We start from the raw sequence: 57671 nt of genomic DNA, 5'->3' as shown, positions 1-57671 counted from the left end.
CGGTTAATTCCCACTGACTGGGTATAGGAAGCATTGTGACACACAAGCGATGATTATTATTTTAAAGCATTTAAAACATCTATAATTAGTCGCGTTAATGAGGATAATATTTATTGCCATGCCGTCAAATACACCAACCACCATACACCGTCGCGACTATCGTGAATACCCTTTCAACATTGTAAATGTTGCATTGCATTTCGATCTTCACGAAACCGCCACCCGCATCACCAGCACCCTTTCGATCAGCAGCAAAGAAAACCAGCCTGCCGATCTGGTCCTGAACGGAGAAGACATCAAGCTGGTTTCCGTTGCCATTAATGGTGAAACACTTGGCGAACACCAGTACTCACTAAACGAACAAGCCCTGGTTGTACCCGCTTTGCAAGGACAGTTCGAACTAAGCATCGTGTCCGAGTGCAACCCCGCGGAAAACAGTACCCTGATGGGTTTGTATGTATCAGGCAACAGCTTTTTCACCCAGTGTGAAGCCGAAGGCTTCCGACGCATCACCTTTTTCCCTGACCGCCCCGATGTCATGAGCATTTACACCGTGACCATTTGTGCCAACAAAGCCCGTTACCCCTACCTGCTTTCCAATGGTAATTTATGCGCCAGCACAGACCTGCCGAACGGACGCCACCAGGTCACCTGGGAAGACCCGTTTCGCAAACCCAGCTATCTGTTTGCCCTGGTTGCCGGTGACTTCGACATTCGTGAAAAACACGCCACCACCCAAAGCGGCCGTGAAGTCCTGCTACAGGTTTATAGCGACAAAGGCTCGGGGCACCAAACCGAATGGGCCCTTGAGTCTCTTGAAAACGCCATGAAATGGGACGAAACGCGCTTTGGCCTTGAACTGGACCTGAACCGCTTCATGATTGTGGCCGTGCGCGACTTCAATATGGGCGCCATGGAAAACAAGGGCCTGAACATTTTCAATGCCGCCTATGTCCTGGCCGACCCCAATACGGCCACCGATGCCAATTATGAAGGCATTGAATCGGTCATTGGCCACGAATACTTTCATAACTGGACTGGCAACCGCATCACTTGCCGCGACTGGTTTCAGCTTAGCCTGAAAGAAGGGCTCACGGTTTTCCGCGACCAGGAGTTTTCTGCCGACATGATGGCCAGGAATCTGGATAACTCTGCGGCCGCCAGTGCACGGGCCATTAAGCGTATTGACGACGTGACCCGTTTAAGAACCGCCCAGTTCCCCGAAGACGCTGGCCCCATGGCCCACCCCATTCGCCCGGAAAGCTATCAGGAAATTGCCAATTTCTACACCGCCACCATTTACGAAAAGGGTGCTGAGGTCATTCGCATGCAGCACACCTTGCTGGGCGAAGAAGGCTTCCGTGCCGGCATGGACGAATACTTTCGCCGCCACGACGGACAAGCCGTCACCTGCGATGACTTCATCAATGTCATGGAATCGGTTTACACGCAACGAAACCCGGGCAAAGACCTGACCCTGTTCAGGAACTGGTATTCACAGGCCGGCACACCTCGCGTAACGGTTCAACTCAACTATGACCAGGCGCAACAGCGCTGCTCGGTTACCCTGACACAAAGCTGCGCACCGGTTGGCGTTGAAAAGCTGCAGGACGGCTTTATCAAACAACCCTTCCACATTCCCTTTGCCATGGGCTTCATCAGCCAATCGGGCCAACCGCTGATGCTGCAATTTGAAGGCCGCCAGCAATCCACCGTTTTGCTTGAACTAAAAGAAGAAAGCCAGACCTGGCACTTTGAACAGATTGCCGAACGCCCCATTCCCTCTTTACTGCGCGATTTTTCAGCACCGGTTATTGTGGCGTATTCCTGGACCAATCAGGAACTGGCTATTTTGTGTGCCCATGACAGCAATCCTTTTGCACGTTGGGAAGCCGTACAGGCATTAAGCGCACGCGAACTGCTGCGCATTGCCACCACCCTGGCCCAAGGTGCGCCGGCAGAGCTGGACCCAACCCTGCTGCAAGTATGGCAAACCAACCTGACTGACCCCAATCTGGATGCCGGCTATCGCGCCTGGCTCTTGACCCTGCCCCCTGAAAAAATCCTTGCTGAAGGCATGAATCCGATTGAGCCCGTGGCTATTGCCAAGGCACGCGACTTTGTTCGCCAGGAGCTGGCCCGGGGTTTACTTGATTTGTGGCTGCAAACCCTCTGCCAAAATGAAACACCGGGCAGCTATAGCCCCGATCCGCTCAGCGCAGGCCGCCGCAGCCTGAAAAACCTGGCGCTTGCCTACTTATTGTCTATCCAGAACCCGCCAGCGATTCAGGCGGCCTTTGCGCAATACCAGAATGCCGACAACATGACCGACCGCATGGGTGCACTTTCTGCCCTGGTCAGTCATTATGAAGGCGATGAGCGCGATGAGGCACTCGCCCAGTTCTACGAGCAATGGCAACATGACCCGCTGGTGGTGGATAAATGGTTTGCCCTGCAGGCCAATGCCCGCCACACCACGGCACAAACCATTCAGGGCCTGATGGCTCACCCGGCTTTTAACCTGCGCAATCCAAACCGCGCCCGCTCGCTAATCTTCCAGTTCTGCCTTAACAACACCGAAGGCCTGCACAAGGAAGACGGTTCTGGCTACGCGCTCTGGGTAGAGCAGGTGATTGCCCTGGACAGCATCAACCCTGAAATTGCCGCTCGCCTGGCCCGTGTCATGGACAACTGGTCCCGTTATTCGCCTGCTCTTAAAACCGGCATGCAACAAGCTCTTAAGCGCGTTGAAGCGCATCCGGGCCTGTCCAAAAACGTATTTGAAATCGTATCCAAAGCATTGAATATCTGAAACCCAAGGAATCTGAAAGAATGAAATTTAAGACCCTGACGCAATATCTGGTAGAACAACAACGCCAGAATCATGCATTGCAGGCAGAAGTACGCCTGCTTATTGAAGTGGTGGGCCGCGCCTGCAAAAGCATTGGCCATGCCGTTGGCAAAGGAAGCCTGGGTGGCGTGCTGGGCAGCCTGGAGTCTGAAAACGTCCAGGGCGAAGTCCAGAAAAAACTGGATGTCATGTCCAATGAAATCCTGCTTGAGGCCAATGAGTGGGGTGGCCAGCTGGCTGCCATGGCTTCGGAAGAAATGGAAACCATCCATAAAATTCCCAATCGCTATCCCAAGGGCGAATACCTGTTGCTATTTGATCCCCTTGACGGCTCTTCCAACATTGACGTGAACGTTTCGATTGGCACCATTTTCTCTATCCTGAAAGCGCCTGCCGAATCCTCTGGCCGTGAAATCACCGAGCAGGATTTCCTTCAGCCAGGCACCCAGCAGGTCGCCGCCGGCTACGCAGTCTATGGGCCACAAACCATGCTGGTGATTACCTTGGGTAATGGTGTAGTTGGCTTTACCCTTGACCGTGAAACCGGCACCTGGATGCTCACCAATGAAAACATCCAGATTCCGGCAGACACCAAGGAATTTGCCATTAACATGTCAAACATGCGGCACTGGGCTGCGCCCGTACGCCAATATATCGAAGATTGTCTGGCTGGCACAACCGGCCCGCTGGGCAAAGACTACAATATGCGCTGGGTGGCTTCCATGGTGGCCGATGTGCACCGCATCTTAAGCCGTGGTGGCATTTTCATGTACCCCTGGGATTCACGCGAGCCCGGCAAACCAGGCAAACTGCGTTTGATGTATGAAGCTAACCCCATGAGTTTTATTGTTGAACAGGCTGGCGGTATGGCCACCGATTCCGTCAATCGTATTATGGACATTCAGCCAACCGAACTGCATCAGCGGGTTGGCGTGGTACTGGGATCCAAAAACGAAGTGGAACGCGTACGTGCTTACTGCGCGGGATCGTAATATTTCTGGCGCAGCACATCAAGCTGCGCCAGTACATCAGCGTCAAGACGAGTTTGCATGGCGCTGATATCTTCATCAAGTTGTTCCAGTGTCCGCACCCCAATAATGGTGCTATCCACCTGCCATTTGCTATTGCAAAATCCCAGGGCCAGCTGCACCGGGCTTAATCCCAGCTCGCACGCATAAGCGTTATAGGCCCTGGCTGCCTCAAGACTGGCCGCTCTTCCCCATCGCTGTTTTTGCACCGATTCATACCGGGTAATACGAGCCTCGGCCGGCGCACCTGGTCCGGTCGTGCCGGTCTGGTCATATTTACCGCTAAGCAGGCCATAACCCAAGGGCGAATACGCCAGCAAAGACACCTTGTGCCGGTAACACATTTCATCAAGCCCGTCTTCATAGGCACGATTCAACAAGCAATACGGGTTCTGGATGGTGGCTACGCGGGGCAAGCCCATCTGCTCAGCCAGACGGATAAATTCAGACACGCCATACGGCGTTTCATTAGACAGGCCGATATAACGCACTTTGCCGGCCTTCACCAGCGTATCCAGGGCCTGCAATTGTTCTTCTATGCTTGTGACTGGCTCATGCTTTTTGTCGGGATCAAAATAACGCCGGCCAAAAGCCGGCACATGACGCTCGGGCCAGTGTATCTGGTAAAGATCAATGTAATCGGTTTGCAGGCGTTTAAGGCTCCCCTCGCAAGAGGCGATAATATCCTGGCTGGTCAAGCCAGCACCTTCCCTAATCCAGGGTGTGCCCCTGGAAGGGCCAGCCACCTTGCTGGCCAGCACCAGTTCTGAACGGGGAACCGGACTTCGCCCAAACCAGTTGCCAATAATGGTTTCGGTGGCACCATAGGTCTCTTTGCGGGTGGGCACCGAATACATTTCGGCGGTATCGAGGAAATTAATGCCCTGCTCCACCGCCCGATCAAGAATGGAAAATGCAGTTTTCTCATCCACCTGTTCACCAAATGTCATGGTTCCAAGACACACATCCGTTACCATTAAATCGCTTATTCCCAGCTGAACCTTCTGCATTTCCCTTGCCTCTTCCTTTAAATATCAAATATTAAAAATTAAACAATATAAAAAATCAATCCAGTGTTAACACTGTAGCACCGGTGGTTTTGCGTGAAGCCAGCGCAATATGGGCATCAGCCACTTCCGCCAGTGGATAGCGCTGATCAATTTGCACCTTGATTTTCTTGCTGGTGATCATTTCAAACAGCTCATCGGCTGCTGCCTGCATTTTTTCTAAAGTGCTCACATAAGCCCCCAGACTTGGACGAGTCACATACAAAGAACCTTTAGTTGCCAACACACCTATGTTAACCCCGGTAACCGCACCCGATGCATTGCCATAACTCACCATTAGGCCACGGGGTTGCAGACAGTCAAGGGACGTTTCCCAGGTATCTTTACCTACCCCATCGTAAACCACCGGCACTTTCTTGCCATTGGTTAATTCCAGCACACGCTCCGCCACATTCTCATGCGTGTAATTAATGGTCGCCCAGGCACCATGCGCCCTGGCGATATCGGCTTTTTCGGGGCTGGACACCGTACCGATCAACTTGACCCCCAAGGCCTTGGCCCACTGGCAGGCTATCAATCCAACACCACCGGCTGCCGCATGCAGCAAAATGGTTTCTCCCTCTTGCAAGCGATAAGTTTGCCTGAACAGGTACTGAACCGTCAGCCCCTTGAGCATAACGGCTGCCGCTTCTTCAAAAGATATACCATCAGGTATTTTCACTACCTGGTGGCCTGGCACATTTCGTATCTCGGCATAAGACCCCAATGGACTTTGGCCGTACGCCACGCGGTCGCCCACTTTAAGATGGGCCACATTTTTCCCAACAATCTCTACCACACCTGAAGCCTCAAACCCCAAGCCATGCGGCAACGGACTGGCATAAAGCCCCGTACGAAAATAAATATCAATAAAATTCAGACCAATTGCTTTTTGCCGAATTTGCACTTCGTTATCGGCCGGCTCCGGGACATCAAGGGTCACCAGTTTCATGACTTCCGGACCGCCATGTGTCTCAATTTGAATTGTTCTTGATGTAATACCCACGTTTAACTCCAATAATGATAAATAAAGAATTAACTAACATGATAATTAATAAAAACTTTTATTCAATATATATCAATAATAATTATTAAAAAAACAGTATACTTTGACAATATCTGCCTAAGCAACCATTTAAAATGATGAATAACGAAAAAACGCCGCCATCCAAACCGGAAGAAGCCTTCACCATCAGGCCCGAAGACGTTCCTCGCGGACAGGAAAATATTGGCTACCTGATTCGTCTGGCACATTTTTCCATTCATAACATGATTGAAAAAAACATGGCGCCGCTAGGCCTGACGGCCACGCAATGGCATCCCATTGCCATTATCGGACTTAGCAAAGCAGATACACCGGCCTGTGTGGCACGCATTGCCGAAGTGGACACCGGTGCCATGACGCGCACCCTTGACAGACTGGAAGCCAAAGGTTTTCTTACCCGCCAGCGTAGCGAGAAAGACCGTCGGGTCATCAAGCTGACGCTGACCGAAAAAGGCAAACAGGTTAATGATAAGCTGCTTCCTTCGGTTGCCCAGGCTTTAAATCATCACCTGCATGGGTTTACAGAACAAGAAGTAGAGCTGCTTAAAAGCCTGCTGACCCGTCTATTATTGAATGCCAATCCTGATATTTTAAAATCCATTCAGGAAACGGGCATGAATGCCTGAACCGTCTTGCTCCCCGGCATGAAATGGCAGCACCAATAACGCTGGGCATAAAGCTGGCTTTACGGCCAATCCATTAAAACTAGCGCTTGCCACTTTTGCCAATTAATGACCCCAACACCCCACGCAGCATTTTCCTGGCCGTATCCCGAACCATCCCCTTGGCCACTTGCTGAATCACGCCATCCTTGCGCCCCCCCCGCGGCCCGGTTGAGCCAATCATCATTTCCTTGACTGCCCCCCAAATACCTTCATCTTCGGGTTGTGCCTGGGCGGTGGCTTGTGCATTTTTCTGTTCGGCCCGACGGGTAAGCACTTCAAACGCCGACTCCCTGTCAATCAGCGTGTCGTATTTGCCAGAAAAACCCGACAGATTACGAATAAACTGGCGCTCTGCATCGGTTGCCGGCCCCATGCGGCTGGCCGGTGGCAACACCCAGGCACGCTGCGTAACACCGGGGCTGCCCTTGGCATCCAGGCAGGAAATCAGTGCTTCGCCCACGCCCAATTCGGTAATCTCGCGGGCAATATCCAGTTCAGGGTTGGGCCTCATGGTGTCTGCTGCCGTTTTTACCGCTTTCTGGTCGCGTGGCGTAAAGGCACGCAGGGCATGCTGGATCCGGTTGCCCAGTTGACCCAAAACAGAGTCTGGGATATCGGCCGGATTTTGCGTGACAAAATAAACCCCCACCCCTTTTGAGCGTACCAGACGTACAATCTGCTCAATTTTCTCAAGCAAAACCTTGGGTGCATCATCAAACAGCAGGTGTGCCTCGTCAAAGAAAAACACAAACCGGGGTTGATCCGGGTCGCCCACTTCGGGTAAAGACTCATAAATCTCAGCCAGTAACCACAGCAAAAACACGGCGTACAGCTTGGGCGAATGCATCAGCTTGTCTGCGGCCAGGATATTCACCATACCCTGACCTTGCGCATTACAGCGGATCAGGTCGTGAATATCCAGCATGGGCTCGCCAAAAAAGCGGTCTGCACCCTGGGTTTCCAGCTGCAGCAAAGCACGCTGGATAGCCCCCACCGAAGCGGCGGAGACGTTGCCATACACCGGCCTTAATTCGGCTGCCCTGTCATTCACGTTTTGCAGCATAGCCCGAAGGTCTTTCAGGTCCAGCAAGAGATGATTTTCATCATCGGCCACTTTGAACACCAGATTCAGGATACCGGTTTGCGTGTCATTCAGGTTTAACATACGCGACAGCAACAACGGCCCCATATCGGATACCGTTGCCCGAACCGGATGACCCTGCTCACCAAACACATCCCATAAAACGGTTGGGCAGCCACCCCATTGAGGTATCGGCAGACCCAGTTTTTCAAGACGTTCAAGCAGTTTGGGACTTTCAATACCAGTTTGCGAAATACCCGTCAGATCTCCTTTCACATCAGCCAGGAATACGGGCGTGCCGATGCGGGAAAAAGACTGCGCCAAGACCTGAAGCGTAATGGTTTTACCGGTTCCGGTTGCACCCGTTATGCAACCGTGACGGTTGGCCAGTTTGGGCAAAAGAAAAACATCTGTCTTTGCATTTTTAGCGATCAGGATGGGATCTGCCATATATAAACCTTTGTCAAGTACAAAACATTAGGAAATCTAGCCATATTCTATAAAAGTTTGTCGCACTCAGGGTAAAATGTAAGTTTTGATTAACTTACTTTAACTGTTATTGATATGGCCGGACATAGTAAATGGGCAAATATCCAGCACCGGAAAGGTCGCCAGGATGCCAAACGCGGAAAGATATGGACAAAAATCATTCGTGAAATTACCGTTGCAGCACGCGCTGGCGGTGCCGACCCGAATGCCAACCCTGCTCTTCGCCTGGCATGGGATAAAGCAACCGCTGCCAATATGCCAAAAGACAATATCCAGCGTGCCATTACCCGAGGCGCAGGTGGGGCCGATGGCGCCAACTACGAATCTATCCGTTATGAAGGCTATGGTCTTGGTGGTGCCGCTGTCCTTATCGATTGCATGACCGACAATCGTGTGCGTACCGTATCCGATGTACGCCACGCGCTAACCAAACACGGCGGCAACCTGGGCCAGGACGGTTCTGTGGCCTTCATGTTCCAGCATTGCGGGCAATTCATTTTTGCCCCCGGCACCAGTGAAGACAAAATCATGGAAGTGGCTCTTGAAGCCGGTGCTGATGACATCCTGACCGATGAAGATGGCATGATTGAAGTGGTTTGTGCCCCGGAACAGTATGCCCCGGTACGTGATGCTTTTATTGAAGCAGAACTGAAGCCAGAAATGGAAGCCATCGTCATGAAACCCCTGAATGAAACGCTACTGACCGGTGACGAGGCCAGTAAAATGCAGAAAATCCTTGACCAGCTTGAAAGTCTTGATGACGTGCAAGAGGTTTATACAACTGCTGTTTTTGATGAAACAGAAGAATAAAGCGAAAATCCAACAATGAAAGTACTCGTTATTGGCAACGGCGGCCGTGAGCACGCCATTGCATGGCGCATTGCCCAATCCGCACAAGTCACCAATGTGTTTGTGGCCCCCGGCAACGGTGGCACCGCACTTGATCCATTACTCAAGAATGTACCCATTACCAACCTTGATGAGTTGGCTAGCTTTGCCAAAACAGAAGGCATTGACCTAACCGTTGTGGGCCCCGAAGCACCATTGGCTGCCGGTGTGGTTGACCTGTTCCGTGAACAGGGGCTGGCCATTTTTGGCCCCTCCCAGGCCGCTGCACAACTGGAAAGCTCCAAGGATTTCGCCAAGGCTTTCATGGTTCGCCATCACATTCCCACCTCGGCTTATGCCACTTTTACCTCCCCCGAAGAAGCACACGCTTACATCAACGAACAGGGCGCACCTATTGTTGTGAAAGCAGACGGTCTGGCTGCCGGCAAAGGCGTAGTGGTTGCCCAAACCCAACAAGAAGCACACGATGCCGTTGATGCCATGCTGGGTGATGGCAGCCTGGGTGAAGCCGGTGCCCGTGTTGTTATTGAAGGTTTTCTGGCCGGCGAAGAAGCCAGTTTCATTGTCATGTGCGATGGCAAAAGCATTTTGCCCATGGCAACCAGCCAGGACCACAAGCGTCAGCTTGACAACGACCAGGGCCCCAACACCGGCGGCATGGGCGCTTATTCTCCTGCCCCCATCGTTTCCGACCGCCTGCATGAACGCATTATGCAGGAAGTTATTTACCCCACTATCCAGGGCATGGAAAAAGACGGCATTACCTTCACCGGTTTTTTATATGCCGGCCTCATGATTGATGACGGCAACGATGAAGACCGCAGCATCAAGGTACTCGAGTTCAACTGCCGCATGGGCGACCCTGAAACCCAACCCATCATCATGCGCCTGCAGGGCGATTATGCCGACACCCTGCTTAAAGCGGCACAAGGCAAGCTTGACCAGGCCAGCATCAGCTGGGACCCACGTACCGCATTGGGCGTTGTCATGGCTTCATATAACTATCCCGGCACGCCCCGCACCGGCGATACCATTACCGGCATTCCTGCCGCGCAAAAAGATTGCGTAACCTTCCATGCCGGCACCACATTGCAAAACAACCAGCTGCTAACTTCTGGTGGCCGGGTACTGTGCGTAACCGCCCTGGGCGACACCGTGCAACAGGCCCGCGAAACCGCCTACGCCGCCGTCAAACAAATCAAGTTTGACGGCCAGCAATATCGCAGCGATATCGCCTGGAGGGCTTTAAAGTAATATGTCGCACATTCCCCTAGACCAGGTCAGCCAGTATTTTCGCTCACTGCAGGCTTCCATTGTTGCTGCGCTTGAAAAAGAAGACGGCCTTGCCTTCTCCCAGGATGCCTGGGAGCGCCCAGAGGGCGGGGGTGGCCTGTCCCGCTATATAGAAGGTGGCAATGTATTTGAGCGCGGTGCCGTGCTGTTCAGCCACGTCATGGGAGCAAAACTCCCACCTTCGGCCAGCGCACACCGCCCCGAACTGGCTGGCCGCTCTTGGGAAGCCATGGGGGTTTCACTGGTTTTACACCCGCATAACCCCTATATTCCCACCACCCACATGAATGTACGGATGTTCGTGGCCAAAGCCAACCAGCCCGGTGAAAGTGATGTGTTCTGGTTTGGCGGCGGCATAGACCTGACTCCCTACTATGCCTTTGAAAACGACGCCCGTCATTTCCACCAGACCTGTCATGATGCGCTTGAGCCGTTCGGCAAAACACGCTACCAGGAATACAAGGAATGGTGTGACCGCTACTTTTTCCTGAAGCACCGCAATGAAACCCGCGGTGTGGGCGGTATTTTTTTTGACGACCTGAACGACCTGGGCTTTGAACAGTCTTTTGCCCTTGTCCAGGCCACTGGCAATGCGTTTACACAGGCTTACCTGCCCATTGTGCAAAAGCGCAAGAGCCTGGCTTTCGGTCAAAAAGAGCGAGACTTCCAGGCCTACCGCCGTGGACGCTATGTCGAGTTCAACCTGGTTTGGGACAGGGGTACCCTGTTTGGCCTGCAATCGGGCGGACGCACCGAATCCATCCTGCTTTCCATGCCGCCTACCGCAAGCTGGCGCTACGACTGGAAACCCGAACCCGGTTCGGCCGAAGCCCAGCTTTATTATTTCCTGACGCCCCGAGACTGGCTCTGATGAAAAAAATCGGGCTTCTTGGCGGAAGCTTCAATCCTGTTCACAATGCCCACCTGGCATTGGCCCACACCGCCCTGGATGCACTGTCCCTTGACGAGGTACAGTTCATTCCGGTGGGCAATCCCTGGCAAAAGCAGGCATTGACAGCGAACGGCCAACAACGTCTTGACATGCTGGGTCTGGCCATTACCGGCCAACCCGGCATGACTGTTAATGATATTGAAATTACCCGTCAAGGCGCCACCTATACCATAGACACCCTGAAGGCATTACCGGAAAACGCCTGCTATTACTGGCTGCTGGGCACCGACCAGCTAGCCAACTTTTGCACCTGGCACCAATGGGAAGACATTATTAATCATGTCACCCTGGTGGTGGCCCAAAGAAACACCCACCCTTTTGAAGTACCCCGGCCACTGGCTGAAAAACTGCAACAAAAAGGCAAAAAACTGATTACACTGTCGTTTGAAGCCGTGGATATTTCATCTAGCGATATCCGCCAGCGCCTTGCAAACCACCACGATGTCAACGGGTTGCTGCCGCAACCGGTCCTTGAATACATCCGGCAACATAAACTTTACACTTAAATCATTAAGATTATTACTACAGAATCATTATGGAAATACAAAAACTTCAACGCCTTGTTATTGATGCCCTGGAAGATGTTAAAGCCCAGGACATCAAGATATTCAACACTACCCACCTGACCAGCCTGTTTGACCGCGTCATTATTGCCAGCGGCAGCTCAAACCGCCAAACCCGCTCTTTGGCACAAAGTGTCTCTGAGGTGGTACGCAAGCACGGCATCCAGATTATTGCCCTTGAAGGCATGGATACCGGTGAATGGGTCTTGCTGGATATTGGCGATATCGTGATTCATTGCATGCAACCGGCCATCCGCCAATACTACGATCTTGAAGCCGTTTGGGGTGATAAACCGGTACACGTCAAATTGTTACCCCAATCCACCCAGGCACCACCTGTCATTTCTCCCGACCAGGCCTACGACCCCAATATCTAAAGCCCAAGTCATGAAGTTGATTGTGATTGCCGTTGGTACAAGAATGCCGGCCTGGGTAGAAACCGCCTGGGATGATTATGCCAAGCGCATGCCGGCCGATTGCGCCATCGAATTAAAAGAAATCAAACCCGAGCCACGCACCACAGGGAAAACACCGCCGCAAATGATGTTGGCCGAAGCCAAACGCATTGAAGCCGCCATTCCGGCTTCAGCCTTGCGCATTGCCCTTGACGAGCATGGCAAAGACCTGACCACCATGAATCTGTCCTCTCGCCTTGAGCAATGGCGCAGTGGCGGGCAAGATGTGGTGTTCCTGATTGGTGGCCCCGATGGCCTGGATAGCGAACTGAAAAAAAGCTGTTCCGGCATGATCCGGCTTTCCTCCTTAACCCTTCCTCACCCGATGGTACGCATTGTCCTGGCCGAGCAGCTTTACCGGGCCTGGGCCATTCTGGTTAACCACCCCTATCACAGGGCCTGAAATTCTTATCCGATATGCTTCCTGGAATTCCCCCTTCCATTTACCTGGCTTCGGTCAGCCCCCGCCGTCATGAACTGCTGAACCAGATTGACGTACCCCATGAAGTTTTGCTTGTGCCAACGCCCCCCGGCGAAGACGAACCGCAACACCCAGGCGAGGCGGCCCATGTTTATGTACAGCGTACATCCATGGACAAGGCCGTGCGTGCCAATCACTTTATTGAACAACAGAGACTTGCCCAAAAACCCGTGCTAACCGCCGACACCTGCGTCATTCTTGAGGGCGAGGTATTGGGCAAACCCGTTGATGATGCGGACACGGCCAGGATCCTGGGCCTGCTGTCTGGCAAAACCCATGAAGTACATACCGCCATTGTGGTGGCCTGGCAGGGGCAATACTTTACTGATGTCTCTATTACCCGGGTAAGCATGAAAACGCTTGAACCACAGGAAATAAAGGCCTACTGCGCCAGCCAGGAAGGTAACGGAAAAGCCGGCGCCTATGGGATACAGGGCCTGGCTTCCGTATTTATTGAACACATCGCGGGAAGTTACAGTGGCGTGATGGGATTGCCACTGTTTGAAACCTGCCGCCTGCTACGGCATGCCTATTCGGCGTCAGCCTGATTGGCCGGCGCTGCCCTAATAAAAGCCTCTTCCTTATGACATGCGGCATCAATGCGCACAATACTGGGGTAAGGGGTTAAATCAAGATTGAACCGGCGGGCATTGGCCACTTGCGGCACCAGGCAGATATCGGCCAGGGTGGGCGTGTCACCATGGCAGAATTTACCGGTCTGGCTGGATGAAGCCAGGATTTTTTCAAGCGAATCAAAACCCTCACGCACCCAATGCAAATACCATTCATTTTTGGCTTCATCACTGACACCCAGCGTGCGGGTTAAATATTTCAGCACACGCAAATTGTTTAAGGGATGAATGTCGCAGGCAATGAATTGCGCCAGTGAACGCACCCGGGCCCGGGCCGCGTAAGTATCGGGCAATAGCGCAAAGGTAGCCGGATAAGCCTCTTCCAGATACTCGATAATCGCCAGTGACTGGCCAATACTGACATTATCGTCAGTGAAAGTGGGCACCAGGGCGGTGGGATTCAACTCTCGATAAGTATGGCTTAATTGCTGGCCGCCGTCTTTTAACAAGTGAACCGGCACGGTATCATATTCCAGCCCTTTCAGATTAAGCGCAATCCTGACACGATAAGCAGCCGAACTGCGATAATAGCCATATAACTTCATCCTGAATATCTCCTGATTATTTTTTACGTGATAACTCTTTAGGCAAAGGAAACGACACGTTTTCTTCTGCCCCTTGTATTTTCCGGACCGACACCGCGCCCAGCTCCCGCAAACGGGTAATGACTTCCTGCACCAGCACTTCGGGTGCAGAGGCACCAGCCGTAATGCCGATATGCCGCGCATTGTCCAGCCACTCGGGCTGGATAGCCTCGGCACCGTCTATCAGATAAGCCGGGCAAGACAAACGCTCGGCCACCTCTCGCAAACGGTTTGAGTTGGAACTGTTTTCACTGCCCACTACAAAAAACACATCGCATTCAGGCGCCATGATTTTAACTGCATCCTGACGGTTTTGTGTCGCGTAGCAAATATCCGCTTTCTTAGGCGCCACAATAGTGGGAAAACGCTTGCGCAAGGCATTGGAAACGGCCTCGGCATCATCAACAGACAGCGTTGTCTGGGTCACAAAAGCCAGGTTTTCAGGATTTTCCACCGCCAGGTTTTCAACATCCTGGATGGTTTCCACCAAATACATATGTCCTTTGGCCTGTCCCAACGTACCCTCAACCTCTGGGTGACCTTTGTGCCCGATCATGATAATTTCACGGCCCTCGGCGTGCATTTTGCTGACTTCAACATGAACCTTGGTCACCAATGGGCAGGTTGCATCAAATACTTTCAGGCCACGTTCCTGCGCTTCCTGACGCACTGTCTGGGAGACACCGTGCGCAGAGAAGACGACAATTGAACCAGCGGGGGCTTCATCAAGTTCATCAATAAATATGGCGCCCTGCTTGCGCAGGCTTTCCACCACAAAGCGGTTATGCACGATTTCGTGCCTGACATAAATGGGCGCACCATGCAATTCAAGGGCACGCACCACGATATCAATGGCGCGATCGACACCGGCACAAAACCCCCTGGGATCAGCCAGAAGAATTTCCATTCCCGCTGTCATTACATGACCCCCAGCAACGACACATCTACTTTCAGGTCAAGGCCTGCCAAAGGATGGTTAAAGTCGAACAACGCCCAGGTATCTCCCCATTCTTTGAAAATGCCTGAATAACGCCCGCCATTAGGGGCTGGAAATTCAACCATATCACCGCTTTCAAACGTGGCGTTCTCGCCGGCATGTTCAGCCAGCATGGTTTTGGTAACCCGTTGCAAAAGCTCGGGATTTTTTTCTCCGTAAGCCTGTGCCGCCGTAAGGGTAAAGCTAAATTCATCACCCTCTTTCTTGCCCAGCAGGGGTTCTTCCATGGCGGGTAACCATTGATTGGCACCCATTAAAAGCGTGCCCGGGTTCCCGGTAAAGGTATCCATAAACACTGAACCCGCCCCTGGACCGGAAGCCAGGGTAATACGGTAGTGCAAGGTTAAATACGAATTGGCGTGGACAATATGATTCACTTTTTCTGACTTCCCGATCAAAATCTGTCACCTTAATGGTGTCTTAAAATAACCATTTTAACTGTTATGTCAACTTATCGCTTTATTTCCGACCAGGAACGCCCAAGAGAGCGTCTGATCAGTCATGGCCCCGAAGTGTTAACCACCCCCGAACTGCTTGCCATTGTACTGCGAACCGGCACCAGCGGCTGCGATGCCGTTAATTTTGGAGCCCGTCTGTTAAACGATTTTGGTGGGTTGCGTAACCTGCTGGCCGCAGACATTGCCCTGCTGCAAAAAGTAAAAGGCCTGGGCGATGCCAAAACCTGCCAGTTACTGGCTATTCATGAACTGGCCAAACGCTCCCTTGAAGAAGAGCTGCAATCGCGCAGCGCCCTGGACCACCCGCATAAAGTCAAGGCCTATTGCAGCAGCAAACTGGCCCACCTGAAGGTGGAGCACTGCATGGCGATTTATCTGGACACCCGCTATCGCCTTATTTGCAGCGAAGAAATATCACAAGGCACACTTTCCCAGGCTTCAGTTTATCCCAGAGAACTGGTCAAGTCATCGCTTAAACATCACGCGGCGGCTGTCATTATTGCCCACAATCACCCCTCGGGCATTCCCGAACCCAGCATGGCGGACATCTCCCTGACCAGGCATATTCAAAAAGCGCTGCAGCTGGTGGATATCAAACTACTGGACCACCTGATTGTGGCGGCAGACAAAGCCGTTTCCCTGGCAGAAAAGGGCCATGTATAACCCATTTTTAACTTTACCACCCTGAAAAACAGTGGCTCCCTGTGTATCGCAATGGTTTTCATCTTAATTGTCATTCACATGACGGTTAAACTCATATATAGTGACTATGGTTAACTTAATTATTTATTTATTTTTACCTGACATTAAACGTGAGAGATCAATATGCGCTGTGATGTTACCTTTATTTTTAGCCCAAAAGAATCTCTGGAAATCAATACCAGTATTGAGCACGGCCCCGAGAACATGGAAAAGTCCCGTGAATGGATTAGCAACAAATGGGAAGAACTGGGTTGTGAACCCTTAAGGCCCAGTGGCAAAGTGCTTTTGCTGGACCGCATCCTGGCCATTACAGACACCCTTGGCCATGACTGGTTAAGCGACAACGAAGAAGCAGCCGAAGATCTGGCCCGTCATTGCGCCCTGTCGCTTGACTCGATGCGAGTGGTGGTAGACCTGCCCGGCATGTCCATTCACTCTTCCTGACCCTTAACTGTTGCAAATTCACGACTTTATTGCAGGCCATTGCCCGGCAACATCTTGCCTGCATTTGGCAAAAAAGCAGGCATTCAACAAAACTGTGGTAAAATTTGCTCCTGATTTTTTGGATACGTTGCTTTCAGGATAGACTGAGAGCTGGCGACCCGTTTAACCAAGGAAACCCCCATGAAAGAAGGTATTCACCCCGATTACCGCGAAGTCGTTTTTGTCGACTTGCAAACCGGTACAAAATTCATCACACGTTCAACTGTTAACACTCGTGAAAACATTGAACTGGACGGCAAAACATACCCATTGTTCAAATGTGACGTAACATCAGAATCTCACCCATTCTACACAGGCGCACAAACACGTATTGTTGAAACCGGCCGCGTTGAAAAATTCCGTGCCCGTTTTGCCCGTACAGCAGGTACATTGAAAAAATCTTCTTGATTCTCGCGGCAAATTTATTTGCCCAAGCAGATTTTCTTCAAAAAAGCAGCCCTTGATAAAGGCTGCTTTTTTTATGGTTTAATAGGCCTCAATCCGATTGCTAAATCCAACACTACTAATATCTGCATTCCGTGTCTTTACTCCAACAAACCACTCCTGCCCGTCTGACCGAACCGGCCACACGTAAACTTCCCCGACTAGCCTTGCTTATTGTCGGGGTATTATATATTTTTGCCGGGCTTTTTTTTCGTGACCCCTGGAAAACCGATGATCTGACTGGCTTGGCCACCATGCTGGACGCCTATCGCGAATCGGCCTGGTTATTACCCCAGATTGGCAATTTTGCCTTTGCCCAGGAAGGCCCTCTGAGCACCTGGATAGGCGCCATTTCGATTGCCATCTTCAGCCCTTTGTTCAGTTTCTTCACCGACCCGTTAAGTGCGCAAATCACCGCCGCACGCCTGCCCAATATCCTTTATTTTTTCCTGCTTTTGTGGGGGATATGGCATGGTACTTACTTACTGGCCCGTCGCCCTGAATGCCAGCCACTGCCTCTGCCGTTTGGTGGCGAACCTCACCCTCGCGATTATGGGCGCATGCTTGCCGATGTTGCCTTCCTGTTCATTATTGCAACGATTGGCATCATTATCCCCATTCACGAAACCTCACCGTTTCCGCTGCTATTGGCCCTGTTTTCCATCGCCTTTTATGGCTTTGCCAGAATGCTGGACCATCCTATCCAGGGCAGCGTTATTCTTGGCTTGAGCTTGGGTGGCACCCTGCTTACCCACGGTTTTATCGGTGCTGCTCCCATTTTATTCATGATTGCCTGCGCCCTGGTTTCCACGGTTTACACAACCCGCAACAAACTGGCCTTCCTGATTGCCATTTTTCTGGGTGCTGGCTGCTTTCTGGCCTGGTTCATCCCCGCCAAGGCAAGCAATTCTTATTGGGCCTCAAGCTGGTTATACTGGAATTACTCTTCGTTTGGTTTCAGCAGCCTCCAACTCTTCTTCAAATCACTCAGGGATCTGCTCTGGTTTACCTGGCCCACCTGGCCCTTTGCCTTAATCGCCCTGTGGAATTGGCGCAAGTGGCTCAGAGCTCCTCATATTTTCATACCGGGCACCATGGCCTTAGGCAGTTTTCTAACCATTGCCTTGGTAAAAAGCGCCTTTGAACCCGAATATGCCATGCTTACCGTTCCGTTTGCGGTATTGGCGGCCATGTCAATTCCGACCTTGCGCCGTGACATTATCAATACCCAGGACTGGTTCTCTATCATGATCTTGTCCCTGTCGATGATTGCCGTCTGGCTTGGATGGATTGCCCTGCATTTTGGCTGGCCAGAACAAATCAACCACAACATTACCCGTCTGTTAACCGGCTATGAACCACAAATTTCACCGCTGGTTGTTATTGCCGCCCTTGCCGTGAGCATACTCTGGTATTCAATGGTGTCATGGCGCTTGCGAATCAATCCGCAGGCTTTGTGGCGAGGCCTGATCCTGTCAGCAGCCGGCCTGACCTGCACCTGGCTCCTTCTAGCCCTGTTATGGCTCCCTTCCATTAACTACAACCGCAGCTACAAGCTGGTTTCCAATGAACTTGCACAAGCTCTTGAATCCTATGTAAAACCGGGTGAATGTGTCCGCGAACAAGGTTTTGGCATGGGGCAACGGGCCGCCTTACGGGTTTTTGACAACATTACCTTTACCTATGACTCGGCTTGCAAACTGGTTTTGCTGCAAACCACCCGAAAACACCTCGAAGCGCAAACCCTGCCCTATACCGACAATACCCGTATCCTATGGCAAGGCTCACGCAAATCCGAACGCGATGAAATTTTCCTGCTTTTGCGCCTGGATAAATAGTTTTCATGTCCCTTGACAGCAAATCCGGACTTTCTTTTTCAGGCAGCCTTGGCTATATCCTGAAACAGGCCTGGCCTATCCTGATCAGCCAGTGGGCAGGTATTGCCTTTGCGGTCATGGATAGTATGATGCTGGGGCACTTCAGTCCCGATTCCCTGCAGGCCATGGCGCTGGCTACCTCTATTTTCCTGACGGTTAACATAGGGCTGATGGGGGTGGTGCATGCCCTGATCCCCATTTGCGCCCAATTGCTGGGTTCAAATAAAAAAGAAGAAATAGGCCGTATCTGGGGGCAGGGCCTGTGGCTGTCCTTCACACTTTCATTAGTGGGCGGACTGGTTTTATTGTTTCCTGATGTCTGGTTATCCATGTCCGGAGATGTGCCGGCTCATGTGCGCGATGAAGTCGCCATTTACCTGCGCATTATTTTTATTGCCTTGCCAGCGTCCCTCATGTTCCGGGCGGTTTATGCCTTATGCACCGCAGTCCAGAAACCCAAACTGGTCATGCAAATCAATCTGTTCAGTATTGCATTAAAAGCCCTGCTGAACTGGCTGCTTATTTTTGGCCACTTTGGCCTACCCGCACTGGGTAGCGCAGGTGCCAGCACGGCCACCGCCATCGTTTCGTGGCTAATGTTTTTCGCCGGCCTGTGGATTTTGTTCAATAATCCCTTTTACCGTCAATTCAATTTGACGCTGGGCCGCCCACAACGCAAATACCTGACCGAAATCCTGAAGCTGGGCATTCCCATGGGTGGCTCTTATCTGGTAGAAGTGAGCGCATTTACCTTTATGGCCCTGCTCGCGGCACGGGAAGGCACATTTGTCTCCGGTGGCCACCAGGTATTATCAAACCTGACTGCCATTTTGTACATGATGCCCCTGTCACTGGGCATTGCCACCTCTTCCCTGACAGCCCGTGCAGTAGGTGCCAGAAACTTCCGGTTTGCCCATCAAATAGCCATGAGCGGGTTGCTGCTAAGTCTAATTGGCGTAGGCCTCAGTATTACAATTGTCTTACTGGGCAAACCGCTTATTATCAGGGCCTACACATCAGACCCCCAGGTCGCGCTGGTCGCCGGTGCCCTATTAACGATTATTCCCCTGCTACATTTTTCCGATGCCATGCAATGCATGATTTCCTATATTCTTCGCGCCTATAAAATCGCCGCGATCCCTTTCATTCTGCAAACCGTATTATTGCTGGGACTGGGCCTGGCGGGCGGCTGGTACTTCGGTTTTGGCAACGGTGTTGGCTTTTTGCGCCCCCTAAACCATCTACTCACACCTGGAGCCCCCGTTGGGGTCTCCAGTTTATGGATCATGTGCAGCCTTAGTCTGCTGATCTGCGCGTTTTTTTTACATATCTGGTATTGGAAAGTTATATATTATGCAAAAAGAAAGTCTTGGTAATAAGATCCCGTTCTGGCTGATCCTGATGGCCCTGATTACCGCCCTGGGACCCATCACCATTGATATGTATCTACCCACCTTCCCGGATATTGCCCAGGATCTGCAAGTATCATCACACGAAATTGAACTCACTGTTTCTTCCTATCTGCTGGGCTTATCTGTGGCCCAGCTCTTCATTGGCCCCATTACCGATCGTTATGGCAGAAAAAAGCCATTGCTTTTCGGGCTGGGCCTGTACCTGCTGGCCACCATAAGCTGTGCCCTTGCCCCCTCTTTTGACATGCTCCTGGTATCTCGCACGCTTCAAGCTTTTGGTGCAGCGGCCTGCATTGTCATACCCAGAGCGGTTATCAGGGATCACTACAGCACCCAAGAGGCGGCTCACGCCCTTTCATTGCTCATGCTAATCATGGGACTGGCGCCGGTCCTGGCCCCCATGGCAGGCAGCTTTCTGGGTCCAATTATTGGGTGGCGTGGTTTATTTGCGGTCATGCTGGTCGTTGCCGTACTGTTAATCATACTTTGTATTATTAAGCTTGAAGAGTCGCTTAAACCTGAAAACGCAGTCAAACTAAGCGCAAAAACCATCAGTAGCAACTATTTCGGCTTGCTGCGTCATCGCAACTTCATGGCCTTCGCCCTTTCGGGTGGCCTGGGCATGGCCGGTTTGTTTTCCTTTATTGCCTCTTCCCCCACTATTTTCATTACCCAGTTTGGCATTGCCCCCGAAAATTTCGGTTTCTTTTTTGGCCTGAATGCCGGGGGTTTAATCCTGGGATCTCAAATTAGCGTTCGCATGCTGCGCAAACACCCCTCATTTAGCGTTCTTAAAATAGCACTGCTGCTGGGCCTTGGATGCTGCGCTATCGGCCTGCTGCTTACCTTGACAGGCCTGATGAACCTGTCCCTGTTTGTTATTTGTATGTTCTTCTTTAGTGCCTGCCTGGGCGTGATCAACCCCAACGCAACGGCACTGGCTTTAAAAGAGCAAGGTGGTCGTCTGGGGGTTGCCTCGGCCTTGATGGGCTGCATGCTATTCCTGTTTGGCACACTTACCAGCAGCCTGGTTAGCAGCTGGCAAACCGGCACCACACTGCCATTATTTACCAGCCTGTTTGTGTGTATAGGCATTTCATTTATTTGTGGAAGATTCGTTGGACGGGCCTAAAAGCCTTAACCCATTTTGCACAGACCGCTCCGGCCATGCATGGGGAAGATTGGGCGCGGGAATACGCAAAAACCGGATTAAAAACCACATATTTTCCTTTATTTATCATGGAAATACACAATAACTTGCTAACAACATGATTTTCATATTAGAATTAATGGCTTAGCTTATTGGACAGCATATATAAATGCCTAAGATGGGTTAGTACGGCAAAACCGCAACCCATTTAGTCAAAAACATAAATTGGTTAGCTACATTTTGCCGAAAACATTTTTTTCAGAAGGCTGGCCCGAGCCAAAAATCTGGCCTATAACTTAACGAGGTGTTAATCATGGCTAAAGTATGCCAAGTAACCGGCAAGCGCCCCATGACCGGTAATAATGTTTCTCACGCTAACAACAAAACCAAGCGTCGTTTCCTGCCTAACCTGCAGTCTCGCCGTTTCTGGGTTGAAAGCGAAAACCGTTGGGTTCGCCTGCGCGTATCCACCAATGCACTGCGCACCATCGACAAAAAAGGCATCGACGTCATTTTGGCCGAAATGCGTGCTAACGGTCAATCTGTTTAAGCCTTGGGCGCTTAAATATTTTCTGAATTTATTCCCAGGAGCTTAAAATGGCAAAAGGTATTCGCGAGAAAATCAAACTTGAATCTACAGCTGGCACAGGTCACTTCTACACAACGACCAAAAACAAACGCAATATGCCAGAAAAAATGTTGATCAAAAAATTTGATCCCGTTGTTCGCAAACACGTTGAATACAAAGAAACAAAACTGAAATAAGCTTTGTTATCTTGCAAAAACAGCCCTTTTAAAGGGCTGTTTTTGTATCTGCTGCATTAACGTCACAACCATTCCTATTACACCCCATATTCGCCCTGACTCCCCAATGAGTCAGGCATTTAAATACATACAATTAATATAATCCAATATTTAATTAATTTTATCTATTATAAAAATAAGAAATCTCCATTTTACTTTTCAAATAATAATGATTATCATTTAGATCATGGATTGAGCATGGAGAATAAAATGATCATCATCGAAAAAATAAGCCAGACACTGCTTCACATGAGCGTCGCTTTCACCGTTACCTTTGTTTTTACCGGTTCTGTATCAATAGGGGGGATAGCCGCTTTGGTAGAACCCGTGTGCAATGTACTTTTATTACCCTTACATGACCGGGTCTGGAAAAGAATACGCCGACGCCTGGGGAAAAACACCCCAAACGCGGTCCTGGCTGGCTAAATACCGGCCATGGACAAAAAATTATCCATTAAACGCCCACGATAGCGCTGTTTATGATAAATAATAGACAGTTTTCTGTTCAGATTCAGAAAAGGCGTTTCAAGCCGCTTTAACCGACCTGATTCTATCGCGTAAGTAACCGCCACCTTGGGCAAAAAGGCAATCCCCAGGCCGGCAATCACCGCCTGCTTAATGGCTTCCACCTGCCCCAACTCCATCACAATATGCCCCTGCGGCAAACGAGCCAGCTCCCTCTCACACAACAGCCGGGTTGCAGAACCCTGTTCCCGCAAAATCCAGCGCTGGTTTTCAAAATCGCTTTCCTGCAATGCTGTTTTCAATGCCAGCGGATGATCAGGCCTGGCGCAAATCTGCAGTTGATCATCACGCCATGCAAGAGCCTCTATATCTTGATTAATCACTTCACCTTCTATGCAAGCCACATCCAGCGAGTGTTCCATAATTCCCTTAACAATTTCATCGCTATTGGCCACTTGCAGATGCACCGTAACCGCTTCGTGTTGATTGACAAAATTGCCCAGCAAGTCACCCACCAAATAATTACCCACGGTATTGCTGGCCCCCACCCTGAAATTCCCCCGCAAAGTATCCTGGGCGTCACCGGCCCGCTGCTCCAGCTCACGCATACGCTCCAGGATTTCCTGGGCCAGTGGCAGCAAATCTTTACCTTTCTGATTCAGAAAAAGCCGCCCCTTGTCACGATCAAACAGGGAGGAACCCAGTTGTTTTTCAAGTTCTGCCAAGGCCATGCTGGCTGCCGGCTGGGTTAAGTGCAATACCTTGGCGGCGGCCTTGACACTGCCCTGCAGGGTAATGGCCACAAAAACTTCCAGTTGTTTGGGACTGAATGAAATCATATAAATAATCCTTATTCTATTTATAAATTATATTATCTTTATTTATATTAAACAAAGGTTTAATATACCTATAATTCATAAACATATAAATATTTATTATGTTAGCCTATAACACCGTTAATTCTCCCCTTGCCTCATCAAGCAGCAAGCCGGGTCTGTTCCGAAAAAAAAACAGCCTGATCCCGGGACTCTTGCTTACCCTGGGCATTGCCATAATTGCCTGGTTTGCCGGCAAACAGTTCCCCGTTATTGGCGGTCCGGTTTTTGGCATTGTGCTAGGCATTATTTACAGCAATGCCCTAGGGGTAAGAACCGTCATGCAGCCTGGCATTACATTTACCAGTAAAAAAATCCTGCAATGGTCTGTGATTTTACTGGGATTTGGTCTTAGCTTTGAACAAATTGTCAGCACCGGTGGCGAGTCTCTAGCCGTTACCTTCGTGACGGTTTCGGTGGCGTTCATCAGTGCCTTGTTATTGGGAAAAATACTGGGTATCCATGGCAAATTACGTACGTTAATCGGGGTCGGTACGGCCATTTGCGGCGGCTCGGCGATTGCGGCCATTACCCCCATCATCAAACCCGAAGATCATGAAACCGCCTATGCCATTTCAACCATTTTTCTTTTCAATGTGATTGCTGTTTTGCTGTTTCCTGCCCTGGGGCATATGCTGCAATTAAGCGATTACGGTTTTGGCTTGTGGGCAGGTGCCGCCATTAATGACACCTCCTCAGTGGTTGCCGCGGGCTATGCCTACAGCCAGCAGGCCGGCGATTACGCCACCATCGTCAAGCTAACCAGAGCCACGCTAATTATTCCCATCTGCCTGTTCCTGGTTTTTCTTGAAGTCTGGCGCCAGAAAAAAAATGACATGCCCCAAGTCACGTTGGTCAAAATATTCCCTTGGTTTATCCTTTGGTTTTTGGTGGCCTCAGGAATACGCAGTACTGGTCTGCTGCCAGAAGCCCTGCTGCCCTGGCTGTCTGGCGCCGCCAAATTCATGATTATCATGGCACTGAGTGCGATTGGTCTGTCCACCAACCTGCGCAAAATCGCCAGCACCGGCATACGCCCCATTCTGCTGGGACTGGGCGTATGGATCGCGGTAGCGCTTAGCGCATTACTGGTTCAATATGGCATGGGCCAGCTTTAAACTGGTTGGGTTCTTTCCAGCAACCATTGCAAGGCTGCCCCTTCCACCAAAGCTTGCAGCCTGTTTCTTACCTGCTCATGATACTGGTTCAGCCAGTTTATCTCGGCCTCATCCAGCAAGTGGCGCGCAATGCAACGGGTATCAATCGGACACAGGGTTAAGGTTTCAAATTGAAGAAAGAGGCCAAATTCGCTTTCCTGCGCAAGCACATTGCACACCAGATTTTCAATCCGGATACCCCATTGTCCGGGACGGTACAGCCCCGGTTCATTGGACGTAATCATGCCTTCCTGCATACCGGTATGCAGATTACGGTAGCCACGATGGGAAATCCCCTGAGGCCCTTCGTGTACATTCAGGAAATAACCCACGCCATGTCCGGTACCGTGACCAAAATCAAGCCCCTGCTGCCACAAGGGCATGCGGGCAATCGGATCTAACAGCGGCGCCGGAAACCCAACCGGAAAAACCGCCCGCGACAAGGCAATCATTCCCTTGAGCACCAAGGTGAAATCCGCCTTTTGGGTATCGGATACCTGTCCAACCGGTACCACCCGGGTAATATCGGTAGTTCCATTCAGGTATTGCCCGCCAGAATCAATCAATAACAGGCCATTGCCTTCAATCACCGCATGCGATTCGGGAGTAGCCCGATAATGGGGCATGGCACCATTGGCGTTGAAACCGGCAATCGTGGCAAAACTGGGGCAGACAAAATGCGCTTGCCGCGCCCGGGCGGCATTAACTTGCTCATCAATGGTCACCTCGGTCACGACTTCACCATTGGCCATGGCCTGTTCAAACCAGGCAAAAAACTCACACAGTGCAGCACCATCGGCCTCCATGGCCTGACGCACATTCTGGATATCAGCCGCAGTTTTACGTGATTTGAACAACTGGGACGGGTTCAGCGCCTCTACCAGCTCCAGGCTGGCTGCCGCCTGGCAGATGCCAATGGTGGTGCGCGCCGGATCAATCAAGAGTTTCACCTTGTCTTCAAGCCCGGCCAGCCCCTGGGTGATTTCATTGTAAGGCCTGATCAGAATCTGTTCAGCCACCAGCTTTTCAGTCAGGGCCGGATTGAGCTTGGCCTCATCCACAAACAGCTCGCACTGCTCGGGGCCGATTAGCAAATACGACAGAAACACCGGATTATATGAAACGTCAGCGCCACGTAAATTCAAGATCCAGGCAATATCATCCAGCGATGAAAGCAGATGCCACTGCGTCCCCAGGCTGGCCATCTGCTTGCGCACCAGCGCCAGTTTGTCTGCCCTGCTTTGCGATACAAAAGGCACTTCATGTTCATACACTGCCTCTACCGGCAAGGCGGGTCTGTCAGGCCAAATATTGTCCAGCAATTTTTCATTCCAGGAAAATCGCAGCGATACCCCCTCAAGGGCCGCCTGCAAATCATGGGCGGCACGCATGCTTAGGGTAAAGCCATCGGCCCCAACCGTCATGCCGGCCTGCAATTCGCTGCACAGCCAGTCATTCAAATCCGGTACGCCATCCTGCCCCTGTCGCATCAGGACAATCTCACTGCCTTCAAGCTGGGCCAGGGCCTGCTCCCAGTAGCGACTGTCGGTCCATAAACCGGCAAATTGAGCGCTTACCAGCAGGGTTCCCGCCGAGCCGTCAAAACCACTCAGCCAGGTGCGGGCCTGCCAGTGTTCAGGCAGATATTCGGATAAATGCGGATCGGCGGATGGAATAATATAAGCATCAATACCGCGTTTTGTCATCTGTTCGCGCAATAGCGCAATTCTTTGTTTGAATAGATTCATTTTTTCAACCAACAAATCAGCAAGCCGCCCACCCGTTAAGGGTGAGCCGGCACAATAAATAAAATACGTTTTTCGTCCATCCTGCTCATGATAAACAAACAGGGCTGCTTACAGGCCAGATACACCCACAAAGCAGCACAAAAACGCCATGAACCCGCCTGTTTAGGTACATAAACGGACCATTCTATCCAATCTGGCGTACCACATTTCCCAGCGCATCCGCAAAGGTCGCTGGCGTAAAGCCCAAGGCTTCGAGACTACTTTCCAGATCGGTCAATGAAACCTGACTATCAATATCCAACTGACGGCGACACATTTCCACCGAGACACGCAACCTTTCAGGAATTTTGCTGGCCTGTGCACCGCCTCTTCTAGCCACATCCCTTGGGTTGATGCCGTTATCAAACTGTTTGGTCAGCTGGCGATAGCCCTCCATTTTCTGGCCCACAGCATCTGCCAACATCCGCTGCCGGTTGGATGGGTCAGCAATATTCACGGCTTTTTCCAGCAGTGCATGGCCCCGCTCAAACCACTCCTTACCTTTATTGGCAACCGTTGTCGCGACTTTATCAGGATTGTCCAGCGCCATGCCATGATAGGTTTTATCCAGCATTTTCTTCAGGTCAGTGCCATAGCTTTCGGCATGACCCAGCACGTCTTCAATAACGGTTTGATCGGTTTTTTGGCCATAACGACCCGAAAAACCCGCATCCTTATTCTTGAACCCTTTTGAAGCCTCAAAGAAACTGTCGTTATAGATCTGTTCGGTCATGCCCTGATCAAAAAAGACATGTTCGCCTTTGGAGTTAACATAATAGGCGGTCCAATCACGATCGATTGTGGTTTTCCTGCCGCGCTGCATAAGCGACTGTGAAGAGGAACTGGCATTCAGAATTTGAATTTTAGCTGTCGGAATCCCCGTTATGGAAGCGAGCTTTTCTTTGGCAAGGGTGTCGGCACGGTTGTAAAACACACCCAATGTTTCATTAAATGATTTACGCACGGAATCCAGACTTTCATCTTTATAATTCTGCAACGCATACATGGCCAACTTGTTTTGCTGAACGCTGATGGTCATGTCATTAAGCAGTTTTCGATTGGCTTCGCTGGGGTTCAGCTCGAATTGCCAGGCCGCAGCCTGTAAATTCTCCACTTGCTGTTTGGCAAACAGCTTGCCTTCACGTAGCGCCTCATCCAGCTCGATTTGGCCGGCTGTCTTGCTTAATCTTCTGCGTCCGGTTTCCAACAGCAGGCTTGCCTGGCTGGCCGCCTGCTTGCCGGCCTTGACAGAGTCCTCAATCGCGGTACGGGTATTCTTGCCACTGATTGCGGTTGTGAAGCGTGCCATACTATCAGCGACATTTTCTTTCGCTTCACGCATGGCTCGCTTCGCTTCAGGACTGCCGGCCACTTTTTTAAGTTTGTCCAAACCGGCATTCATTGCCTTGTCGGAAAGATACTCAAGAGTGACAACTTTAACGCCCACATAAAAGGCTCCCCAGGCGCTATCACCACCGCTATCCACATACGCTTTCATATCGCGCGCCACTTCCAGGGAAGTAAAGACCACATCAGAGCAACCCAATGTAGTCACACCCAGTGCCATGCGCCCCATAAAGCCCAATGATTCTTCAAGGGATTCTGCCGTTTGCAAATAGCTTTCTATATAAAGCTTCACTTCATCGGCAAAGGTCACGGTCTGGGCCTGTGCATTGGCCCCAGCAACAGTTCCTTGCAAAAAACCACCCCAGGTCTGCTTGACGATTTCCACTTGCCGGGCGTCATAGCCATAAGCTTCGTCATAACCGTCCAGCATGACATCGATGAACTTAACCAATGGAAACAGCTTATTCAGGTAGTTCATCTCCCAAATCAGGGTACGAATATGTAGCAGACGTTCGGTGATGTACGCATCCGCTTTCAGCATCGCCATACCGTCTGCCATATCCCTGGACTGGCGCAAAGGCTGGGAACACAGCAGCACTTCTTTTTCAACAATGTACTTTTCATCACCATATGTAGTGGCAAGACGCACCTTGACCCTGAACCGGCTGGGTGCATCCAACGCACCTTTGCAACAGCGAAAAATCAAGGCACGACCTCCTCCTGTCACCTCGTCCATCATTTGACATTGAATGGCGAGCTTTTCCAGCATCGGCTGATCAGCCTCGTGCACGGCCTGAAGCTGGAAGTCCAGACTGTCAGGTGCAATCTGCAAAAGGCTATGGGCTTGCGGATCCCAATCAAACAGCGTGATCATCGCCTTGGACTCGGCAGGCACATACTGCTTGTCTGCCACCGTAAACAGGAATTTATTGCTGCGATGTTTATGCGAATCATAGGGTTCAACGTAGCAAGCCATCGAACTGATATCCAGCCTTAAGCCCATGTTAAAGCGGTAAATCGGTAGCGTTCCGGTAATGTTTTGCTCGCCATTAACTGCCTTGACTTCCAAGGTATACGAGTCATAGTCACCGGCCTGGCCAACCGTCTTTTTCTTCTCGGTAATGACGGCATAATAAAGACCGGGCTGGTCTGCGGCCTCGACGATAACGCTGTACCCGTCATCGCGGATAATACTGGCCGTTACCAGCGCCTCTTTGCCCATACCCAACACGGCAAAAGGCAGACGTTCTGTCTTTTCGTGACACGCAGGCAATGTCAGATTATCTTGCGCAAAAACAATTTTCTCTTCTTCAATCTGGAAAACCACATGGTTGGTAAAGCTGCCGCCGTCAGTCTTGAAGCAAAATGACACCCGGGCCTCGGCGGGGATTTCACCACTGGCAAGGGCTTCTACATGCGCCGCTTTATAGTCGCCCGCCATGCTTTCGCCACTGATGTGCAGGCCATCGGGCGAGCTGATGCTGATTTTTGCAGTCAAATCATGACGGGAGCTTTCGTGGCCATCAGGGTTGATTTCAACTATGCGGGCGTATATCGGGACTTTTTTGCCAATGACCAGCGTGTTGCCGAAATCCTTGCGAATTCGCATTTCATAGCGATTGGGGTTGTCCTCGGGCGCTTCCTTTTCTTCATTTTGTGGTTTCTTTTTGCGCCTGTTTCTACGCCAGGCAGCGGCTGCACCGCCCCCGATAAGGATACCCGCAATAGCGGCAGGAATCAGGATACCGGTTTCGCCAGCACTTTCATCGGCGTCGGTGGTGACCTCGGCATGGACAGCATCAGTCACTTCAAGCCAGAAATTGAACGTGAGCATGCTGCTGCCTCCCCAATAGGTGTTCTCCAACACCTTCCGCATTTCGCTATAGGCCGACTTGTCGTTATAAGTTTTGACCCAGCCATCATTTACTTTTTGCGATATGTCCAGATCCAGCTCATAAAAAATTGCTGGCTTACCATGATAATCACGGCCAAGTTCCAGTTTGAGCCACCCGCTGACTGCATGCCAAGGCTTAATGTCCGTCACAAAGCGATCAAACGTAATTTTGACCGGCTCACCCACCTTCAGGGTCACATCATTTAATTTTTTATGGGTGCCGTCCTCATCAGGATGCTTACCAGTTTTGGAGGTAATATTCACAAAACGAAGTTTCACCGATTCAAGACCACGACCGTCTGCCAGTAATTCCTGTGCCTGAACAGGATAAGAAAATACGAGTGCAAACAGCACCCCCAGCAACACCCATAAAAAAGAACGCTTTTTAGTGCCTGTCATTTCACTATCCTTTTAGCCAGCTCACGAATCACATGGGTGAGTAGCGACTTTTGCGCCTCTGAAATGGAAATACGCATTTCACCTGCTTTGTCGGACGCGCTAACCGTCTGGTCAAGCAGCGCTGACAAAGCCTTTTTCGCCAAATGGGCGGCTTCTTTTTTCACTGCCGGGGCTTTTTCTGTGGCTTTTTCTTCGCCATTTTCTGTTGGGTGCTCTTTTTGAGCTGCTTCAACGTTAGGTGGCAGATCACTCACCTCCACAGAAACAACCGGCTCACTGACAGGAATGTCAACCGTTAATGCCTGCCCGACCCTGGCACCGCATTTCGGGCAAAATTTCATCCCTGTCTTCAACGACTCACCACAGCGCTCACACCGTATTTGTGCGGGTGCAGTTTGCGCAATTCCCGGCAGGGCATGGCCACATTTCATGCAAAATTTGGCACCTTCGTGCAACGCGGTTCCACATTTCATACAGAATTTTGCCATTACCCCACTCCATTCCCGTTAAAAAAACACCTTGTCAGACCCTGCTCAGGGACGCGTCATGGCCACCAAGCCGTCAGTACCATCAGGCAACGTCAGGGTACCCACCGCATATTGCGCCCCTTTGTAAGAATAGAACTGCTTGATACTAAGATTCATCGGGCCATACCCGTATAAAGTCCCATTTTTCCAGTTCATGTTCAGCACCGTGTCTTCCATACTGGTTTCATCAATGTCCTGATCGCCTGCAAACATATGAGACCAATCAAGGATCACGGCACCATTACCCTCTGCCCCAGACAAGGTGAGTGTTAGGAAATCGTACAGCCGGCCCGTGTCTTTACCCTCGGGGTCATAAATAAACAGGCATTTCCAGTTTGCGGCAAGGTTGTTGAAATCGGTTTCTTTAATAGCCCCTTTGGGTACACCGTTCTTTTCAACATCATTTAAATACCACCGAAAATCCTCAATTGAGGGCCGTTCAGTGGTGGAAAGACTGATTCCGTTAACCGGACGGTTTTGCGTTGCCTGTGCCTGTGCAGGCTGGGCAAACAAAATGACACCCGTCACCATCATGACTGTACCGGCCATGATTGCTTTTGCAACTGTACCGGCTTTTTTCTGACCGACATTATTGGGCCGGTTTTCTTCACTTTTTTGACTATACATGAGTTTTCCTTTTTGCTTGATTGCTTGATTTAGCAGGCCTGATCAGTTCAGCTTTGCACCACATTCATCACAAAAGTTGGCGCCAGGCGCAAGACGATGACCGCATTGGGAACAAAAGCAATTGTCTGTTGAGGCTGAATAAACATCGGGCAGAACAGTGTCTTTTTCAGCATTCGCAATAAACAACCAGTCTATATCTTCTGCATCTTCGCAAAGACCGATTGAGCCGCCTGAGGACACCAGATAAAAGTTATCCTCATCGATCGGGTCTTCTTCATCGCTGGTTTGGGCAAGTGGCAGCAGACTTTCTTTCTCATAGGTCTCACTCGTATTGGCAAAATGCCAGCCATCAGACAGGGTAACGGCATATTCGGCGGCTTCCCGCAGGGAATTGAAGGGTTTCATGGAAATGTTCCTTATTTATTTGAATAGTAAATTGTCACACCGTTTGCAACGATCATTCTTGATGGGATTCATCATTGAGCAAACATTGCAATAAATAATGCGATCTTTCGATTTGTCATATTTCTCATAGGTACCAAAGGCCGGATGGTAACGCACACGATCACCCACGGCCAGATAGTCATACATATAATTTCTGCTGCCCTTTTCAACAATTTCTTTTTTCTTTCCGTCCTGGGTCCTGATGACAGTCATATACTCGATATAGGTACTGTCACTGCTGTCCTCACTGCTTCGGCGTTCACTGCGTTCTTTACGGGTTTTATCCTCTACAACCCCTTCCCACATTGGCCTGCTGGCGCGGCGAAGCGCGAACAAATTCACGATAAACATGACCAGCGCAATACCCACACCAATGACGACCGCCTCTGTAAAAGGCAGATCCTCAACCAGAAGGCCTGCAACCGGAAAGCCGATGAGCGGCACCAGTGTGAGTACCCACAGACAGCCAATGCCGGTTTTACGGTTTTTTCGGGCAGCCTCCAAGATGTCAGGGTGATCACAATAATTGGAAAAACCCGCCCTGACGGGAAAATTGGGGAAACCCGACTCTGGCGCGGGCATGGCCTGCCCGTCGCGATCAGCACCGGCATTCAAAATCCGGGTGCCACAATTTGTACAGAAGACAGCGTCTTTCACCAGGGCTTTACCACAGTTTGTACAAAACATTTGTGCGTTATTCCTTAGTTTTACAGGATGGTGGTCTGGTTGCTTTACCGGCCGCCGGTTTGTTTTTTTCTGCCGTTTTACTGTCCCGCTCACCAGCAGTAGCAAAAGCAGGTAAGCCAGTGGAGCAAAAGTATGGTAAATGATAGCCAGCGCCCCCATCTCATCAAAATCGCTTAGCGCACTGGGTTTATTGATATAAGGAAAGAAAGGCAAATAAAGAATTCGCTCAGCCCGCGTGCCCCCCTTTGGAAGGCGTGGCCAGACCTCATCGCTGGCATAAATGACATACCCCCGGTACTGCTTTCCATTCGCGGTAAAATAGTAACCTTTGGAAATCGTGCGGGAACGGTTTTGCCCTGCGCTCCGGTCATCAAGGCGACTATCATAACTGTCTACCGTACCCATCGTGGCCTGTCCCCAAAGCCCCAGAGCAAGCGTACTCCAACTGACATACATGGCAAATAACAAACAGGCGTATATCAACAACAGTATTGGTAAAGGGATGTTATTGTTTTTTATCTTTGTCACAAAGCAGGCCTCGCCAAAGCAGTAAGCATGGAAAAAAACAGGCTCCCATCCATGGCTAAAGAAACTTAACATTTAATATATTTACAACAAGATACACCAAGCCGTGATGGGCGTCAGCCAAAAAAACCAAACCATGGAATTTTTTAACCGATCAGCTTATAGTGTTTCCTGCTTTTTATTGTCATTTTAAGGAAGTAGCCATGAATGCCCGTTTTTATCTTGTTTTCGCCGCGCTCAGTTGCCTGGTTTCCGTTACCTTTGGCGCTTTTGGTGCCCATGCCCTGAAAACGATGGTAAGCCCCGAAAGACTAACGGTATGGCATACGGGTGTGCTGTATCAAATGACGCATAGCCTGGGTCTGTTTATGCTGGTGGCCGCAAGCGCCCATCTTGCGCCGGTCTTGCAAAAATGGGCGGCCCGCTTTCTGACGGCTGGCATTGTGATTTTTAGCGGCAGCCTTTATTTATTGGTATTAACCAACACGCCTGTACTGGGTGCCATCACCCCGATTGGCGGAGTAAGCTTTTTACTTGGCTGGTTATTGCTGGCCCTGGCCGCCTGCAAAAAACAGGCATAAAAAACCCCGCACACTGCCAGCAGCAAGACGGGGTTTTTGTTGTTGTGATCGCATAAGCGACTAATTGCTTAGCTTTGCTTTGAGCAAGTACAGGCCAAGGCAAAGCAATCGCTCACCTTAAGCGAAAGCGGAAACATCCACTTTCACACCGGTTTTGGACTGCAGTTCCTCAACAGTGACGCCCGGCGCCAGTTCAAGCAGTTTCAAACCATTTTCAGTGACTTCCAAAACGCCAAGATCAGTGATGATCATGTTAACCACCCCCAAACCGGTTAGGGGCAAGGTGCATTCAGGCAAGATTTTAAGGTCTTCGGTACCGTCTTTCTTGCGCGCAACGTGCTCCATTAAAACCAGTACCCGGCCAACACCCGCTACCAGATCCATCGCGCCCCCCATGCCCTTGACCATTTTGCCTGGAATCATCCAGTTGGCCAGATCGCCCTTTTCAGAAACCTGCATGGCACCCAGGATGGCCAGGTTGATTTTGCCACCACGAATCATGGCAAATGAATCGGCCGATGAGAAAAAGGAAGAACCGGGCAAGGTAGTAACGGTTTGTTTGCCCGCATTAATCAGATCAGCATCAACCTCATCTTCGGTTGGAAAAGGGCCAATGCCCAACAGGCCGTTTTCAGACTGCAACCATACTTCAACGTCTTCGGGAACATAATTGGCCACCAAAGTAGGTAGTCCGATTCCCAGGTTGACATAAAAACCATCTTGCAATTCTTTGGCAGCACGCGCTGCCATCTCTTCACGACTCCAAGCCATTCTTGTTCTCCTTATGCCTGACGGACAGTGCGTTGTTCAATGTGCTTTTCCGGATTCTCATTCAGCACAATACGATGCACGTAAATACCGGGCAAATGTACCTGATCGGGATCCAGTTCGCCGGTCTCTACAATTTTTTCTGCTTCAACTATCGTGATTTTGCCGGCCATGGCAACGTTGGGATTGAAGTTGCGGGCTGTTTTACGGAATATCAAATTGCCGCTGCGGTCGGCAATATGGGCTTTGACCAGCGAAATATCGGGGGTCAGTGAACGCTCCATGACATAATTATGGCCATCAAACTCACGAATTTCCTTGCCTTCGGCAACCAGGGTACCTACCCCGGTACGGGTAAAGAAAGCAGGAATACCTGCCCCGCCAGCACGCAGTTTTTCAGCCAGGGTTCCTTGCGGTGTAAACTCAAGTTCCAGTTCGCCAGACAAATATTGCCGTTCAAACTCTTTGTTTTCACCTACATAAGAGGCAATCATCTTTCTGATTTGCCGCGTAACCAGCAACTGCCCCAGCGCAAAACCGTCGGTACCGGCATTATTACTAACACAAGTAAGGTCTTTAACGCCGGAGTCCCTGAGCGCAGTAATTAGCGCCTCGGGAATGCCACATAAACCAAACCCCCCCACTCCTATCATTTGTCCATCAGCGACAATGTCCTTTAAGGCCAGGCTGGCGCTTTGATACACCTTATCCATCTATTTTCCTTCGTATTAAATATAAAGCGGTCAACCACTACAAATACCATAGTTTCCCCCTTTCCATAAATTGGGGAATACACTGAAAACCGTTATTCCTGATTGAATAATTTCTGGACTACCTCACGCATTTGCTCTGTCCAGGGGCTGGAGCGGCCGGTAGCCAGATTGGAAAGCACCAGAACCGAACGCGCTGTTGCATAAACAACACCTGGCTCACCTTCTTTTTCGATGGTAATTTTATGTTCCATACTTGAACGACCCATGCGGGTTAATTCATGCATGACCAAAGCATTGCCCGGATAATTCATGGGACGCAGAAAATCACAGGAAAGATGCCCCACCACCACGCCGGTACCCGCTTCAAAATAAGGCCGTATGGCATTGATGAAATCAATACGTGCTTCCTCCATGGCCCGGAAGTAAACGGTATTATTCAGGTGCCCCAGCATATCCATGTCACCCCAGCGCATGGCGAATGAAAAAGAGTGAATCCCATTATTAAAACTTCCTGCCAAATCTGCAGGCAAGCAGAAATTATCCATTTATGTCCTTTTGTTTTTTGATATGCAATAAGTTATTAACTCTATCAGATTTAGATTGACATTTTTTTTATCGAATGAATTTTGTTGTTTTTCACTGCATAAACCAACTCATTACAATACAATCATGACATCTGGCAATTTACAATCTATATAAAAGGAGTTGGCGCTCATGTCTGAACGCGAGTCAATGGAATATGATGTAGTCGTTGTTGGCGGAGGACCGGCAGGTCTTTCAACAGCAATCAAACTCAAGCAATTAAGCAACGAAAACAATAAAGATATTTCCGTCTGTGTACTGGAAAAAGGCGGTGAAATTGGCGCCCATATTCTTTCAGGTGCGGTCATGGACCCTCTGGCTCTTGACGAGCTGATTCCTGACTGGAAAGAAAAAGGTGCACCGCTGGACACGGTCGTCAAAGAAGATGAGTTTCTTTTCCTTAGCGAAACCGGTGCCCGCAAAACACCTCACTGGATGCTCCCCCCCTGCTTCAAGAATGAAGGCAACTATATTGTCCGTCTGGGTGATGTCTCCCGCTGGCTGGGCGAACAGGCAGAAAGCCTGGGTGTGGATATTTTCCCTGGTTTTGCCGCTACCGAAATCCTGTACGATGACAACGGTGCCGTACGTGGCGTAGTTACGGGTGACATGGGCATCAACCGGGACGGCAGCCATTCCGACCATTACCAGCCCGGCATGGAATTGCTGGCCAAATACACGATTTTTGCCGAAGGTTCACGTGGCCAACTGGGACGCCAGCTCATTGAGAAATTCAAGCTGGACCAAGGTCGTGACCCGCAAAGCTATGGTATTGGCATTAAAGAAATGTGGGAAATCGACCCGGCCAAATCCAAACCGGGCCTGGTGATCCATACGGCCGGCTGGCCACTGGATTCCAGTACCTATGGCGGCACCTTCCTGTATCACCTTGATAACAATATTGTCGTGGTGGGCATGGTGGTGGGGCTTGACTACGCCAACCCATGGCTGTCCCCTTTTGAAGAATTCCAGCGCTACAAAACCCACCCCAGCATTCAGCCTTATTTTGAAAATGGCAAGCGTATAGCATATGGTGCCCGTGCCCTTACCGCTGGCGGCCTGCTTTCCCTGCCCAAACTGGTATTCCCGGGTGGCGCCATGGTGGGTTGCGAAGCCGGCTTCCTGAATGCGTCACGCATCAAGGGCAGCCATGCCGCCATCAAAACCGGCGCACTGGCCGCTCAGGCCCTGTATGATGCATTGGTTGCCGAACGCAGCCACGACATCTTAAGCGATTACCCCATTGCCTTCGAACAGTCCTGGCTGTACAAAGAGCTGAACAAGGCGCGCAACTTCAAGCAATGGTTCAAAAAAGGCCGTACCGTGGGCACCATCATGACCGGTGTCGAACAACTGCTTTTCCAGGGCAAAATGCCATGGACCATTCACCGCACCAAGGCAGACCATGAATGCCTGAAGCCAGCCGCGGAATGTGCAAAAATTGAATACCCCAAACCGGATGGGAAAATCACTTTTGACCGTTTAAGCTCTGTGTTCATTTCCAACACCAACCATGATGAAAATGAACCGATTCACCTTACCCTGAAAAACCCCGATATTCCGGTTGACACCAACCTGAAGGTTTATGCAGGCCCCGAGCAGCGTTATTGCCCGGCTGGTGTTTATGAGTTTATCAAAGACGATGACGGTACAGATAAATTACAAATTAACGCACAAAACTGCGTGCACTGTAAAACCTGTGATATTAAAGACCCAACCCAGAATATTGTCTGGGTAGCGCCACAAGGGGGTGAAGGCCCCGTTTACAGCGGCATGTAATCGCTGGCAAACTGGTACAACGGCCTCGCCCAATTCGGGCGGGCCGGACTTTGCAAACGGGCTTACATAACCCGGATAAAAACGTCATTGAATGCAATGGCGTTTTTTCATGTTTTTTACCACAGATTAAATAAATAGCTGTTTATTTAATTTCCATCAAATTAAATGCAAAAACATGAAAAATAAAAGAAATTAACCACAAATACCCTTATTTCCCTATAAAAAACAATCAATCACATACAATCAAACACGTTTTCTTGTCTTTAGCTGTTTTAGCAATGAAAAACACAGCCAAAAGTCCTTTGCAGGAAAAAAAACGGAAGACAAATTACTTGCGATGTTATTGATTTTTATATAGAATTCACTAAGCTTTTGGATAAAGCAAGTACGAATACCCTACACTTTTAATTATATGTTACGACTATGCATCCACAATTACCCACGCAACAACGGGGGATAATGGCCTATTGCAGCCATTTTCTACTTGCAATTTCTTGCATAACCCTAGGCAATCTTGCTTCAGCACAAAATCTTTCCGAAGATCCCATCAAGCAACTCGTTACCACTCAAAAATCCATCGCACTGGATCAAGCGGTTGAAGTCAGTGACCAATACCCCCTGCCAGATACCAATATCAGCTGGTCTCCCAAATTTACCGACTCCATCGGCGATCTGATCGTCCAGGCTAAGCTGGATCGTTCAAACCGAGATGCGTCCATCAGTATCAACAAAGCAGGCTCAAGCGAACTGGCCCAGGCAGCCCTGAACTATCTGGGTGTACGTTACCGCTTTGGTGGCACCGCCCCCAGTACCGGCTTTGACTGCAGCGGTCTTATTTACTATACCGCCAGCAAATACATGGGTGTCAACCTGCCTCGCAATTCAAAATCAATGGCGGGTATTGGCTTAAAAGTAGCCAAAGATTCTCTTAAACCCGGAGATCTGGTTTTCTTTAACACCCGTGGTTTTACCTACTCCCACGTGGGTATTTATGTTGGCGCCAACAAATTTGTTCATTCCCCACGCACCGGAACCGTTGTCCGTGTCGAAGACATGAGCAATGCTTACTGGACAAAACGCTATAATGGTGCCCGACGCCTTGAAGGCCGTGCCCTGGCCGCGTACTAAGTCCTTGCAAGAATAAAAAACCAAAAACCTCATCAGCGTAATGCCGATGAGGTTTTTTTATTAAGCGATATTCATCAAATCAGGCTGCCAGCCCTGCCTGCCGTTGCGGACAACGCTCGCAACAGCCGTACCCACATTGATTCAAGGCCTGTTGCATACTGCCTAAAGAACGTCGGCATGCAACCACAGGCACACCCGCACGCTGGGCCGCCGAGCGAAAAGACTTCATCACATTATGGCCCAGAAAATCAGTCAACAAAATAACAACCTGTGTACCACTGGGTAACTGATAGGTTTTTTTCTGATGAGCAGGTTCCCGGCCACTAATATGCTGCCTGATTTCAATATTATGATCTTTAAGCAAACCGGGAATATTTCCCAAACGATCTGCACCCACCACCACTGCATTCATACTCATGTTCATTACAGACTCCCCTTTAGATGAATGAGATTATAGATGAGAATGATTATCAATTGCAATATATTTTTAAAGCGTCGGGGTTTTTACTCAATGGTCATGAGTGGTACCATACTCATAACAACTTCATTCTCTTACAAACCGTTGAGCCAAAGCTATCAATCAGGACCCGGTCATCGTGCCATGTTTGCTGGCGCGATTAATAAATTCTTCTGCCAGGAGGTCTACGTGCCCCTCTTCTGCCGATTACGTAACTGGCGTAAAAAAACCATCAGTGCTCCGATATTAAAGGCATTCAAAAAAATATTGCCGCCCATGTCCTCCACTGAAAAAGAAGCCATCGAAGCAGGAACGGTCTGGTGGGAGGCCGACTTGTTCAGCGGACGCCCGGACTGGCAAAAACTAATGAACTACCCGGTGCCTGTCCTGAGCAAACGGGAACAGGCTTTTCTGGACAATGAAGTTGAACAGGCCTGCGCACTGGTGGATGACTGGACGGTGACCACCCAGGACATGGACCTGCCTGATGCCGCCTGGCAATATATAAAAGAAAAAAAATTCCTGGGCATGATTATTCCGCAGGAATATGGGGGGCTGGGTTTCTCGGCCTTTGCTCATTCGGAAGTTATTACCAAACTGTCTACCCGAAACTCGGCCCTGGCGGTTTCCGTCATGGTGCCTAACTCTCTGGGCCCCGGTGAACTCCTGGTGCATTACGGCACCCCCGAACAAAAAAGTTACTACCTGCCCCGGCTTGCCAGTGGCCAGGAGATCCCTGCCTTTGCACTCACCAGCCCCTGGGCCGGCTCTGATGCCGCCGCCATTCCTGATAGCGGGGTGGTATGCAAAGGAGTTTGGGAAGGTAAAGAAATACTGGGCATGCGCGTAAGCTGGGACAAACGCTATATTACACTGGCGCCTGTCTGCACCCTGCTGGGCCTGGCTTTCAGGCTGTACGACCCCGATGGCTTGCTGGGCGACCAGAAAGAAATTGGCATTACCTGCGCACTGGTACCCCGCAACCACCCTGGCGTAGAAATTGGCCGGCGACACTTCCCACTTAACGCCATGTTCATGAACGGGCCCACCCGGGGCAAAGAGGTGTTCATGCCCCTAAGCTTCATTATTGGTGGCCCCGACATGGCTGGACAAGGATGGCGCATGCTGATGGAATGCCTGGCGGCCGGCCGCTCTATTTCCCTGCCATCATCGACGGTCGGTATGTCGCAACTGGCGGTTCGCACGGTGGGCGCCTATGCCCGCATCCGCAAGCAATTCAAGCTGCCGATTGGCCGCTTCGAAGGGATTGAAGAGGTGCTTGCCCGCATGGGCGCCAATACTTATGCCTGCAATGCCGTACGCATCATGACAGCGGGTGCGGTTGATCTGGGTGAAAAGCCCTCGGTGGTGTCATCTATTGCCAAATACCATGTGACTGAACGTGCCCGCAGTGTGGTTAATGATGCCATGGATATTATTGGCGGCAAGGGTATCTGTCTTGGGCCTTCCAACTTTCTGGGTCGCGCCTACCAGCAGATCCCGATTGGTATTACGGTGGAAGGTGCCAACATCCTGACTCGTAGCCTGATCATTTTCGGGCAGGGTGCCATCCGCTGCCACCCCTATATCCTGAAGGAAATGCAGGCGGTCCAGGAAGCAGATCCAGTTAGCGCATTGGACAATTTCGACCGGCTTTTCTGGCAGCATATTGGGTTCAGTACCCGCAATGGCCTGCGTACCCTGGCCAGTGGCCTGTTTGGGGCCCGGATATTTACCCTGCGTCACCAGGCCGCCCCCGAAACCCTGCGGTATTACCGGGACCTCACCCGACTGTCGGGCGCACTGGCTTTCATGGCCGACGTCACCATGCTTTCCATGGGTGGCAGCCTGAAACGTCGTGAAAAAATATCAGCCCGGCTGGGCGATGTCCTGGCCCAGCTTTATATGGCCTCCTGCGTACTTAAGCAATACGAAAGTAACGGCCGCCAGCAAGATGAGCTGCCCTTCGTGCACAAAGCTGTCCAGCAGTGCCTGTTTGATGCGCAGACGGCCCTGCTGAAAACCTGCCGCAACTTTCCAAACCGGGCCATCGGCCTGCTGTTGCGCCTGCTCAGTTTTCCCTGGGGCACATCATTTTCCCCGCCGCCTGATGCGCTTGACCGTCCCATTTGCGAGCAACTGATGCAACCGGGCAGCACCCGTGACCGCCTGACCGCCAACTGTTATCTACCCACAGATCCTGAAGATCCGGTTAGCACCATCGAACAGGCGCTGGTGTATGCCATCAAGGCGGAACCGGTTGAAGCCAAAATCCGGCAGGATGAAAAAAACGGCATTTTCAACCATCACCCCGATGCCAACACCCGGGATATTGCCCGGCTTGCCGTTGAGATGAACCGCATCAGTGCCGAAGAATACGAACTGCTGGCCACCCGTAACCGGCTCAGAGACACCGTGATCCATGTTGATGATTTCCCCAACGACTTGCGAAACCCGGCCGCCTTCATGAATATCCGGAACACCCGTCAAGGAGACCGACCATGACTTTCAAACCCGTCTATATTATTGATGGTGCCAGAACCCCGTTTCTGAAAGCGCGCAATGCACCGGGTCCTTTTTCGGCCAGCGAATTGGCCGTACAAACCAGCCGCAGTCTTTTGTTGCGCCAATCCTTCAGTGCCACCGAGCTGGATGAAGTCATTGTTGGTTGTGCCTCCCCTTCTGCCGATGAAACCAATATCGGCCGGGTGATCGGCCTGCGTATTGGCACTGGCGAGAACGTGCCTGCATGGACCGTCATGCGCAATTGCGCCTCGGGCATGCAAGCGCTGGACTCCGCGCTGCTCAACATACAAAACGGCCGCTCGCACCTGGTGCTGGCCGCCGGCACCGATGCCCTATCCCATGCGCCTATCCTTTTTTCCGACAGGATGGTCCATTGGCTAAGCCAGTGGAATGCCGCCAAAAGTACGGGACAAAAAATGCAGGCCCTGCGCACTTTCAGGCCTGCTTACCTGGCGCCAGTCATTGGCCTGCTAAAAGGCTTGAACGACCCGGTGGTTGGCATTTCCATGGGCCAAACCGCCGAAAACCTGGCCTGGAAATTTGGCATTACCCGACAGGAAATGGACGCCTACAGCGCGCGCAGCCATCAACGTACCATCGAGGCACAAAACCGCAAGCAGTTTGCCGAAATCACCCCCATCATTGATGCCAAAGGCCACCTTTATGCGGAAGATGACGGGGTTCGCCGTGATTCTACGCCCGACAAACTGGCCAAACTGAAAGCCGTCTTCGACCGCCCCAGCGGCAACATCACGGCCGGCAACAGTTCACAGGTGAGTGATGGCGCCGCAGCCCTGATTCTGGCCTCTGAAGAGGCAGTGCAAAAATGGGGGCTGCGACCCCTGGGGAAAATTACCGACTGCCAATGGGCCGCCCTTGACCCCACCCAAATGGGACTGGGGCCCGTGCATGCCAGCATCCCGCTACTGCAACGTAATGGTTTACGTTTGCAAGATCCTGATCTATGGGAAATTAATGAGGCTTTTGCCGCCCAGGTACTGGGCTGCCTTCGCGCCTTTGAAAGCGAAGCATATTGCCAGGAACATTTCAACACCCCGGCCTGGGGCACCCTGGACCAGGAAAAACTGAATGTGGACGGTGGCGCAATTGCCATTGGCCATCCGGTTGGTGCCTCCGGTGCCCGCATCGTCTTGCACCTGCTGCATGCCCTGCGGGCACGCAAGTTGCACAGAGGGGTTGCAACGATTTGCATTGGTGGCGGCCAAGGTGGCGCCATGCTGATAGAAACCATGGGGGATGAGACATGAGCACAGAACTGAATGTGAAAAACTGGTCAATGCAGATTGATGACCGGCAAATTGCCTGGCTCAGCCTCAACTGCCCTGAACGCAGCATGAATGCACTGTCCGTCCAAGCCATGGAAGAACTGAAAACGGCCCTTGATCATCTTGAAACGCGCTCTGTGCAAGGTTTAATCCTGTTGTCGGGCAAAAGCAACGGTTTTATTGCCGGTGCCGATATCAAGGAATTTTCCGATATCAGCAGCCCGGATGGCGGCAAACAACTGATTGAACGCGGCTGGAACCTGTTCAACCGCATTGAAAATCTGCGCTTTCCCACCCTTGCGCTGATCCATGGTGCCTGCCTGGGTGGGGGCCTGGAACTAGCCCTTGCCTGCCAATACCGTATTTTACTTGACACGCCCAAACCCGCCCTGGGCCTGCCCGAAGTCATGCTGGGCATTTATCCTGGCTGGGGTGGCCTGAAGCGGCTGCCTGCCTTAATTGGCCCACAGGCTGCACTGGACATGATACTAACCGGCAGAACCCTGGATGCCCGCAAGGCAAAAACACTGGGGCTGGTTGATTTGGTGGTTGCCCCGCGCGTGGCTCGCCAAAGCGCCGCCGAGTGGGTGTTGTCGGGTCGCCCGCGCCGCCAGGCCAGGGGCTTGGCCAAATGGCTTAACAGGCAGCCCCTTAAACGACTGGTCGCCCATCAGGCCCGAAAAAACGTGGCCCGCAAAGATCCCGATACCCATTACCCCGCCCCCCGGGCCATTATTGATTTATGGGAACAGCACAACGGTAATGGCCTGGCTGCACCGGACATTGTCAACCAGCTGTTGAGTTCTCCGGTAACCGCCAACCTGATCCGGGTTTTTCACCTGCAGGAAAGGCTGAAATCATTTGGCAAGCAAACAGATTCGCCCCCGGTTTTGCATGTGCATGTGATTGGTGCCGGCGTCATGGGCGGCGGCATTGCAACCTGGTGCGCCTTGCAAGGCATCAAAACCACCCTGCAAGACACGGATTACAGCCACATTGCCAGCGCTTTCAAGGCCGCTGCTCCCCTTTTCGCCCGCAAAGACCGCTTAACCGCCCAGGCTGCCCGCGACAGGCTGATTCCTGACCCCGACGGACACGGCATCGCTACCGCCGACCTGGTGATTGAAGCCATTTATGAAAACGCGCAAGCCAAACAGGCCCTTTACCAACAACTTGAAGCCTTAATGAAACCCGATGCCATCCTGGCCAGCAATACCTCAAGCCTGTCGATTCAAACGCTACGCACCGGACTGAAACGGCCAGACCGTTTTCTGGGCATTCATTTTTTTAATCCCGTGGCAAAAATGCCGCTGGTTGAAATTGTGCATGCCGAAGGCATCAGCCAGCAAACCATTGACCGTGCCTGCGCCTTTGCGGGCCAAATCGGCAAGCTGCCGCTGCCGGTACAGGACACCCCCGGCTTCCTGGTTAATGCAGTGCTGGCCCCTTATATGCTGGAAGCCATGCACTGCGTTGATGAAGGTATTGCCCCTGAAGTGATTGATACTGCCATGCTGAAATTTGGCATGCCCATGGGGCCTATTGAACTGGCCGATACAGTGGGCCTGGATATTGCCCTGGCGGCCGGCACGCAATTATCGGGGGATAAACCGGTACCCAAATGCATTGTTATCCTGGTCGAACAAAAGAAACTGGGCATCAAGACCGGTGAAGGATTTTATAACTGGAAAAACAGAAAACACGGTATCCGTTCAGGAAAACCTGTTCCGGACGGACTGGCACAGCGCCTGATAACGCCCTTGATTGAACAGGCAAAACGGCAAACCGAAAAAGGCATTACCAGCGATGCCGACCTGACCGATGGCGGTATTATTTTTGGTACCGGTTTTGCCCCTTCCAGAGGCGGACCGCTTCATTACAGCAAAACCGGCTGCGGGAAAATCCGCTGAAAACAGCGCCATCGGGCTCGGCTATACTTACCTGTACATACCCGTTATAACAATAGGACAGAAGAGGGACAAAATGATGAAAAAAACATGGATTACCAGCTATCCACCGGGCGTCCCGGCTGAAATTGATGCCACCCATTACTCATCATTGGTGGATATTTTCAACCTGAGTTGCCAGAAATTTGCCTCTTCAACCGCCTATATATCCATGGGTAAAAACCTGAGCTATAACCGCTTGAACAGCCTGTCCAGAAACTTTGCCGCCTGGCTGCAAAGCCGGGGGATTAAGCCCGGCACCCGCATTGCCTTAATGATGCCCAATCTGCTCCAGTACCCGGTTTGCCTGTTTGGCACCTTGCGGGCCGGTTGTACCGTGGTCAATTGCAACCCCCTGTACACTGCCCACGAACTTGAACATCAGCTTAATGATTCGGGCGCTGAAGTGATTGTGATTGTTGAAAATTTTGCCGCGACCCTGCAGGCCACCCTGCCAACGCTGACCTCGCTGAAAACCATTGTCGTGACCTCTATTGGCGACATGCTTGGACTGAAAGGGCATGTGGTGAATTTTGTCGTGCGACACGTCAAGCATAAGGTTCCCAAATGGTCCCTGCCCAATCCCGTCAGGCTAAACAGCATTTTATCCGGCACAGACAAACTGCCCTTCACCCCCCCGACACTGGGCCATAACGATATTGCCTTTTTACAATATACCGGTGGCACAACCGGAGTTGCCAAAGGGGCCATGCTAAGCCATGGCAATATGGTGGCCAATGTGTGCCAGGCCTATGCCTGGGTAAAACCGTACACCACCGAGGGCAAAGATTTTATTATTACCGCCCTGCCGCTCTACCATATCTTTGCCTTAACCGCCAACTGCCTGACCTTCCTGATGCTGGGGGCCCGCAACCTGCTAATCCTGAACCCGCGTGACGTTCCTGCCTTTGTCAGGGAAATAGGGAAATATCCATTTACCGCGATCACGGGCGTCAACACTCTGTTCAATGCGCTTCTTAATAATGAGGATTTTATCAATCTTGATTTCAGTCATTTGCACTTTACGCTGGGCGGTGGCATGGCGGTACAGCGCCCGGTTGCCGAACGCTGGAAAATAGTCACAGGGAAACCGCTTGCCCAGGCTTATGGCTTAACCGAAACCTCGCCAGCGGTGACGATTAACCCACTGGACCTGTCTGAATTCAATGGTTCAATCGGCTTACCCGTACCATCCACCGAACTGTCCATCCGCGATGATCAGGGCCGCGAAATGAATACCGGAGAGATTGGGGAAATCTGTGTCAAAGGCCCGCAAGTCATGAAAGGTTACTGGAACAATCCGGAAGAAACCCAAAAAGTTTTTGACCGTGACGGTTTCTTGCATACCGGAGACATGGGTTATATTGATGCTGATGGCTTTGTCTATCTGATTGACCGGAAAAAAGACATCATTATTGTTTCAGGCTTTAACGTATATCCTAACGAGATCGAAGACGTGGTGGCCACCCACCCTGATGTGCGGGAAGTGGTGGCCGTGGGTATTGATAACGGTGCTGCCGGAGAAATTGTCAAGATTTTTGTGGTGCGTAAGAACCCGTCCCTGACAGAAAGGCAGCTAATCGACTTCTGCCGCCAAAGCCTGACGGGCTACAAAGTACCCAAACTGGTGGAATTCAGGGACGAGTTGCCCAAAACCAATGTGGGCAAAATCCTGCGCCGGGCATTAAAAAACCAGTAAAACCCAGTGTTCCACCAGCCAGAGACTGAATTTTATTCGGTATCTACAAAAACCACTTCATTATCAATGTTTTCACGGGTCAGGTTTGGCGCACACATATTCAGGAATTCATACACATAATCCCGTAAAAACACCCCTTTTTTCAAACCAATGCGCGTCACGTGCTCACCAAATAAATGGCCAACAGGAATACCCACCAGATTAGTATCCCTGCGGGGATCAAAAGCAACACCCGCTATAATGCCCACGCCCATTTCAACATCGACATAGGTTTTAATCACATCGGCATCAAGTGCCTCTAGGACAATATCAGGAACAATGCCCTTGCTTGCAAAAGCACTGTCAATCGAGTTCCGGCCCGTAAAAGCGCGATCATAAGTAATGATGGGATACTGCGCGACCTGCTCAAGGGTAATATTTTTAGCCTGGGTTGAAGTCAGACTGGTCAGGGGATGGTCTGGCAGCACCACCAAGGTGTGTTCCCATGAATAACAGGGCAAGGTCATCAGGCCCTCTACATTGGCCAGGGTTTCGGTAGCCAGGGCAATATCAGCCTGTTCCTGCAAGACCATATTGGCCAGTTGCGAGGGGCTGCCCTCGGCCAAAGACACGCGTACTTTGGGGAAGCGTTTCCTGAATTCGGGAATAACCTTGGGCAAAAAATAACGGGCCTGTGTATGGGTGCAAGCAATTACCAGGCTTCCTTCATCGCGCCTGGCAAATTCATCACTTACTTTTTTCAGGTTATCCACTTCACGCATAATGCGGTCAATAATGCTGGCGACAGCAGCACCCGGCTTGGTCAAGCCCTTGATACGCTTGCCATGCCGCTCAAAAACCTTGATACCCAATTCATCTTCGAATTCGATAATAGCTTTGGAAACCCCGGGCTGGGAAGTAAACAAAACCCGGGAGGCTTCCGTCAGATTGAAATTTCTTCGGATCGTTTCCCTGATAAAACGAAATTGTTGTAAATTCATAGCTTCCTATCCTTAATGTAGATAGATTGTAAGTTATATAAGATCAATTTATTATAACTTATAGCTATATATTTATACTTTCTGCGCTTTAGGCTTTTTAAGCGTTAACCGTTTGCGGAATAAAAATACACACAATAACAAAACCGCGCCATGTAATAACACCATACCCCCAATCATGTCTATTTTATCGCTGCTTATCCACCCCCTGACCAGGTTCATGGTATTCATATAAAGCAAGCCAATCAGGCCAGCCAGCACTAAGTCTCCGGAGCGACCAAGGCGCGGATTGACCGCCCCCAGCGGAATGGCCAGCAAGGCCAGGTTAAGGGCAGCCAGCGGCAATGAAATACGCCACATGATCTGAGAATCGCTTTTACTGGTCTGATCCTCGAACAGGTTGCCGGTTGGCCTGGCTTTCATGACATTCAAGGCCACGTTCCGGATATTTTCTTCGGTACTTGCCCCACCCTTGCTTTCAAGCCGCATCGTATAATTATCAAACTTGATCATTCGAAACTCGGCACTACCCGGTTTCATGTCATAACGGTTACCGGGTCCCAGTACCAGAAAACGGTCGCCATTTTCTTCTTGACGTAATTTCGCATTATCGGAAGTAATGGTACTGTACCAGTTTTCATCATAAACCCTGGCAAATACCTTGCCCATTTCATCTTCCGGATTGCTGGGGGCTTCTATAAAGAACACCCGTTTGCCCTGATCTGACTCGATAAACTGGCCAAACGCAATTTTGGCAATGTCCGAACGTTGCTCAAACCGCTGGCGGTATTCTTCTATTTGACGGTAGGCCCAGGGCGAAGCCTGCAAGGTAAGCACGGCAATCAGCACGCAAACCGGAATGGCAACCCGCAACACGGGCCGGATCCAGTCAAGCAGTGAAACACCGCTGGCAAACCACACCACCATTTCAGATTCCCGGTAATTACGCGAGATGGTTGATAATACGGCAATAAACAGGGAAACGGATAATATGGTTGGCAGTGCCGTAATACTGGACAGGGCGGCAATACCAAATACAATATCGGCACCTATGCTGCCTTCGGCGGCTTGCCCCAACAGCCTGACTAGTAATACACTAAGCCATACGACGATTAGCGTGGAAAACACGACACCGACATGACTGGTTATTTCAGCGACTACCGATCGTTTAAATAGCGACATGATTCATCTTGCGAGATAATAAACGTCTTTATTGACGCCTTAGGTAAATATAAAATGGAATTTAACACACAATCAACCCGATCCTTACAACAACTCAAGGCTACCGCCCTGTTCATTGGCGTTTATACCGATGGCCAGTTAAGCGAGGCCGCTGACATTATCAATCGTGCCAGCTACGAAAGCATAAGCACCGTGCTTAAAAAAGAATTCAAGGCGGCGGTAGGCAGTACATTGGTTTTGCGAAATCTGGAAGGCGTCAAGGCTGAGCGGATTATTCTGGTTGGCCTGGGTAAAAAAGAAGATTATAACGCGAATGCCCTGCTTAAGGCACATGCAAGCATTGCCGCCTATTGCATCGAAACCTCATTAAGCGATGCCACCAGCGCCCTGCTCGAAGAACCCTGCCAGGAACTGGACATCAAAATGCGTGCCCGCCTGGCTGCCCGCGCCATGGGCAATGCGCTGTACAAATATGACGGCACCTTCAGCATAGAAAACCGCCCCACCCAGCCCCCTCTTAAAAAAATCACCTTCATCACCGAGCGTAAGGATGATAAACAGGCCAAAGCCGGTGCGACACAAGGCGCTGCCATTGCCAATGGCATGATTGCCACCCGCCAACTGGGCAACCTGCCGGCCAATATCTGCACCCCCACTTATTTGGGTGAACAGGCCAAGATGCTGGCCAAAGAATTCAAATCCATTAAGGCTGAAGTGCTTGAAAAGAAACAGATTGAAGCGCTTAACATGGGCTCTTTCCTTTCGGTAGCCGCCGGTTCCGACCAGCCACCCCGCTTTATCGTACTGAAATACACCGCTGAAAACAACACTAAAAAAGAAGAAGGCCCCATTGTGCTGGTAGGCAAAGGCGTTACCTTTGATACCGGTGGCATTTCCCTTAAACCGGGCATGGGCATGGACGAAATGAAGTACGACATGTGCGGTGCCGCCAGTGTGTTTGGCGTGCTAAGGGCGATTGCCGAAATTGGCCTGACCCGTGATGTGATTGGCGTTATTCCCGCCACCGAAAACATGCCCAATGGCAAAGCCACCAAACCCGGTGATGTCATTACCAGCATGTCGGGCCAAACCATTGAGGTACTTAACACCGACGCCGAAGGCCGCCTGATTTTATGTGATGCCTTAACCTATGCTGAACGCTTCAAGCCGTCGGCGGTGATTGATATTGCCACCCTGACCGGTGCCTGCGTGGTAGCGCTGGGTCATGTTAACAGCGGGCTGTTTGCCAGCGATGACGAGCTTGCCGCGCAACTACTTGCTGCCAGTAAACAGGCGCAAGACCCGGCATGGCGCCTGCCCCTGGATGACGCCTATCAAGACCAGCTGAAAAGCAACTTTGCCGACATGGCCAACATTGGTGGCATGCCGGCCGGTTCAGTTACCGCTGCCTGCTTCCTGTCACGCTTTACCAAAGCTTACCGCTGGGCTCACCTGGATATTGCCGGTACGGCATGGACACAGGGCAAAGAAAAAGGTGCCAGTGGCCGTCCGGTTCCCCTGTTGACAGAATACCTGCTGGCGCAACAGGACTAAGCTGAATGTCGACCATCGACTTTGCTTTTGGTGCAAAGAACCGTATCAGCAAGGCCTGCGAAGTTGCCTACAAGCATTTTCTGGCAGGCCGGCAGGTACTGGTTTACTGCACCGATGCCAAACGCATGCAGGCCTTTAGCAAAGGCCTGTGGGGCGTCGAGCAAACTGCTTTTGTGCCCCATGTTGATGCCAAAGACCCAAACGCTGGCCTGGTATTAATTCGTACCACGGCAGAAAACCCGGCCCATGCCCTGCTGCCTGGCCAGGAACCGCCCTGGCTGTTAAACCTGGATGTAGCCTGCCCGCCCGGTTATGAACAGTTTCCCCGTGTTCTGGAAATCGTTTCCAGCCACGAACAGGACAGGCAGCTTGCACGAGAACGCTGGAAGCTTTATTCGGCCAATAGTGCCAATAAGGTACGGGCGCATTCATTGGATTCATAATCACGACAGCAGAACACCCTGACAAGTCCCCTGCGCTCTGGCGCATCTATTCGGCATAAGCGCCTGAAACCGGTTTACAAGCCGGATTAACAACAATTATTACCCATTACTGCAAAATAGCGTCAACACCCCTGGTAAATTCAGTTAGAATTCAGGGAACTATCAGCAATATTTTGCTGTCTTTACACCATATATTTGATTTAACCATCTGGAGACTCCATGAGTGATTTTAATCAACCCCTTCCGCGTGGCGGCTATGCGTCCACGCCCGCTGTCAAAAACCGGGTACTAAGAAATACCTACTGGTTACTGGCTGCCTCTTTAATTCCCACCATCCTGGGTGCGGCACTGGCATTGCAGTTAAACCTGAACACGATGCTGTCTCCGGGCATTTCCACCATTGTGTTCCTGGCGGGTGCCTTTGGCCTGATGTTTGCCGTTGAACGCAATAAAAACAATTCAGCCGGCATTGTCTGGTTAATGGCCTTTACTTTCTTCATGGGTATTATGCTGTCACGCATGCTGGGCTTTGTACTAAGCATGAACAATGGCGCCCAGCTGATCATGATGGCCTTTGGCGGCACGGCAGCCATTTTTGCAACCATGGCAACCATTGCCACCACCAGCAAACGTGATTTCACCGGCATGCAAAAAACCCTGTTTATTGGTGCCGTCGTACTTATTCTGGCCGCCATTGGCAATATTTTCCTGCAAATCCCGGCCTTAATGCTGACCATTTCCGTACTGGCCATGATCATTTTCTCGGCCTTCATGCTGGTGGATATCCAGCGTATCGTTAATGGTGGCGAAACCAACTATATTTCCGCCACCATGGCCATTTACCTGGACATCTACAACGTATTTGTCAGCCTGCTGTCTATCTTGGGCATTACCGGCGGCAACTCGGATTAATCCATGCCAGTCCCCTTAGGGGTACAAAAAAGCGGCGTTCAGTTTATCTGACGCCGCTTTTTTATTGCCGTACTCCTGATCCCGTTAACCCAGGCCCTGTTAGTGTCTACCCCGCTCCCCATACGGGTAATCGCGTTAACACCAGCCGACAAACCCGTTCTGTCATTCAACCGATCAAGGCAAGCCTGTTACTTCCACCTCATTGGGGTACGCCACTGAAAACTTCTGCACGACGGTTTTCTTTTCCTTGGGCGCAAGTTTAATCAGCTGTTCGTACCGGCCATCATCCTTAAGGGTTATTTCCTTGTCAGAAGGACTAATGCGCCGGATGTCAATTTTTTCATCGCGTGAAATCGGGAAGCGGTCATGCAAAACCAATTCTACCGCCTGGTCGCGGTTATTCTGGATCACGGTTTGGTATTCATAGCTAATCCGTTTGCCACTGCCCGTTAAGCCGGTGCTTTCGGTAAAGCGCTTAAGGGGTTCACGTTTAACGGAAATGGATTCATCGGTACCCATGGCCAGTTCAAGAGGTTCTGCGGGGAATACCGTCTTGATATCGCTGCTGGCAATCAACTGGCCATCCAAAAATGCATTCAGGTTGCCCGGCAACAAGGGGTAATCATTGCTGTTAGCGGCCTTGACGGTTAAAAACACACCTTCCTGCAAGGCAGGCACCAGCTGATAGGTTTGCTCCGCCTTGAATTCAGTCACTGAAATAGCCACTTTTTTATCTTCGGGTCCGGTGGGAATGCTGGCCGGTTTTTCTATATTGAAAACCGTATTGGTCAGGCCACTTTCAATAATGGCGGTATTAAATGACGCATCAGCCTGGGCCAGCTCCATGGTTGCGCCCGCCATCGGCTCAAAGTTACGCTGCTGGTCTGGCATTGCCTGCAGGGCCTTGCGTTGGGCCATAGCGACCGGTGCAGGCCTCTCTGGCCGGGGTAACCGGACATCAACAAGCCAGGGATCCAGTTCAGGCAAAACCGCGCCAATCATGGGTTGCGCAGTTGACAGCACCAATTTGACATTATTCCAGTCTTCACCGGTTTGCTGGGAAATTTGCGCATAATAAGACAACTCAAGCATATTGCTGGCAGAATCATAACTGGCATCGTAATTGGGCCACCAAGTTGCTGCGGGTACCACATATGACAGGCTCACATCCAGTTTATCGGCAACCGGTGCCTCTAGCTGGACCACCACGGTTTTACTTCTGACCGTGTCTTCCTGGGGGATTTGTCCACGTTTTTCCTGCAGGGCAGCCAGTTCAGCCTGCCATTGAGCGGTTTTCTTATTCAGCTCACGCTGCTCGGTATAAGTTTGCGCCAAAATTTCCTTGCTGAAATTCATGATTTCAAGCAATTGTGTTGTACTTAAGCGTGGCGTCTCTTTACCCTGCTGCACACTGCCTTTCTGGTAGGCTTCCAGGTAATTGCTTTTGTTAAGCAGTATCCTGCCCTGGTCTTCAAGTTGGGCAAGCTGGCTCTCAATCTCTTTAATTTGCCTGTCCAGTTCGGCAATACGTTCATGCTGGCTATTGGCCTGAAAATCATCACGGGAACTAATATCAAGAATACGAACTGATTCCTTGCCTTTGGCATTAAACCGTAAAGAGCGCTGGTCTAACCAATAGGGCAGATCGTTAAACACCAGCTCGTGTTCACCGGCAGGCACTGCCTGCTGCCCACCTCTTTTAACCAAAGCCCGGTCTGAAAAAACGGTGACTTGCCCAATACTGGAAGAAACGGGAATGACTTCAGCATAAGCCCACCCAGACCATGAAAAACCGGCCGCCATCAGGGCCATGGCAAGCACATTGCCTGGTTTCAGGACAGACACACCAAGTGGCGGCGCGGATAATTTCGTCAACATGAACTGACTCCTTAGGGTAAGGTAAATCTTTTCTGGCCGACATTGGACAGAACCATTCTTTTTAAATTACATCATGAAAAATGCTGCAAGGAAAGCAACACCTTGCGCGTCGACAAGGCCCTGTTTTCCAAGTGTTCATTAATTCTTTCCCGCAAGGCAAGCCGCAATGCCGGTTCTGCGCTGCGATCATCAAAGTCGGGGGCTTCTGCTTCTATGCCGTAACCGGTTTCATTCAGCAGTGTCCATTCAAAACGGCGCAAGGCGCCTGTTGCCGATGAACCTCCCGCCAGCTGGGCCAGCGCATCGGCATAGGCATCAAACAACACCTGATGCGGATCTTCTTTAGGGAGCAATTTAAGTAATAATTCATTCATGTACCAGCCCGACATGAGTGAACGCCCCTGCAAAGGCAACAAACCGGCGGTTTCTGCCCGGGTCAGGGTTTTTATTTCGGTCTGGCCAGACCAGGACAGCAACAGGGGCTGGAACGCCGACAAAATGGGGCGCAAGACGGAATAAGGCCGTTTTGCGCCTTTGGCTACAACGGTGACAATCCCGTAATCACGGGAAAAAACCTGGGCAATAATTGAGGTTTCGCTCCAGTTGGTAGCATGCATTAAAAATGCATACGCCTCCTGTATCCGGTGTTGCCGCCTACTCATATCCCAGATCACGAAGTGCGCTTTCTTTGTCAGACCAACCTTTGCGCACCTTAATATACACTTCCAGAAACACCGGTTTATCCAATAGCTCGCGGATATCCTGACGGGCTTCGCTGGCAATACGCTTCATGTGCATGCCTTTGGCACCCAGTAAAATGGGTTTATGGCTTTCACGCTCTACCACCACACAGGCAGAGATATGGGCACCACTTTCATCTTCATCCCATTTTTCAATCACCACCGTGCAGGCGTAAGGCAATTCATCACCCACCAGACGAAAGATTTTTTCCCGAATCAGTTCAGCTGCAATAAAACGCAAGGAACGGTCAGTCAGGGCATCTTCCTCGAACATGGGTTCGCCTTCGGGCAGGCGTCGGGAAATCTCATTTAACAAGGTATCAAGCTGGATTTTTTTAACGGCACTAAGCGGAACCACTGCATCGTAGCTGAACTTGCTCATGATGTTGCCAACAAAATCAAACATTTCGTTTTTGTTTTTTAAGGTATCAACCTTACTGATCACTAAAATACATTTTTTGGATGACGGCAACAACGGCACGATATTGTCATCGCCTGCCGACCATTTCCCTGCCTCTACCACATGCAATACCACGTCTACATCGGCCAGCGCCTGAGTAACCACCCGGTTCATCATGCGGTTCATGGCACCACCATGACGGGTTTGGAAGCCGGGGGTATCCACAAACACAAACTGTTCACGATCACGGGTAAGCACGCCATGAATACGGTGACGGGTGGTTTGCGCCTTGCGCGAGACAATGGAAATTTTGCTACCGATAAGCGCATTGGTTAACGTGGATTTACCTACATTAGGGCGTCCCACCACTGCGATAAATCCGGTTTTGAAGGGTATTTCCTGGGTCATTTTCTATCCTGTTCCACGGCAACGGGCAAGCTTAGCTGTGCCACCTTGCGTGCTTGTTTTGTGGCGCTCTTTTTTTTGGGTAATATTTTTTCAAGTTCGGCCAACGCCAATGCAGCGGCCTCTTGTTCGGCCGCGCGGCGACTGCTGCCCATGGCCTGTGACCTGACATCCAGTTCGGCAATCAGGCACTCGACCTCGAATTGCTGATCATGGGCTGCACCTGAAGTGGCAATAACATTATAAGCAGGCAAGGAAAACTTGCGGCCTTGCAAGACTTCCTGCAACAGTGTTTTGGCATCTTTACCCAAGGTATTGAAGTCGACCGAGTCCAGAATAGGACGGTACAGGCCTTCGATAACCTGATGAGCACGATCACTGCAGGAGTCCAGATAGATGGCTCCAAAAATGGCCTCTACGGCATCGGCCAGAATGGACGGACGACGAAACCCGCCACTTTTAAGCTCTCCTTCACCCAATCTGAGAAAGTTGGGTAAATCAAGCCGGGTGGCAATGTCGGCAAGCGTTCCCTGTTTCACAAGACTGGCCCGGATTCGGGACAGATCACCTTCATCGACATTGGGCAATTGATGAAACAAAATAGCGGCAACCGCGAAATTCAGGATGGAGTCACCCAAAAACTCAAAGCGCTCATTATGGATGGCACTATGGCTGCGGTGCGTTAATGCCTGTATTAATAAACGCTGGTCTGTAAACTTATAACCCAGTCGGGTTTCCAATTGCGTTAAATTCATTATTTAATTGAGCCAATCCGACCCAGATCTCCAAAGTTCATCCAGACAAAGAAAGCCTTGCCAACCAGATGGTTATCGGGCACAAAACCCCAATAACGACTGTCTTCACTATTGTCCCGGTTATCACCCATGACAAAGTAATGGCCTTCCGGTACGGTACACTTGAAATCGCTGGCGGCATATTCGCAGTTTTGCACAAACGGGAATTGAGGGTCTGTGATATAGCCGCCAGTACCGGGCATATTCAGGATTTCATAAGATGCATCACCTGTTTTTTCCTGCAATTTAAGCGGATTGCCCACCTGCTGGGAAGGCTTCACATAAGGGCCAAGCGGCGTGGTTTCCAGGGGTTCGCCATTAATGAACAGACGTTTGCCGATATAAGCCACCGTATCGCCCGATACGCCAACAACCCGCTTGATATAATCAATATCAGTATTGACCGGGTAGCGAAATACCACCACATCGCCTTTCTTGGGATTGCCAAGCGGAATGATTTTCTGGTCAACAATAGGCAAACGAATGCCATAATTGAATTTATTCACCAGAATCATGTCACCATCTTGCAAGGTGGGCAGCATGGAACCTGAAGGAATACGAAATGGTTCTACCACAAATGAGCGCAAAATAAACACAAACAAAATCACCGGAAAAAAACTGACGGCGTATTCTACCCACCAGGGCCTGTAATCTTCCTGTTCTTGCCCATATTTTTCAATACGGCGCGGTTTAAGCACAACTTTGTCAATCAGCTTGATAACTGCCGTAAGCAGCAGCAATACAAATAAAATTAAAGCAAAATCCATTCTGTAATCTCGTTTTTTTCCAGTTGTTTATTTATCGTCAACCTGAAGGATGGCCAGGAAGGCTTCCTGCGGAATTTCCACACTGCCAACCTGCTTCATGCGTTTTTTACCCGCTTTTTGTTTCTCAAGCAGTTTTTTCTTACGGCTGATATCCCCGCCATAACACTTGGCCAACACGTTTTTGCGCAGCGCTTTCACGTTTTCACGGGCAATGACTTCGGCACCAATGGCTGCCTGAATGGCAACATCATACATTTGACGTGGAATCAGACCACGCATTTTGGAAACCACTTCACGACCACGATAGCGGGCATTGGCACGGTGAACAATCATGGACAATGCATCCACCCGGTCTCCGTTAATGAGCAGGTCAACCCTGACCACATCGGCAGAACGGTATTCAAGGAACTCATAGTCCATGGAGGCATAACCGCGTGACACTGACTTCAGGCGATCGAAGAAGTCAAGAACGATTTCTGCCAGCGGAATTTCATACACCAGATGAACCTGTCGGCCATGGTAGCTCATGTTCCGTTGAATGCCGCGTCTGGCGGTACACAGGGTAATGACGGCACCGACATATTCCTGTGGCATGAACAGGGTGACGGTAACCACAGGTTCACGGATATCGTTAATCTGGCCAATTTCAGGCATGCGGGATGGACTTTCAATCATGATGATTTCGCCATCATTTTTTTCAACTTCATAAACCACCGAAGGTGCGGTGGTAATGATGTCCATGTCAAACTCACGTTCGAGGCGCTCTTGCACGATTTCCATATGCAGCATGCCCAGGAAACCGCAACGGAAACCAAAACCCAATGCCTGTGACACTTCTGGTTCAAACATTAAGGCGGCATCATTGAGTTTGAGTTTTTCCAATGAGTCACGCAATTGATCATATTCGCTGCTTTCAACCGGATACAGTCCAGAGAAAACCTGTGGTTTGACTTCCTTGAACCCGGGTAAAGGCAATGCGGCCGGCTTGTTGGCCAGGGTAATGGTGTCGCCGACTTTGGCGTGTTCTAGTTCTTTAATACCGGTAATAATAAAACCCACTTCACCGGCAGTCAAATGCG

At 50.7% G+C, this 57671-nt stretch carries 55 protein-coding genes (1 of these 55 only partly in view); 30 read left to right on the top strand and 25 right to left on the bottom strand.

Annotation, left to right across the window (positions count from 1 at the left end; genetic code table 11):
* Positions 1–118: 118 nt before the first annotated feature.
* Both pepN and JHL22_RS07465 read left to right on the top strand, forming a co-directional pair.
* On the top strand, positions 119–2812 hold the full coding sequence (gene pepN / locus JHL22_RS07470; RefSeq protein ID WP_200235544.1) for an aminopeptidase N: 2694 nt from the start codon (positions 119–121) through the stop codon (positions 2810–2812).
* Between the two features lie 20 nt (positions 2813–2832).
* Positions 2833–3843 carry a class 1 fructose-bisphosphatase gene (locus tag JHL22_RS07465; RefSeq protein ID WP_200235542.1) on the top strand — a complete coding sequence of 337 codons (1011 nt, stop codon included), beginning with the start codon at positions 2833–2835 and terminating at the stop codon, positions 3841–3843.
* On the opposite strand, the gene JHL22_RS07460 is transcribed toward JHL22_RS07465, so the two are convergent.
* A complete protein-coding gene (locus JHL22_RS07460) occupies positions 3825–4889 on the bottom strand; it encodes an aldo/keto reductase (protein ID WP_200235539.1) in 1065 nt (354 codons plus the stop codon). The genes JHL22_RS07465 and JHL22_RS07460 overlap by 19 nt on opposite strands.
* Positions 4890–4944: 55 nt before the next feature.
* Entirely contained in the window at positions 4945–5931 is a 987-nt protein-coding gene (locus tag JHL22_RS07455) for a quinone oxidoreductase family protein (RefSeq protein ID WP_200235537.1), read from the bottom strand.
* Positions 5932–6065: 134 nt separating this feature from the next.
* Here JHL22_RS07455 and JHL22_RS07450 point away from each other — a divergent pair, with 134 nt between their 5' ends.
* A complete protein-coding gene (locus JHL22_RS07450; protein ID WP_234041179.1) occupies positions 6066–6596 on the top strand; it encodes a MarR family winged helix-turn-helix transcriptional regulator in 531 nt (176 codons plus the stop codon).
* A 79-nt stretch (positions 6597–6675) separates the two neighbouring features.
* Here JHL22_RS07450 and JHL22_RS07445 read toward each other — a convergent pair whose 3' ends face one another.
* Entirely contained in the window at positions 6676–8166 is a 1491-nt protein-coding gene (locus JHL22_RS07445; RefSeq protein WP_200235536.1) for a helicase HerA-like domain-containing protein, read from the bottom strand.
* 114 nt (positions 8167–8280) lie between these two features.
* On the opposite strand from JHL22_RS07445, the gene JHL22_RS07440 reads away from it, so the two are divergent.
* The 7 genes from JHL22_RS07440 to JHL22_RS07410 are packed head-to-tail and all read left to right on the top strand — an operon-like array spanning position 8281 to position 13346.
* Complete coding sequence (locus tag JHL22_RS07440; protein ID WP_200235534.1) at positions 8281–9015, top strand: YebC/PmpR family DNA-binding transcriptional regulator; 735 nt, start codon at positions 8281–8283, stop codon at positions 9013–9015.
* A gap of 15 nt (positions 9016–9030) precedes the next feature.
* Entirely contained in the window at positions 9031–10308 is a 1278-nt protein-coding gene (gene purD / locus JHL22_RS07435) for a phosphoribosylamine--glycine ligase (protein ID WP_200235532.1), read from the top strand.
* A 1-nt stretch (position 10309) separates the two neighbouring features.
* Positions 10310–11218: an oxygen-dependent coproporphyrinogen oxidase gene (hemF, locus tag JHL22_RS07430; protein ID WP_200235530.1), complete on the top strand. Its 909-nt coding sequence runs from the start codon at positions 10310–10312 to the stop codon at positions 11216–11218.
* Positions 11218–11805 (top strand): nicotinate (nicotinamide) nucleotide adenylyltransferase, encoded by a 588-nt coding sequence (gene nadD, locus JHL22_RS07425; protein ID WP_200235528.1) that lies wholly within the window; start codon positions 11218–11220, stop codon positions 11803–11805. The genes hemF and nadD overlap by 1 nt, the downstream gene beginning before the upstream one ends.
* A gap of 29 nt (positions 11806–11834) precedes the next feature.
* A complete protein-coding gene (gene rsfS / locus JHL22_RS07420) occupies positions 11835–12239 on the top strand; it encodes a ribosome silencing factor (protein ID WP_200235526.1) in 405 nt (134 codons plus the stop codon).
* A gap of 10 nt (positions 12240–12249) precedes the next feature.
* Positions 12250–12720, top strand: a complete 471-nt coding sequence (rlmH, locus tag JHL22_RS07415; protein WP_200235524.1) for a 23S rRNA (pseudouridine(1915)-N(3))-methyltransferase RlmH — start codon at positions 12250–12252, stop codon at positions 12718–12720.
* Between the two features lie 14 nt (positions 12721–12734).
* Complete coding sequence (locus tag JHL22_RS07410) at positions 12735–13346, top strand: Maf family protein (protein ID WP_200235522.1); 612 nt, start codon at positions 12735–12737, stop codon at positions 13344–13346.
* Here the strand turns inward: JHL22_RS07410 and maiA are convergent.
* The 3 genes from maiA to JHL22_RS07395 are packed head-to-tail and all read right to left on the bottom strand — an operon-like array spanning position 13328 to position 15409.
* A complete protein-coding gene (gene maiA / locus JHL22_RS07405) occupies positions 13328–13975 on the bottom strand; it encodes a maleylacetoacetate isomerase (protein ID WP_200235519.1) in 648 nt (215 codons plus the stop codon). The genes JHL22_RS07410 and maiA overlap by 19 nt on opposite strands.
* A gap of 16 nt (positions 13976–13991) precedes the next feature.
* Entirely contained in the window at positions 13992–14933 is a 942-nt protein-coding gene (gene ispH, locus JHL22_RS07400; RefSeq protein ID WP_200235517.1) for a 4-hydroxy-3-methylbut-2-enyl diphosphate reductase, read from the bottom strand.
* Positions 14933–15409, bottom strand: a complete 477-nt coding sequence (locus JHL22_RS07395; RefSeq protein WP_200235515.1) for an FKBP-type peptidyl-prolyl cis-trans isomerase — start codon at positions 15407–15409, stop codon at positions 14933–14935. Before JHL22_RS07395 ends, ispH begins: the two co-directional genes overlap by 1 nt.
* A 45-nt stretch (positions 15410–15454) precedes the next feature.
* Between JHL22_RS07395 and radC the strand changes: the two genes are divergently transcribed.
* The 9 genes from radC (at position 15455) to JHL22_RS07350 (ending at position 22767) form a co-directional block, all read left to right on the top strand.
* Positions 15455–16132: a RadC family protein gene (gene radC, locus JHL22_RS07390; RefSeq protein ID WP_200235513.1), complete on the top strand. Its 678-nt coding sequence runs from the start codon at positions 15455–15457 to the stop codon at positions 16130–16132.
* 162 nt (positions 16133–16294) lie between these two features.
* Positions 16295–16615 carry a hypothetical protein gene (locus JHL22_RS07385; RefSeq protein WP_200235511.1) on the top strand — a complete coding sequence of 107 codons (321 nt, stop codon included), beginning with the start codon at positions 16295–16297 and terminating at the stop codon, positions 16613–16615.
* Positions 16616–16795: 180 nt separating this feature from the next.
* Positions 16796–17062 carry a type B 50S ribosomal protein L31 gene (locus tag JHL22_RS07380; RefSeq protein ID WP_200235509.1) on the top strand — a complete coding sequence of 89 codons (267 nt, stop codon included), beginning with the start codon at positions 16796–16798 and terminating at the stop codon, positions 17060–17062.
* 131 nt (positions 17063–17193) lie between these two features.
* Positions 17194–18936 (top strand): ArnT family glycosyltransferase, encoded by a 1743-nt coding sequence (locus JHL22_RS07375; RefSeq protein WP_200235506.1) that lies wholly within the window; start codon positions 17194–17196, stop codon positions 18934–18936.
* A gap of 5 nt (positions 18937–18941) precedes the next feature.
* Positions 18942–20351 carry an MATE family efflux transporter gene (locus tag JHL22_RS07370; RefSeq protein ID WP_200235505.1) on the top strand — a complete coding sequence of 470 codons (1410 nt, stop codon included), beginning with the start codon at positions 18942–18944 and terminating at the stop codon, positions 20349–20351.
* Entirely contained in the window at positions 20329–21519 is a 1191-nt protein-coding gene (locus tag JHL22_RS07365) for a multidrug effflux MFS transporter (RefSeq protein WP_234041178.1), read from the top strand. Before JHL22_RS07370 ends, JHL22_RS07365 begins: the two co-directional genes overlap by 23 nt.
* A gap of 331 nt (positions 21520–21850) precedes the next feature.
* Complete coding sequence (rpmB, locus tag JHL22_RS07360) at positions 21851–22087, top strand: 50S ribosomal protein L28 (RefSeq protein ID WP_200235503.1); 237 nt, start codon at positions 21851–21853, stop codon at positions 22085–22087.
* A gap of 47 nt (positions 22088–22134) precedes the next feature.
* Positions 22135–22302, top strand: coding sequence for a 50S ribosomal protein L33 (gene rpmG, locus JHL22_RS07355; RefSeq protein ID WP_200235501.1), 168 nt, complete (start codon positions 22135–22137; stop codon positions 22300–22302).
* Between the two features lie 249 nt (positions 22303–22551).
* Complete coding sequence (locus tag JHL22_RS07350; RefSeq protein ID WP_200235499.1) at positions 22552–22767, top strand: DUF2061 domain-containing protein; 216 nt, start codon at positions 22552–22554, stop codon at positions 22765–22767.
* On the opposite strand, the gene JHL22_RS07345 is transcribed toward JHL22_RS07350, so the two are convergent.
* Positions 22764–23645: a LysR family transcriptional regulator gene (locus JHL22_RS07345; RefSeq protein WP_200235497.1), complete on the bottom strand. Its 882-nt coding sequence runs from the start codon at positions 23643–23645 to the stop codon at positions 22764–22766. The two genes, JHL22_RS07350 and JHL22_RS07345, sit on opposite strands and share 4 nt — an antisense overlap.
* Before the next feature lie 98 nt (positions 23646–23743).
* On the opposite strand from JHL22_RS07345, the gene JHL22_RS07340 reads away from it, so the two are divergent.
* Positions 23744–24799: a YeiH family protein gene (locus JHL22_RS07340; protein ID WP_200235496.1), complete on the top strand. Its 1056-nt coding sequence runs from the start codon at positions 23744–23746 to the stop codon at positions 24797–24799.
* On the opposite strand, the gene JHL22_RS07335 is transcribed toward JHL22_RS07340, so the two are convergent.
* From JHL22_RS07335 to JHL22_RS07310, 6 genes are all read right to left on the bottom strand, one after another.
* Positions 24796–26586: an aminopeptidase P family protein gene (locus tag JHL22_RS07335; RefSeq protein ID WP_200235494.1), complete on the bottom strand. Its 1791-nt coding sequence runs from the start codon at positions 26584–26586 to the stop codon at positions 24796–24798. The genes JHL22_RS07340 and JHL22_RS07335 overlap by 4 nt on opposite strands.
* 184 nt (positions 26587–26770) lie before the next feature.
* Entirely contained in the window at positions 26771–30265 is a 3495-nt protein-coding gene (locus JHL22_RS07330) for a hypothetical protein (protein ID WP_200235492.1), read from the bottom strand.
* Positions 30262–30753 carry a zinc ribbon domain-containing protein gene (locus JHL22_RS07325; protein WP_200235490.1) on the bottom strand — a complete coding sequence of 164 codons (492 nt, stop codon included), beginning with the start codon at positions 30751–30753 and terminating at the stop codon, positions 30262–30264. Before JHL22_RS07325 ends, JHL22_RS07330 begins: the two co-directional genes overlap by 4 nt.
* 45 nt (positions 30754–30798) lie before the next feature.
* Positions 30799–31419 (bottom strand): hypothetical protein, encoded by a 621-nt coding sequence (locus tag JHL22_RS07320; RefSeq protein ID WP_169294129.1) that lies wholly within the window; start codon positions 31417–31419, stop codon positions 30799–30801.
* Between the two features lie 42 nt (positions 31420–31461).
* The gene (locus JHL22_RS07315) at positions 31462–31824 is read right to left on the bottom strand and encodes a zinc ribbon domain-containing protein (RefSeq protein ID WP_169294128.1); all 363 of its coding nucleotides are present in this window, start codon (positions 31822–31824) and stop codon (positions 31462–31464) included.
* A gap of 15 nt (positions 31825–31839) precedes the next feature.
* Positions 31840–33006: a zinc ribbon domain-containing protein gene (locus JHL22_RS07310; RefSeq protein ID WP_200235488.1), complete on the bottom strand. Its 1167-nt coding sequence runs from the start codon at positions 33004–33006 to the stop codon at positions 31840–31842.
* Positions 33007–33278: 272 nt separating this feature from the next.
* Here JHL22_RS07310 and JHL22_RS07305 point away from each other — a divergent pair, with 272 nt between their 5' ends.
* Positions 33279–33656: a DUF423 domain-containing protein gene (locus tag JHL22_RS07305; protein WP_200235486.1), complete on the top strand. Its 378-nt coding sequence runs from the start codon at positions 33279–33281 to the stop codon at positions 33654–33656.
* 117 nt (positions 33657–33773) lie between these two features.
* Here JHL22_RS07305 and JHL22_RS07300 read toward each other — a convergent pair whose 3' ends face one another.
* From JHL22_RS07300 to JHL22_RS07290, 3 genes are all read right to left on the bottom strand, one after another.
* A complete protein-coding gene (locus JHL22_RS07300; protein WP_200235484.1) occupies positions 33774–34427 on the bottom strand; it encodes a 3-oxoacid CoA-transferase subunit B in 654 nt (217 codons plus the stop codon).
* 11 nt (positions 34428–34438) lie between these two features.
* Positions 34439–35137, bottom strand: a complete 699-nt coding sequence (locus JHL22_RS07295; RefSeq protein ID WP_200235482.1) for a CoA transferase subunit A — start codon at positions 35135–35137, stop codon at positions 34439–34441.
* 92 nt (positions 35138–35229) lie between these two features.
* Positions 35230–35682, bottom strand: a complete 453-nt coding sequence (locus JHL22_RS07290) for an acyl-CoA thioesterase (protein WP_200235480.1) — start codon at positions 35680–35682, stop codon at positions 35230–35232.
* 169 nt (positions 35683–35851) lie between these two features.
* Between JHL22_RS07290 and JHL22_RS07285 the strand changes: the two genes are divergently transcribed.
* Positions 35852–37498: an electron transfer flavoprotein-ubiquinone oxidoreductase gene (locus JHL22_RS07285; RefSeq protein WP_200235478.1), complete on the top strand. Its 1647-nt coding sequence runs from the start codon at positions 35852–35854 to the stop codon at positions 37496–37498.
* A gap of 423 nt (positions 37499–37921) precedes the next feature.
* Complete coding sequence (locus tag JHL22_RS07280) at positions 37922–38626, top strand: C40 family peptidase (RefSeq protein WP_234041177.1); 705 nt, start codon at positions 37922–37924, stop codon at positions 38624–38626.
* Positions 38627–38705: 79 nt separating this feature from the next.
* Here JHL22_RS07280 and JHL22_RS07275 read toward each other — a convergent pair whose 3' ends face one another.
* Entirely contained in the window at positions 38706–39044 is a 339-nt protein-coding gene (locus tag JHL22_RS07275; RefSeq protein ID WP_407926764.1) for a DUF2325 domain-containing protein, read from the bottom strand.
* A 228-nt stretch (positions 39045–39272) separates the two neighbouring features.
* Between JHL22_RS07275 and JHL22_RS07270 the strand changes: the two genes are divergently transcribed.
* The 4 genes from JHL22_RS07270 (at position 39273) to JHL22_RS07255 (ending at position 46540) form a co-directional block, all read left to right on the top strand.
* Positions 39273–41588, top strand: coding sequence for an acyl-CoA dehydrogenase (locus JHL22_RS07270; protein WP_329610647.1), 2316 nt, complete (start codon positions 39273–39275; stop codon positions 41586–41588).
* Positions 41585–42877, top strand: coding sequence for an acetyl-CoA C-acetyltransferase (locus tag JHL22_RS07265; protein ID WP_200235474.1), 1293 nt, complete (start codon positions 41585–41587; stop codon positions 42875–42877). Before JHL22_RS07270 ends, JHL22_RS07265 begins: the two co-directional genes overlap by 4 nt.
* The gene (locus JHL22_RS07260) at positions 42874–44805 is read left to right on the top strand and encodes a 3-hydroxyacyl-CoA dehydrogenase NAD-binding domain-containing protein (protein ID WP_200235472.1); all 1932 of its coding nucleotides are present in this window, start codon (positions 42874–42876) and stop codon (positions 44803–44805) included. Before JHL22_RS07265 ends, JHL22_RS07260 begins: the two co-directional genes overlap by 4 nt.
* Before the next feature lie 76 nt (positions 44806–44881).
* Positions 44882–46540 carry an AMP-binding protein gene (locus JHL22_RS07255; RefSeq protein WP_200235604.1) on the top strand — a complete coding sequence of 553 codons (1659 nt, stop codon included), beginning with the start codon at positions 44882–44884 and terminating at the stop codon, positions 46538–46540.
* A gap of 32 nt (positions 46541–46572) precedes the next feature.
* On the opposite strand, the gene JHL22_RS07250 is transcribed toward JHL22_RS07255, so the two are convergent.
* On the bottom strand, positions 46573–47520 hold the full coding sequence (locus JHL22_RS07250) for a CysB family HTH-type transcriptional regulator (RefSeq protein WP_200235470.1): 948 nt from the start codon (positions 47518–47520) through the stop codon (positions 46573–46575).
* A gap of 72 nt (positions 47521–47592) precedes the next feature.
* Positions 47593–48699, bottom strand: a complete 1107-nt coding sequence (gene lptF, locus JHL22_RS07245; protein ID WP_200235468.1) for an LPS export ABC transporter permease LptF — start codon at positions 48697–48699, stop codon at positions 47593–47595.
* A 54-nt stretch (positions 48700–48753) separates the two neighbouring features.
* On the opposite strand from lptF, the gene JHL22_RS07240 reads away from it, so the two are divergent.
* The 3 genes from JHL22_RS07240 to JHL22_RS07230 all read left to right on the top strand — a co-directional run bounded on the left by JHL22_RS07240 (position 48754) and on the right by JHL22_RS07230 (position 51608).
* Positions 48754–50253 (top strand): leucyl aminopeptidase, encoded by a 1500-nt coding sequence (locus JHL22_RS07240; protein ID WP_200235466.1) that lies wholly within the window; start codon positions 48754–48756, stop codon positions 50251–50253.
* 5 nt (positions 50254–50258) lie between these two features.
* Positions 50259–50696 carry a DNA polymerase III subunit chi gene (locus JHL22_RS07235; RefSeq protein ID WP_200235464.1) on the top strand — a complete coding sequence of 146 codons (438 nt, stop codon included), beginning with the start codon at positions 50259–50261 and terminating at the stop codon, positions 50694–50696.
* 219 nt (positions 50697–50915) lie between these two features.
* The gene (locus JHL22_RS07230; protein WP_200235462.1) at positions 50916–51608 is read left to right on the top strand and encodes a Bax inhibitor-1/YccA family protein; all 693 of its coding nucleotides are present in this window, start codon (positions 50916–50918) and stop codon (positions 51606–51608) included.
* 174 nt (positions 51609–51782) lie between these two features.
* Here JHL22_RS07230 and JHL22_RS07225 read toward each other — a convergent pair whose 3' ends face one another.
* The 6 genes from JHL22_RS07225 to lepA all read right to left on the bottom strand — a co-directional run.
* Positions 51783–53486, bottom strand: a complete 1704-nt coding sequence (locus JHL22_RS07225; protein WP_200235460.1) for a mucoidy inhibitor MuiA family protein — start codon at positions 53484–53486, stop codon at positions 51783–51785.
* A 71-nt stretch (positions 53487–53557) separates the two neighbouring features.
* Positions 53558–54148, bottom strand: a complete 591-nt coding sequence (gene recO, locus JHL22_RS07220) for a DNA repair protein RecO (RefSeq protein ID WP_200235458.1) — start codon at positions 54146–54148, stop codon at positions 53558–53560.
* A complete protein-coding gene (gene era, locus JHL22_RS07215) occupies positions 54141–55034 on the bottom strand; it encodes a GTPase Era (protein WP_200235456.1) in 894 nt (297 codons plus the stop codon). Before era ends, recO begins: the two co-directional genes overlap by 8 nt.
* On the bottom strand, positions 55031–55786 hold the full coding sequence (gene rnc / locus JHL22_RS07210) for a ribonuclease III (protein WP_200235454.1): 756 nt from the start codon (positions 55784–55786) through the stop codon (positions 55031–55033). The genes era and rnc overlap by 4 nt, the downstream gene beginning before the upstream one ends.
* The gene (lepB, locus tag JHL22_RS07205) at positions 55786–56592 is read right to left on the bottom strand and encodes a signal peptidase I (RefSeq protein WP_200235452.1); all 807 of its coding nucleotides are present in this window, start codon (positions 56590–56592) and stop codon (positions 55786–55788) included. The genes rnc and lepB overlap by 1 nt, the downstream gene beginning before the upstream one ends.
* A 27-nt stretch (positions 56593–56619) precedes the next feature.
* Positions 56620–57671 carry the 3' portion of a translation elongation factor 4 gene (gene lepA, locus JHL22_RS07200; RefSeq protein WP_200235450.1) on the bottom strand. 742 nt of this gene lie beyond the right edge of the window, so only the last 1052 of its 1794 coding nucleotides appear in the window; the start codon falls outside the window, past its right edge — the gene reads right to left on this strand; the stop codon is at positions 56620–56622.

Origin of the sequence: Advenella mandrilli, assembly GCF_016595155.1 — a bacterium.
In the GTDB taxonomy this organism is placed as follows: domain Bacteria; phylum Pseudomonadota; class Gammaproteobacteria; order Burkholderiales; family Burkholderiaceae_B; genus Advenella; species Advenella mandrilli.
Note: the sequence above shows the minus strand (reverse complement) of the source record. Positions and strands in the feature narration are given on the sequence as shown.

What these genes read in the sequence shown, in the direction of transcription:
- JHL22_RS07260 (WP_200235472.1), top strand. Translation starts at nt 42,874, where the DNA reads ATGAGCACAGAACTGAATGTGAAAAACTGGTCAATGCAGATTGATGAC.
- maiA (WP_200235519.1), bottom strand. Translation starts at nt 13,975, where the DNA reads ATGAAGTTATATGGCTATTATCGCAGTTCGGCTGCTTATCGTGTCAGG.
- hemF (WP_200235530.1), top strand. Translation starts at nt 10,310, where the DNA reads ATGTCGCACATTCCCCTAGACCAGGTCAGCCAGTATTTTCGCTCACTG.
- JHL22_RS07315 (WP_169294128.1), bottom strand. Translation starts at nt 31,824, where the DNA reads ATGAAACCCTTCAATTCCCTGCGGGAAGCCGCCGAATATGCCGTTACC.
- JHL22_RS07350 (WP_200235499.1), top strand. Translation starts at nt 22,552, where the DNA reads ATGATCATCATCGAAAAAATAAGCCAGACACTGCTTCACATGAGCGTC.
- JHL22_RS07460 (WP_200235539.1), bottom strand. Translation starts at nt 4,889, where the DNA reads ATGCAGAAGGTTCAGCTGGGAATAAGCGATTTAATGGTAACGGATGTG.
- purD (WP_200235532.1), top strand. Translation starts at nt 9,031, where the DNA reads ATGAAAGTACTCGTTATTGGCAACGGCGGCCGTGAGCACGCCATTGCA.
- JHL22_RS07385 (WP_200235511.1), top strand. Translation starts at nt 16,295, where the DNA reads ATGCGCTGTGATGTTACCTTTATTTTTAGCCCAAAAGAATCTCTGGAA.
- JHL22_RS07255 (WP_200235604.1), top strand. Translation starts at nt 44,882, where the DNA reads ATGAAAAAAACATGGATTACCAGCTATCCACCGGGCGTCCCGGCTGAA.
- radC (WP_200235513.1), top strand. Translation starts at nt 15,455, where the DNA reads ATGTCAACTTATCGCTTTATTTCCGACCAGGAACGCCCAAGAGAGCGT.
- JHL22_RS07335 (WP_200235494.1), bottom strand. Translation starts at nt 26,586, where the DNA reads ATGAATCTATTCAAACAAAGAATTGCGCTATTGCGCGAACAGATGACA.
- JHL22_RS07265 (WP_200235474.1), top strand. Translation starts at nt 41,585, where the DNA reads ATGACTTTCAAACCCGTCTATATTATTGATGGTGCCAGAACCCCGTTT.
- nadD (WP_200235528.1), top strand. Translation starts at nt 11,218, where the DNA reads ATGAAAAAAATCGGGCTTCTTGGCGGAAGCTTCAATCCTGTTCACAAT.
- pepN (WP_200235544.1), top strand. Translation starts at nt 119, where the DNA reads ATGCCGTCAAATACACCAACCACCATACACCGTCGCGACTATCGTGAA.
- JHL22_RS07365 (WP_234041178.1), top strand. Translation starts at nt 20,329, where the DNA reads ATGCAAAAAGAAAGTCTTGGTAATAAGATCCCGTTCTGGCTGATCCTG.
- lepB (WP_200235452.1), bottom strand. Translation starts at nt 56,592, where the DNA reads ATGGATTTTGCTTTAATTTTATTTGTATTGCTGCTGCTTACGGCAGTT.
- ispH (WP_200235517.1), bottom strand. Translation starts at nt 14,933, where the DNA reads ATGACAGCGGGAATGGAAATTCTTCTGGCTGATCCCAGGGGGTTTTGT.
- JHL22_RS07445 (WP_200235536.1), bottom strand. Translation starts at nt 8,166, where the DNA reads ATGGCAGATCCCATCCTGATCGCTAAAAATGCAAAGACAGATGTTTTT.
- recO (WP_200235458.1), bottom strand. Translation starts at nt 54,148, where the DNA reads ATGAGTAGGCGGCAACACCGGATACAGGAGGCGTATGCATTTTTAATG.
- JHL22_RS07240 (WP_200235466.1), top strand. Translation starts at nt 48,754, where the DNA reads ATGGAATTTAACACACAATCAACCCGATCCTTACAACAACTCAAGGCT.
- JHL22_RS07345 (WP_200235497.1), bottom strand. Translation starts at nt 23,645, where the DNA reads ATGATTTCATTCAGTCCCAAACAACTGGAAGTTTTTGTGGCCATTACC.
- JHL22_RS07290 (WP_200235480.1), bottom strand. Translation starts at nt 35,682, where the DNA reads ATGGATAATTTCTGCTTGCCTGCAGATTTGGCAGGAAGTTTTAATAAT.
- rsfS (WP_200235526.1), top strand. Translation starts at nt 11,835, where the DNA reads ATGGAAATACAAAAACTTCAACGCCTTGTTATTGATGCCCTGGAAGAT.
- era (WP_200235456.1), bottom strand. Translation starts at nt 55,034, where the DNA reads ATGACCCAGGAAATACCCTTCAAAACCGGATTTATCGCAGTGGTGGGA.
- JHL22_RS07450 (WP_234041179.1), top strand. Translation starts at nt 6,066, where the DNA reads ATGATGAATAACGAAAAAACGCCGCCATCCAAACCGGAAGAAGCCTTC.
- JHL22_RS07235 (WP_200235464.1), top strand. Translation starts at nt 50,259, where the DNA reads ATGTCGACCATCGACTTTGCTTTTGGTGCAAAGAACCGTATCAGCAAG.
- JHL22_RS07340 (WP_200235496.1), top strand. Translation starts at nt 23,744, where the DNA reads ATGTTAGCCTATAACACCGTTAATTCTCCCCTTGCCTCATCAAGCAGC.
- rpmG (WP_200235501.1), top strand. Translation starts at nt 22,135, where the DNA reads ATGGCAAAAGGTATTCGCGAGAAAATCAAACTTGAATCTACAGCTGGC.
- JHL22_RS07465 (WP_200235542.1), top strand. Translation starts at nt 2,833, where the DNA reads ATGAAATTTAAGACCCTGACGCAATATCTGGTAGAACAACAACGCCAG.
- JHL22_RS07380 (WP_200235509.1), top strand. Translation starts at nt 16,796, where the DNA reads ATGAAAGAAGGTATTCACCCCGATTACCGCGAAGTCGTTTTTGTCGAC.
- JHL22_RS07275 (WP_407926764.1), bottom strand. Translation starts at nt 39,044, where the DNA reads ATGAGTATGAATGCAGTGGTGGTGGGTGCAGATCGTTTGGGAAATATT.
- JHL22_RS07230 (WP_200235462.1), top strand. Translation starts at nt 50,916, where the DNA reads ATGAGTGATTTTAATCAACCCCTTCCGCGTGGCGGCTATGCGTCCACG.
- JHL22_RS07250 (WP_200235470.1), bottom strand. Translation starts at nt 47,520, where the DNA reads ATGAATTTACAACAATTTCGTTTTATCAGGGAAACGATCCGAAGAAAT.
- lptF (WP_200235468.1), bottom strand. Translation starts at nt 48,699, where the DNA reads ATGTCGCTATTTAAACGATCGGTAGTCGCTGAAATAACCAGTCATGTC.
- rpmB (WP_200235503.1), top strand. Translation starts at nt 21,851, where the DNA reads ATGGCTAAAGTATGCCAAGTAACCGGCAAGCGCCCCATGACCGGTAAT.
- JHL22_RS07300 (WP_200235484.1), bottom strand. Translation starts at nt 34,427, where the DNA reads ATGGCTTGGAGTCGTGAAGAGATGGCAGCGCGTGCTGCCAAAGAATTG.
- JHL22_RS07440 (WP_200235534.1), top strand. Translation starts at nt 8,281, where the DNA reads ATGGCCGGACATAGTAAATGGGCAAATATCCAGCACCGGAAAGGTCGC.
- JHL22_RS07325 (WP_200235490.1), bottom strand. Translation starts at nt 30,753, where the DNA reads ATGGCAAAATTCTGTATGAAATGTGGAACCGCGTTGCACGAAGGTGCC.
- JHL22_RS07320 (WP_169294129.1), bottom strand. Translation starts at nt 31,419, where the DNA reads ATGTATAGTCAAAAAAGTGAAGAAAACCGGCCCAATAATGTCGGTCAG.
- JHL22_RS07370 (WP_200235505.1), top strand. Translation starts at nt 18,942, where the DNA reads ATGTCCCTTGACAGCAAATCCGGACTTTCTTTTTCAGGCAGCCTTGGC.
- JHL22_RS07305 (WP_200235486.1), top strand. Translation starts at nt 33,279, where the DNA reads ATGAATGCCCGTTTTTATCTTGTTTTCGCCGCGCTCAGTTGCCTGGTT.
- JHL22_RS07330 (WP_200235492.1), bottom strand. Translation starts at nt 30,265, where the DNA reads ATGACAGGCACTAAAAAGCGTTCTTTTTTATGGGTGTTGCTGGGGGTG.
- JHL22_RS07225 (WP_200235460.1), bottom strand. Translation starts at nt 53,486, where the DNA reads ATGTTGACGAAATTATCCGCGCCGCCACTTGGTGTGTCTGTCCTGAAA.
- rlmH (WP_200235524.1), top strand. Translation starts at nt 12,250, where the DNA reads ATGAAGTTGATTGTGATTGCCGTTGGTACAAGAATGCCGGCCTGGGTA.
- JHL22_RS07295 (WP_200235482.1), bottom strand. Translation starts at nt 35,137, where the DNA reads ATGGATAAGGTGTATCAAAGCGCCAGCCTGGCCTTAAAGGACATTGTC.
- JHL22_RS07410 (WP_200235522.1), top strand. Translation starts at nt 12,735, where the DNA reads ATGCTTCCTGGAATTCCCCCTTCCATTTACCTGGCTTCGGTCAGCCCC.
- JHL22_RS07285 (WP_200235478.1), top strand. Translation starts at nt 35,852, where the DNA reads ATGTCTGAACGCGAGTCAATGGAATATGATGTAGTCGTTGTTGGCGGA.
- JHL22_RS07280 (WP_234041177.1), top strand. Translation starts at nt 37,922, where the DNA reads ATGCATCCACAATTACCCACGCAACAACGGGGGATAATGGCCTATTGC.
- JHL22_RS07310 (WP_200235488.1), bottom strand. Translation starts at nt 33,006, where the DNA reads ATGTATGTCAGTTGGAGTACGCTTGCTCTGGGGCTTTGGGGACAGGCC.
- rnc (WP_200235454.1), bottom strand. Translation starts at nt 55,786, where the DNA reads ATGAATTTAACGCAATTGGAAACCCGACTGGGTTATAAGTTTACAGAC.